This window comes from Candidatus Phyllobacterium onerii, assembly GCF_028331445.1.
Taxonomy (GTDB): Bacteria; Pseudomonadota; Alphaproteobacteria; order Rhizobiales; family Rhizobiaceae; genus Phyllobacterium; species Phyllobacterium onerii.
The window spans coordinates 1-56602 of the sequence record NZ_JAQMHX010000005.1 but is presented as its reverse complement, the minus strand read 5'-3'; the positions used below and the strand labels follow the sequence as shown (position 1 = coordinate 56602).

General features: G+C 56.8%; 59 protein-coding genes and 4 pseudogenes (1 of these 63 cut by a window edge). 23 read left to right on the top strand and 40 right to left on the bottom strand.

Annotation, left to right across the window (positions count from 1 at the left end):
* The 3 genes from PHA01_RS12840 to PHA01_RS12830 form a co-directional block, all read left to right on the top strand.
* Positions 1-117: the end of a Panacea domain-containing protein gene (locus tag PHA01_RS12840; protein ID WP_271896079.1), read on the top strand. The gene continues 372 nt to the left of window position 1, outside the view; the window shows 117 of its 489 coding nt (coding positions 373-489); its start codon lies beyond the left edge, outside the window; it ends in the stop codon at positions 115-117.
* Entirely contained in the window at positions 117-893 is a 777-nt protein-coding gene (locus PHA01_RS12835) for a hypothetical protein (RefSeq protein ID WP_271896077.1), read from the top strand. Before PHA01_RS12840 ends, PHA01_RS12835 begins: the two co-directional genes overlap by 1 nt.
* Positions 894-1245: 352 nt before the next feature.
* Complete coding sequence (locus PHA01_RS12830) at positions 1246-2211, top strand: hypothetical protein (RefSeq protein ID WP_271896075.1); 966 nt, start codon at positions 1246-1248, stop codon at positions 2209-2211.
* 542 nt (positions 2212-2753) lie between these two features.
* Here PHA01_RS12830 and PHA01_RS12825 read toward each other — a convergent pair.
* Together PHA01_RS12825 and PHA01_RS12820 are read right to left on the bottom strand one after the other, a co-directional pair.
* Positions 2754-2996: a hypothetical protein gene (locus PHA01_RS12825; RefSeq protein ID WP_271896073.1), complete on the bottom strand. Its 243-nt coding sequence runs from the start codon at positions 2994-2996 to the stop codon at positions 2754-2756.
* Positions 2997-3613: 617 nt separating this feature from the next.
* Positions 3614-3979 (bottom strand): hypothetical protein, encoded by a 366-nt coding sequence (locus tag PHA01_RS12820; protein ID WP_271896071.1) that lies wholly within the window; start codon positions 3977-3979, stop codon positions 3614-3616.
* A 219-nt stretch (positions 3980-4198) separates the two neighbouring features.
* On the opposite strand from PHA01_RS12820, the gene PHA01_RS29585 reads away from it, so the two are divergent.
* Both PHA01_RS29585 and PHA01_RS12815 read left to right on the top strand, forming a co-directional pair.
* Positions 4199-4345: a GFA family protein gene (locus PHA01_RS29585; protein ID WP_465248735.1), complete on the top strand. Its 147-nt coding sequence runs from the start codon at positions 4199-4201 to the stop codon at positions 4343-4345.
* Positions 4278-4565, top strand: coding sequence for a GFA family protein (locus tag PHA01_RS12815; RefSeq protein ID WP_465248737.1), 288 nt, complete (start codon positions 4278-4280; stop codon positions 4563-4565). Before PHA01_RS29585 ends, PHA01_RS12815 begins: the two co-directional genes overlap by 68 nt.
* 77 nt (positions 4566-4642) lie before the next feature.
* On the opposite strand, the gene PHA01_RS12810 is transcribed toward PHA01_RS12815, so the two are convergent.
* The 3 genes and pseudogenes from PHA01_RS12810 to PHA01_RS12800 form a co-directional block, all read right to left on the bottom strand.
* Positions 4643-6448, bottom strand: a complete 1806-nt coding sequence (locus tag PHA01_RS12810) for a YbhB/YbcL family Raf kinase inhibitor-like protein (RefSeq protein ID WP_271896069.1) — start codon at positions 6446-6448, stop codon at positions 4643-4645.
* A gap of 783 nt (positions 6449-7231) precedes the next feature.
* Positions 7232-8069: pseudogene (gene nadE, locus PHA01_RS12805) on the bottom strand (ammonia-dependent NAD(+) synthetase).
* 132 nt (positions 8070-8201) lie between these two features.
* Positions 8202-8417, bottom strand: a pseudogene (locus PHA01_RS12800) (DUF982 domain-containing protein); the annotation flags it as partial.
* Positions 8418-8790: 373 nt separating this feature from the next.
* Here PHA01_RS12800 and PHA01_RS12795 point away from each other — a divergent pair.
* The 4 genes from PHA01_RS12795 to PHA01_RS12780 all read left to right on the top strand — a co-directional run bounded on the left by PHA01_RS12795 (position 8791) and on the right by PHA01_RS12780 (position 11955).
* Complete coding sequence (locus PHA01_RS12795) at positions 8791-9189, top strand: GlcG/HbpS family heme-binding protein (protein WP_271896648.1); 399 nt, start codon at positions 8791-8793, stop codon at positions 9187-9189.
* A gap of 9 nt (positions 9190-9198) precedes the next feature.
* Entirely contained in the window at positions 9199-10347 is a 1149-nt protein-coding gene (locus PHA01_RS12790; protein ID WP_271896067.1) for an MFS transporter, read from the top strand.
* Positions 10348-10491: 144 nt separating this feature from the next.
* Complete coding sequence (locus PHA01_RS12785) at positions 10492-11076, top strand: TetR/AcrR family transcriptional regulator (protein ID WP_271896064.1); 585 nt, start codon at positions 10492-10494, stop codon at positions 11074-11076.
* A gap of 276 nt (positions 11077-11352) precedes the next feature.
* On the top strand, positions 11353-11955 hold the full coding sequence (locus PHA01_RS12780) for a helix-turn-helix transcriptional regulator (protein WP_271896062.1): 603 nt from the start codon (positions 11353-11355) through the stop codon (positions 11953-11955).
* Between the two features lie 90 nt (positions 11956-12045).
* Here PHA01_RS12780 and PHA01_RS12775 read toward each other — a convergent pair whose 3' ends face one another.
* Both PHA01_RS12775 and PHA01_RS12770 read right to left on the bottom strand, forming a co-directional pair.
* Positions 12046-13059, bottom strand: a complete 1014-nt coding sequence (locus PHA01_RS12775; RefSeq protein WP_271896059.1) for an alpha/beta fold hydrolase — start codon at positions 13057-13059, stop codon at positions 12046-12048.
* A 299-nt stretch (positions 13060-13358) separates the two neighbouring features.
* On the bottom strand, positions 13359-13628 hold the full coding sequence (locus tag PHA01_RS12770; protein ID WP_271896057.1) for a XapX domain-containing protein: 270 nt from the start codon (positions 13626-13628) through the stop codon (positions 13359-13361).
* A gap of 244 nt (positions 13629-13872) precedes the next feature.
* Between PHA01_RS12770 and PHA01_RS12765 the strand changes: the two genes are divergently transcribed.
* The 3 genes from PHA01_RS12765 to PHA01_RS12755 are packed head-to-tail and all read left to right on the top strand — an operon-like array spanning position 13873 to position 16382.
* Positions 13873-14334 carry a VOC family protein gene (locus PHA01_RS12765; RefSeq protein WP_271896055.1) on the top strand — a complete coding sequence of 154 codons (462 nt, stop codon included), beginning with the start codon at positions 13873-13875 and terminating at the stop codon, positions 14332-14334.
* 16 nt (positions 14335-14350) lie between these two features.
* Positions 14351-14842: a cupin domain-containing protein gene (locus PHA01_RS12760; RefSeq protein WP_271896053.1), complete on the top strand. Its 492-nt coding sequence runs from the start codon at positions 14351-14353 to the stop codon at positions 14840-14842.
* A gap of 28 nt (positions 14843-14870) precedes the next feature.
* Complete coding sequence (locus PHA01_RS12755; RefSeq protein ID WP_271896051.1) at positions 14871-16382, top strand: mechanosensitive ion channel domain-containing protein; 1512 nt, start codon at positions 14871-14873, stop codon at positions 16380-16382.
* Positions 16383-16504: 122 nt separating this feature from the next.
* Here the strand turns inward: PHA01_RS12755 and PHA01_RS12750 are convergent, their stop codons facing one another.
* The 4 genes from PHA01_RS12750 to PHA01_RS12735 form a co-directional block, all read right to left on the bottom strand.
* A complete protein-coding gene (locus tag PHA01_RS12750; RefSeq protein ID WP_271896049.1) occupies positions 16505-17845 on the bottom strand; it encodes an extracellular solute-binding protein in 1341 nt (446 codons plus the stop codon).
* An 18-nt stretch (positions 17846-17863) separates the two neighbouring features.
* Entirely contained in the window at positions 17864-18724 is an 861-nt protein-coding gene (locus tag PHA01_RS12745) for a carbohydrate ABC transporter permease (RefSeq protein ID WP_271896047.1), read from the bottom strand.
* Entirely contained in the window at positions 18724-19671 is a 948-nt protein-coding gene (locus tag PHA01_RS12740) for a carbohydrate ABC transporter permease (RefSeq protein ID WP_271896045.1), read from the bottom strand. Before PHA01_RS12740 ends, PHA01_RS12745 begins: the two co-directional genes overlap by 1 nt.
* 73 nt (positions 19672-19744) lie before the next feature.
* On the bottom strand, positions 19745-20773 hold the full coding sequence (locus PHA01_RS12735; protein ID WP_271896043.1) for a LacI family DNA-binding transcriptional regulator: 1029 nt from the start codon (positions 20771-20773) through the stop codon (positions 19745-19747).
* Between the two features lie 293 nt (positions 20774-21066).
* Between PHA01_RS12735 and PHA01_RS12730 the strand changes: the two genes are divergently transcribed.
* A complete protein-coding gene (locus tag PHA01_RS12730; RefSeq protein ID WP_271896041.1) occupies positions 21067-21396 on the top strand; it encodes a hypothetical protein in 330 nt (109 codons plus the stop codon).
* Between the two features lie 233 nt (positions 21397-21629).
* Here the strand turns inward: PHA01_RS12730 and PHA01_RS12725 are convergent, their stop codons facing one another.
* Positions 21630-22004 carry a response regulator transcription factor gene (locus tag PHA01_RS12725; RefSeq protein ID WP_271896039.1) on the bottom strand — a complete coding sequence of 125 codons (375 nt, stop codon included), beginning with the start codon at positions 22002-22004 and terminating at the stop codon, positions 21630-21632.
* A 304-nt stretch (positions 22005-22308) separates the two neighbouring features.
* On the opposite strand from PHA01_RS12725, the gene PHA01_RS12720 reads away from it, so the two are divergent.
* Positions 22309-22935 (top strand): response regulator transcription factor, encoded by a 627-nt coding sequence (locus tag PHA01_RS12720; RefSeq protein ID WP_271896037.1) that lies wholly within the window; start codon positions 22309-22311, stop codon positions 22933-22935.
* Positions 22936-23093: 158 nt separating this feature from the next.
* Positions 23094-23675, top strand: a complete 582-nt coding sequence (locus tag PHA01_RS12715; RefSeq protein ID WP_271896035.1) for a helix-turn-helix domain-containing protein — start codon at positions 23094-23096, stop codon at positions 23673-23675.
* A gap of 27 nt (positions 23676-23702) precedes the next feature.
* Here PHA01_RS12715 and PHA01_RS12710 read toward each other — a convergent pair whose 3' ends face one another.
* Entirely contained in the window at positions 23703-25193 is a 1491-nt protein-coding gene (locus PHA01_RS12710) for a PAS domain-containing sensor histidine kinase (protein ID WP_271896033.1), read from the bottom strand.
* A 687-nt stretch (positions 25194-25880) separates the two neighbouring features.
* Here PHA01_RS12710 and wrbA point away from each other — a divergent pair.
* Positions 25881-26348, top strand: a pseudogene (gene wrbA, locus PHA01_RS12705) (NAD(P)H:quinone oxidoreductase type IV); the annotation flags it as partial.
* A 183-nt stretch (positions 26349-26531) separates the two neighbouring features.
* Here wrbA and PHA01_RS12700 read toward each other — a convergent pair.
* Positions 26532-26756: a hypothetical protein gene (locus tag PHA01_RS12700; protein ID WP_271896032.1), complete on the bottom strand. Its 225-nt coding sequence runs from the start codon at positions 26754-26756 to the stop codon at positions 26532-26534.
* An 83-nt stretch (positions 26757-26839) separates the two neighbouring features.
* Entirely contained in the window at positions 26840-27496 is a 657-nt protein-coding gene (locus tag PHA01_RS12695) for a DUF2231 domain-containing protein (protein WP_271896030.1), read from the bottom strand.
* A gap of 220 nt (positions 27497-27716) precedes the next feature.
* Between PHA01_RS12695 and PHA01_RS12690 the strand changes: the two genes are divergently transcribed.
* Positions 27717-28562 (top strand): acyl-CoA dehydrogenase family protein, encoded by an 846-nt coding sequence (locus PHA01_RS12690; protein ID WP_271896028.1) that lies wholly within the window; start codon positions 27717-27719, stop codon positions 28560-28562.
* Here the strand turns inward: PHA01_RS12690 and PHA01_RS12685 are convergent.
* The 9 genes and pseudogenes from PHA01_RS12685 to PHA01_RS12645 all read right to left on the bottom strand — a co-directional run bounded on the left by PHA01_RS12685 (position 28552) and on the right by PHA01_RS12645 (position 35764).
* A complete protein-coding gene (locus PHA01_RS12685; RefSeq protein WP_271896026.1) occupies positions 28552-28827 on the bottom strand; it encodes a hypothetical protein in 276 nt (91 codons plus the stop codon). The two genes, PHA01_RS12690 and PHA01_RS12685, sit on opposite strands and share 11 nt — an antisense overlap.
* Before the next feature lie 23 nt (positions 28828-28850).
* Positions 28851-29029 (bottom strand): annotated as a pseudogene (locus PHA01_RS12680) (CbtB domain-containing protein).
* A gap of 17 nt (positions 29030-29046) precedes the next feature.
* Entirely contained in the window at positions 29047-29883 is an 837-nt protein-coding gene (locus PHA01_RS12675) for a hypothetical protein (protein ID WP_271896024.1), read from the bottom strand.
* Positions 29884-30157: 274 nt separating this feature from the next.
* On the bottom strand, positions 30158-30571 hold the full coding sequence (locus PHA01_RS12670) for an ester cyclase (RefSeq protein WP_271896022.1): 414 nt from the start codon (positions 30569-30571) through the stop codon (positions 30158-30160).
* Positions 30572-30641: 70 nt separating this feature from the next.
* Positions 30642-31271 carry a response regulator gene (locus PHA01_RS12665; protein WP_271896019.1) on the bottom strand — a complete coding sequence of 210 codons (630 nt, stop codon included), beginning with the start codon at positions 31269-31271 and terminating at the stop codon, positions 30642-30644.
* A complete protein-coding gene (locus PHA01_RS12660) occupies positions 31268-34348 on the bottom strand; it encodes a sensor histidine kinase (RefSeq protein WP_271896017.1) in 3081 nt (1026 codons plus the stop codon). The genes PHA01_RS12665 and PHA01_RS12660 overlap by 4 nt, the downstream gene beginning before the upstream one ends.
* Before the next feature lie 203 nt (positions 34349-34551).
* Positions 34552-34863, bottom strand: a complete 312-nt coding sequence (locus PHA01_RS12655; protein WP_271896015.1) for a hypothetical protein — start codon at positions 34861-34863, stop codon at positions 34552-34554.
* A 148-nt stretch (positions 34864-35011) separates the two neighbouring features.
* Entirely contained in the window at positions 35012-35386 is a 375-nt protein-coding gene (locus PHA01_RS12650) for a response regulator transcription factor (RefSeq protein WP_271896646.1), read from the bottom strand.
* A gap of 75 nt (positions 35387-35461) precedes the next feature.
* Positions 35462-35764 carry a hypothetical protein gene (locus PHA01_RS12645; protein WP_271896013.1) on the bottom strand — a complete coding sequence of 101 codons (303 nt, stop codon included), beginning with the start codon at positions 35762-35764 and terminating at the stop codon, positions 35462-35464.
* A 46-nt stretch (positions 35765-35810) separates the two neighbouring features.
* On the opposite strand from PHA01_RS12645, the gene PHA01_RS12640 reads away from it, so the two are divergent.
* Positions 35811-36437 carry a response regulator transcription factor gene (locus PHA01_RS12640; RefSeq protein ID WP_271896011.1) on the top strand — a complete coding sequence of 209 codons (627 nt, stop codon included), beginning with the start codon at positions 35811-35813 and terminating at the stop codon, positions 36435-36437.
* 182 nt (positions 36438-36619) lie between these two features.
* The gene (locus PHA01_RS12635; RefSeq protein WP_271896009.1) at positions 36620-37180 is read left to right on the top strand and encodes a helix-turn-helix domain-containing protein; all 561 of its coding nucleotides are present in this window, start codon (positions 36620-36622) and stop codon (positions 37178-37180) included.
* A gap of 34 nt (positions 37181-37214) precedes the next feature.
* Here the strand turns inward: PHA01_RS12635 and PHA01_RS12630 are convergent, their stop codons facing one another.
* From PHA01_RS12630 to PHA01_RS12595, 8 genes are all read right to left on the bottom strand, one after another.
* Positions 37215-38777 carry a PAS domain-containing sensor histidine kinase gene (locus tag PHA01_RS12630; protein ID WP_271896007.1) on the bottom strand — a complete coding sequence of 521 codons (1563 nt, stop codon included), beginning with the start codon at positions 38775-38777 and terminating at the stop codon, positions 37215-37217.
* Positions 38778-38866: 89 nt separating this feature from the next.
* Complete coding sequence (locus PHA01_RS12625; protein ID WP_271896005.1) at positions 38867-39034, bottom strand: hypothetical protein; 168 nt, start codon at positions 39032-39034, stop codon at positions 38867-38869.
* Positions 39035-39117: 83 nt separating this feature from the next.
* Positions 39118-39849 (bottom strand): nuclear transport factor 2 family protein, encoded by a 732-nt coding sequence (locus tag PHA01_RS12620; protein ID WP_271896003.1) that lies wholly within the window; start codon positions 39847-39849, stop codon positions 39118-39120.
* A gap of 41 nt (positions 39850-39890) precedes the next feature.
* Positions 39891-40097 carry a DUF2798 domain-containing protein gene (locus PHA01_RS12615; RefSeq protein WP_465248736.1) on the bottom strand — a complete coding sequence of 69 codons (207 nt, stop codon included), beginning with the start codon at positions 40095-40097 and terminating at the stop codon, positions 39891-39893.
* A gap of 22 nt (positions 40098-40119) precedes the next feature.
* Entirely contained in the window at positions 40120-40494 is a 375-nt protein-coding gene (locus PHA01_RS12610) for a c-type cytochrome (protein WP_271896000.1), read from the bottom strand.
* Between the two features lie 34 nt (positions 40495-40528).
* Positions 40529-41407, bottom strand: coding sequence for an oxidoreductase (locus tag PHA01_RS12605; RefSeq protein ID WP_271895998.1), 879 nt, complete (start codon positions 41405-41407; stop codon positions 40529-40531).
* 29 nt (positions 41408-41436) lie between these two features.
* Positions 41437-41712, bottom strand: a complete 276-nt coding sequence (locus tag PHA01_RS12600) for a muconolactone Delta-isomerase (RefSeq protein ID WP_271895996.1) — start codon at positions 41710-41712, stop codon at positions 41437-41439.
* A 12-nt stretch (positions 41713-41724) separates the two neighbouring features.
* The gene (locus PHA01_RS12595; RefSeq protein WP_271895994.1) at positions 41725-42582 is read right to left on the bottom strand and encodes a type 1 glutamine amidotransferase domain-containing protein; all 858 of its coding nucleotides are present in this window, start codon (positions 42580-42582) and stop codon (positions 41725-41727) included.
* A gap of 378 nt (positions 42583-42960) precedes the next feature.
* Between PHA01_RS12595 and PHA01_RS12590 the strand changes: the two genes are divergently transcribed.
* Both PHA01_RS12590 and PHA01_RS12585 read left to right on the top strand, forming a co-directional pair.
* Positions 42961-43230: an NAD(P)H-dependent oxidoreductase gene (locus PHA01_RS12590; RefSeq protein WP_271895992.1), complete on the top strand. Its 270-nt coding sequence runs from the start codon at positions 42961-42963 to the stop codon at positions 43228-43230.
* 27 nt (positions 43231-43257) lie between these two features.
* Positions 43258-43416, top strand: coding sequence for a hypothetical protein (locus PHA01_RS12585; protein WP_271895990.1), 159 nt, complete (start codon positions 43258-43260; stop codon positions 43414-43416).
* A 282-nt stretch (positions 43417-43698) separates the two neighbouring features.
* Here PHA01_RS12585 and PHA01_RS12580 read toward each other — a convergent pair whose 3' ends face one another.
* Positions 43699-43866 (bottom strand): hypothetical protein, encoded by a 168-nt coding sequence (locus PHA01_RS12580; RefSeq protein WP_271895988.1) that lies wholly within the window; start codon positions 43864-43866, stop codon positions 43699-43701.
* Between the two features lie 459 nt (positions 43867-44325).
* Positions 44326-44556, bottom strand: a complete 231-nt coding sequence (locus PHA01_RS12575) for a hypothetical protein (RefSeq protein ID WP_271895986.1) — start codon at positions 44554-44556, stop codon at positions 44326-44328.
* A gap of 262 nt (positions 44557-44818) precedes the next feature.
* On the opposite strand from PHA01_RS12575, the gene PHA01_RS12570 reads away from it, so the two are divergent.
* Complete coding sequence (locus PHA01_RS12570) at positions 44819-47689, top strand: ATP-binding protein (RefSeq protein ID WP_271895984.1); 2871 nt, start codon at positions 44819-44821, stop codon at positions 47687-47689.
* Positions 47690-48056: 367 nt separating this feature from the next.
* Here PHA01_RS12570 and PHA01_RS12565 read toward each other — a convergent pair whose 3' ends face one another.
* Both PHA01_RS12565 and PHA01_RS12560 read right to left on the bottom strand, forming a co-directional pair.
* A complete protein-coding gene (locus PHA01_RS12565) occupies positions 48057-49301 on the bottom strand; it encodes an MFS transporter (RefSeq protein ID WP_271895982.1) in 1245 nt (414 codons plus the stop codon).
* Complete coding sequence (locus PHA01_RS12560; RefSeq protein WP_271895980.1) at positions 49298-50443, bottom strand: alkene reductase; 1146 nt, start codon at positions 50441-50443, stop codon at positions 49298-49300. Before PHA01_RS12560 ends, PHA01_RS12565 begins: the two co-directional genes overlap by 4 nt.
* A gap of 93 nt (positions 50444-50536) precedes the next feature.
* Here PHA01_RS12560 and PHA01_RS12555 point away from each other — a divergent pair, with 93 nt between their 5' ends.
* The gene (locus PHA01_RS12555; RefSeq protein WP_271895978.1) at positions 50537-51469 is read left to right on the top strand and encodes a LysR family transcriptional regulator; all 933 of its coding nucleotides are present in this window, start codon (positions 50537-50539) and stop codon (positions 51467-51469) included.
* A gap of 116 nt (positions 51470-51585) precedes the next feature.
* Here PHA01_RS12555 and PHA01_RS12550 read toward each other — a convergent pair whose 3' ends face one another.
* From PHA01_RS12550 to PHA01_RS12535, 4 genes are all read right to left on the bottom strand, one after another.
* A complete protein-coding gene (locus tag PHA01_RS12550; RefSeq protein WP_271895976.1) occupies positions 51586-51921 on the bottom strand; it encodes a carboxymuconolactone decarboxylase family protein in 336 nt (111 codons plus the stop codon).
* 120 nt (positions 51922-52041) lie between these two features.
* Positions 52042-54252, bottom strand: a complete 2211-nt coding sequence (locus PHA01_RS12545; protein ID WP_271895974.1) for a xanthine dehydrogenase family protein molybdopterin-binding subunit — start codon at positions 54250-54252, stop codon at positions 52042-52044.
* A gap of 8 nt (positions 54253-54260) precedes the next feature.
* Entirely contained in the window at positions 54261-54725 is a 465-nt protein-coding gene (locus PHA01_RS12540; protein ID WP_271895972.1) for a (2Fe-2S)-binding protein, read from the bottom strand.
* Between the two features lie 1428 nt (positions 54726-56153).
* A partial coding sequence (locus PHA01_RS12535; protein WP_271896695.1) for a hypothetical protein occupies positions 56154-56602 on the bottom strand: 449 nt, incomplete at its 5' end.

Sequence of the window (56602 nt, the reverse complement as noted above, 5' to 3'; positions counted from 1 at the left end):
CATATAGGGGGAGGTCCGTGGGATCAAACTTGGAACCATGAGACTAGAACGAATGCTTCCATGAGAATTTCGGATGAACTGATCAAGAGTTGGTACGGAAAGACGGTGAAACACTAATGGCAATGGACTATTTCAAATTACTCGCGAAGCTTGATAGACCACCGTCCGCTCCTAACTGGGTGCGTTTCGTTCACGATGACGTTGGTAAAACAACGAAGTCTATCGTTTCATTCGTCAAAGGTGCTCCGCGGTTCACCTATTCTCCCGCGTATGCGGCAATTAGAGATCGTATACAACTCGGTATCGATCTGGACACCGCCGTAACAGTAGCAGGTCGATCTGGTGCTCCTGCTGGGAAAATACAAAACGAAGAACTCGTTAGAACCTTTTTTAATCATGACCAAGAGCGTAGTTACGCAGCATTCAACGCTGTAGAATTTGGGAAAGAATGGTTTCGAGTTTCTCGCGATTTGATTGTCCCAGTCTCTCCGCTGTCTGTAATTCGCGAACGCGGCCGTTTCGTGCCAATATTTGTTTGCGGGTGGACCGAATTGAAGCTCACGGAGTTACAACGTCGGTTACTGGTTTCGGTGTGTGAAGATGCGTTTCTGTCACTCACTGATTATCAAAATTCCCCCGCCGAGTTTCTGTTCTTCCCCAAGACTGACAATGGAACTGACGTTGGGCGATGCGCAGAAGTTTGGAATCGCGGTGACTACAGATTGCTTTCTCAATCCGAATTGAACGAGGCGGTCGACATCTTCTTGCAATCTCGCGAAGCCGCCCGGCAACTTCTTTTGCAAGAGATGGCGGAAAATGCCGAACGGCATCGCCACGACGGGCCCGCGGTCTCAGTACCAACACCAAGAGACCTTTTTAACTTCAAGGAATGAGCATCGAAGTAAAGTCCGACTACAGCAGGTGCCGTTCAGATTTAATCACAACCTCCGCATTGCTCTTCATAAAATACTGTCAGATTTTATCCAGACAATTATTCCAGGTGTTGTTCCAATATCGCTTGTAGATAACCGCCAGCACTTCCGGACTTTTGTGTGAGGTCAGGAGCCCAGTAACTCTGCCAGTTCTAATGGAAAGTTCAACATGACCCGTTCCAAGGGAGAAGTCCTGGCGATTAGTCCTGCGAGGGCCTCCAGCAATAAAGAGTTTAAGCAATTAACTTCAAGTTCAGCTTCTCGAATCGAACGCAGCGGAATAAGGTAATATCGCGTTGTGGGGGAATAGCTTATGGTCCAAGTATCACGGGTAGCTGCTAATAACGATGCTCCGGAAAATGAAGTAGAGATCACTCCGGTAACAAGTGAAGAAAGACGGACATCCGAGTTGGTTATCGCACTCGTGGGGCCGGTCGGCGCGGGTGTTAGTACTACTTCGAAAGTACTCAGTGAACTTTTAACAAAGGAGTATCACTACAGCGTCGATACTATCAAAGTCAGTGACATCGTCAACGAACGCGCGGGCCTAGTGGATCACGAGAAAGTCGATGCCAGCGACGCAGTGCGGATCGACAAATTACAAAAAGCTGGCTCAGCGCTTCGAGAGCGATTTGGTGAAGATGTTTTGGCAAATTTTTGCATCGACAAAATTCACAACGGTCGGGAACCTGATCCCGAGCAAGAAGGTCTGATCGTCGACAAAGTGAGACGTCACTGCACGATTATCGACTCGCTTAAGAACCCTCGCGAGGTCAGTAGGCTTCGGACAGTTTACGGCGAAATGTTTTGGCTATTAGGCGTATTCGCCCCCGAAAATGTGCGGGTAGCGAGACTACAAACCGACCAGCCTGATAATGCCTACATTCAAAAAATTAATGACCAGGACTACGACGAAGGTGTAGAGCATGGACAGTCCGTGAAGGATACGATGAGCCACGCCGATACCTTTATTCGAAATGATGCACAGAATACGATCAAGCTAAAAGATGTAATCGGAACATTTTTAGAGCGAATCTTTGAGATTGGGATTCGCACTCCGAATTCCGAAGAAACAGCGATGTTCTCCGCAGCTAGTGTTGCGATGAAATCTGCGTGCCTTTCGAGGCAAGTGGGAGCGGTCATTCAGAGTTCAAATGGAGAAATCATCGGTCAAGGTACCAATGACGTCCCGAAATTTGATGGAGGGCTCTACCACATGGGCGGACATGTCAATCGAATGACAACCCAACCGTTCTTGAGTGTCTTCCAGCGGACATAGTATTGCGCAAGACTTCACAGCCGATACTCTTTAATTTTAAACATGGAGGCTGCCATGGCGACGCAGTTAAATGGACGTTTGGAATGCTCCGAATGCCGGACGACGTATCTGCGGATACCCACACAAGTTCGATCGGACAGTCCAATATTATGTACGACCTGCGGTAACTATATCGGCAGATGGCATGAAGTCGAAAGCAGTTTTATGAAGCAGGGCGGTTTGAACGGAGTGTTCGATCTCCATGATGGCCATATTATAAAGAGATGATGTGACTGCTTCCGATCAAATTCCTAGATGAGATTTGGACAACCAGTGCCCCACGGCAGCACCGAGCGCGACGCCCACGGCGATCCCAATCGCAGTGCTATCAAACAACATGTTTCCGAGCATTGCGCCAATCCCTATACCTAGACCCATTCCCATCGCCATGCCAATTCTCCCACGGCTGTGGTGCTCCCGAAGATAAACTACGCCGCCGTAGTTCAACAGGTAGAACATCGCTGCAAGCGAGATCAGTTTTCCAGTCGCCGCGGCGGCCTTCGTTATTTACTCAACCCGAGTTCAGCGCAACCAGCAACAAACTCATCCGGGATCATTGGGCCATACCCTTCGACTTCTACCTTGAGGACTGAGTGCTCGCTCATTGCGGCAAGCGCGTCCTTGGCGTTGGTGAACGTTTTGACTGTAGTGTTCAGTATCTCATCCGGAATGAATATGCGTACTTCTGCATTGGGGTTGAACATCATGAGGCTCCCATTCTTCTCATTAGCGCTTTGGCTTTTCATCGTCACTCATACAGTTCCGTGATTATAACCCTAACAAAGGCTACATCCTTTCGTTCCGGAAACACCTTCACGCGTTAATCAATTGACTCTTATCGCCTTCTCGCAAATCCGAAATGAAACAGACCCGATTTCCTGAGGCGATCCACGAAACGCAAGGCAATACGCTTGGCCAACTATTCACTGGATTCCAAACAAGCCGCCCGTATCTGGGTCGTCCAGCAATTAGGGTTTCCATTCATAAGGCTTCTAGCCCAAACCGCATCTGTGCGTACCATGTCACCGCCCAATTACTTTCGAGTACCGATCATTAGTGCGGATGATATCAATTGCGCTTACTTTTAATGGTTTGTAACGTTTCCGAAAGCGAACAATGCGCTTATCCTGGACGGTGCTTATGAGATCGCTGACGCCAATCCTAGCTGCTTGCCAAACACCGGCTGATGCGGCGTGCAAGGTCGCCTTGGGATATTTCCTGACGAGGATGCCCATAGCGCGTAGTTTCGCCACCGCCTTCATGCGGGTCCACGAAGAGCCGCGGGAATCTTGTAGCAAGTATCGTTCGAGGAACTTTGGCAGGCCGCTACGTGCCTCAATATCGGATGTCACGCGCTTATTCGCTAATGCTGGATGACCTTGTCGAAGCTGAACTTTTTTCCCTTGCGTACTTTCTTTGGAAGCATGGCGTGTGCCGTATCGCCAATCGCCCCCATTGCGGCGCTGGTCCCGCTTTGTACTGCCCGTGTCGCGATGCTCAGCGTTTGGCCCCCTTTTTTTAGGCCCTGTTTGCCGGCATCCGCGATTTCCTTTCGCTCTTCGATGAGTACCGCAGCAGCCGCCGCTGCACCAGCAGTCAGAGCATTGGCCAGCACCTCGCGTCCAACGGGATTGCTTAAGAGACCGCGCAGGATTTTTGACTGGCGCAGTGTTTTGGGAACCTTCAAGCCTGCAACCCGCTTCGGTACGGCTTTGCTTTTTTTACCCATAATTTGTCCTCCTCTTCGTGGGTGATCAACGTGAAAAAGCCAGCCGGGTTCCCACGCACTACGGTTTTCGAGAAGCGGCAAACTTAACTCGACAGAGCGTCCGACCAACAGTCGCCGTCGACAGACTTTTCGTTGCCGGCGCTGCGGGGGTCAAATCATGGAACTTCTCACCGACACAGACGATTTCGGAATGAGGGCATCAAAGAAAAGGAGAAGCTAGTGGCAGAAATCGCGGGCGGATGTCTTTGCGGCAACATACGATTTCAATTGGAGCGAATTAAACGCACGCATCTTTGCCATTGCGACATGTGCCGCCGGGCGACGGGCGGGGCCTTTCGCCGTACTGAGTTGGGTCGACGAGGCTGATGTCGGCTGGACGGGCCCGTCGCAGCCGACATCAGCCTCGTCGCCGATTGCTTCCCGCAGTTTCTGCGCGGATTGCGGCACGCCCATCACCTTGCAGTATACGTCAGCCTCACATGAAGTCGCCTTCTATGCCGGAACATTCGACACCCCCGAACAAACGCCGCCGACATACAACTATCACGAAGAAAGCAGACTGACATGGGCGCAATGCGGTAACTGACATGGGCGCAATGCGGTAAAGGACTCCCGGTCCATGTTCCCGACGAAGGCTGGTAGCGTCTCCCCTTCCCTGGCCGCTTATTTGCTCGCGGTCTTCCTTTCATACGTACCCACAATCTGGCCTTCAGCCAACACATGGCCCTCCATCGCCTGCAAAACGGCGTCCCGTTTGGCACCGGGCTCAAGTCCGAGGGTGGGAACGTCGAGAGCGAATATCTGGAAATGGTAATGGTGGGCAGGATCGCCTAAAGGTGGCTTGGGCCCGGTATATCCATGCGAACCGGACGAGTTCGCGCCCTGCTTCATGCCGTTCGGATCCAAGAGCACGGGCTCGGTTGGAAGTCCCTCGCGCAGCTCAGTGGTGGTGCCCGGCACGTCATATGCGAGCCAGTGGACGAAGGGCTTCGGTTCTGCCGCATCAGGATCGTCGGCAATGATGACGAATGACTGTGTGCCTTCCGGAGCGCCGCTCCAGCTGAGCCTCGGCGAGGCATTGTCGCCGTCCGCCGCATGTGGGAGGGGCACGGCCTGATCACTGTCGAAGCTGGAGGACACCTTGATCGGCTCCGTCGTTTTCGCATCGACAAGATCGACGGCAATTTTCGACACGGGCATTTCGGCGACCACATTTGGAACGGCCCCCGGCCCGGCTGGGGCAGAAGCCGTGCCGTCGTACGAAACCCTGTAGACGACGCCGTTGGAATCGTCCGCGACGTAAATAGATCCGTCCTTGCCGACAGCAACACCTGTCAAGCGGCCGAGGAAGCCGTATTTGCCGTTTTCCTGCTTGAGAAGAAATCCTTCCAGAAATTTCTCGAAGCCGACAGGTTTGCCGTTTTCAAAATTGATCCGCACTACTTCATAACCGCTCGGCGGACGGCGATTCCATGAACCGCGCATGGCGACGAAGGCGTCGCCCCTGTAGTCTGCGGGAAAGGCGTTGCCGTCGTAGAACGCCATCTGCATGGGCGCACTGTGGGCGGTGTAGCCAAGCACGGGTTCCGTCGACAGCTTTGCCCACTGGTGGAGCGACATCCCTTCCGGCGTGTTGATATGGGGATTGATATCACTCATGCCGAAGACGTACGGCCAGCCATACCGCTTTCCTTGCTCGATGCGGTTGACCTCTTCGACCTGAACCTCGTCGCCGAGCCAATCGATCCCGTGATCGAGGCCGTAGAGAGCTCCGGTCGTCGGCTCCCAATCGAAGCCGATGGTGTTGCGCAGGCCGCTGGCAAAAATCGTCCGGCTGCTGCCGTCCTTCTTGGCGCGGAGGATCGTTGCGTTTTCCGGATTGCTCTCCTGGCATTCGTTGCAGGTGCTGCCCACGGTGATATAGAGCATTCCGTCAGGTCCGACGGCGATGGTTCGGTTGGCGTGCTGCCCCGCGTCGGGCAGGTCGTTGATAATGCGCTTGAGAGGACCAAATGTCCCGTCGTCGTTCACCTCAGCCGTGAAGACATCGTTCACCGCGACGAGGAAAACCGTCTTGCCGTCAAAAGCAATGCCGTGCATGCCGGGGCGGCTGGCCACCATCTGGACGTCATCAGCCTTGCCATCGCCATTGTCATCCTTGAGCATAATCACATCGCCGACGCTACGCCTGGTCGCATAAACAACACCCTTGTCCGAAACGGCAAGCATCCGGGGGTTGATCAGGTCGCGGGCGAAAACGTCGACCTTGAATCCTTCGGGCCGCTTGATGAGGGTTGTCAGCCTGGCGTCGTCCTTGACCTGGAGCTTTTCCGGTTCGAGGATCGAGCCTTGGACAACGACGTCGGAGGACTCTCCGACTGTACCCTTGGTTTGCGCCACTCCATGGGAAGGCAGCGCTAGACATAAAACGGAAACGGACAAAAGAAGAGTGTGCAGTCGGGAATACATCAGACCTCCCAGGCGATCTTGAACTGAATTACTGGTCCGCAACGTCGACAGAAGCTTTTTGATCCTTATCCGGCCACAAAAAAATGAGTACTCTTTTGCGAAAGTTGAGTTGTTGGAAGGATAGGATCCTCTCCTTCAACCGGGTGTTGAATGAACATCCGTTCGCCTACCATCGTGTCAGCCGTTTGCACCAGAGTAGTAACGGTCTGCCGACAACTTCTTAAATCACGTCGTCACTGGCAGTTTGCGGTTTCCATGGAAATGGGTTGCGGAGCCGCGCGCCACTGCCAGCAGTTCGCCGCGACGGGAACTTGCAAACGTCGGTTGCGTTAAGCTGGTTGACGAATGAATTGAGATCACGTTGATGATTATGATTTCGACGCTCCTGGCGGCTGACTGGAGGATAGTCGTGTCTGCGGCCATTTTAGTCCTTGTTTTCCTTTGGGGGCGTTTTGCGTTCAAGTCGTGATCTCGTAGTTGCAGTGCGGACAGTTCGACAGAGGTCCCGGCATCGATCATTCCGAGCCCAAGGAGGGCGTCGGGCCTCACCTAGTCCATAAGATTTACTCCGGAACAATCCACCTTGAGAGCAGGTTTGTTTCCCGTCGGAAAGTCCCACATCTCCCCGACGCGAGGCCCGGCGTGTCACCGCCCATTGCAACCCCGCGCCGGGTCTCACCTGTTCACGGAACCTTCGCTTAATGGCTGGCGGTGGCTCCCCTTCCTCCCATGACAATTCGGTTCGTGCGTGCCGCGCTTTGGAACGTATCTTCCACCCTCAAATCACCTGTCCAGCATTGATGAGTCGGGACTTACAGGCAGGGCGCGTTTGTGTTGCGTGGCTTTATAGGCGCGAACAATGATGTCCCTGGCACTCTCCTCGATCAGCTTCCCTTCCAGGAAGTCATCGATTCTGGTCGTAGGTGACCCCATAGGCATCTTCATCGGGACGCTGTGGCACGAGAGACTCAAGGTCGGCTGTCGGGACCTTGGTAACCAAGTGATCCGGAGCGCCCAGCGTTGCAGCCATGGCGCGAATGCGCCGTTTGATCAATCCGGACAGCGGCAGGATGTCGGCCGCTCCGTCGCCATGCTTGGTGAAGAAGCCCATGACTGCCTCTGCCGCATGATCCGTGCCGATGACGAGGCCGTGGTGAGCCCCAGCAATTGCGTACTGGGCGATCATGCGTTCCCTGGCCTTTATGTTGCCGAGTACGAAATCCTCATGGGCCTCGTCGCGGAACGCGAGATCACCCCGCTTCAGCGCCATTATCATCGCGTCGACGGCCGGCTTGATGTTGATTGTCAGAATCCGGTCGGGTGCGATGGTCGTGACAGCCATAGTTGCCTCCTCCTCATCTGCCTGCAGGCCATACGGCAGACGCACAGCGATGAACTGGGCGTCGTTTCCGCTTTTGCGAAATTCCACTACGGCACGCTGGGCAAGCAGACCTGCAAGGAGTGAATCGACACCTCCGCTGATGCCGAGCACGTAGGTATTCAATCTGGATGAAGACAAATACCCAGCGAGAAATTCGGTCCGCCTTTCGATCTCGGCGGCAGGATCAAAGTTGGGTGCAACTCCGAGCGTTCGTATGATTTCGCGTTGTTCGTCGTCCATGAAGTCCGTTCCCTCCTGTCGCAGATCGTCACCGACCTGTTCCACATTCCTTGCGCGCCTCTTTCGCCATATATTGACAGGCTTTCCTCCTCGCGTGCGGCGGCGGCATTGCGACGCTACGAGTACTCCCGCTTCGGTGGCGGCCTCAACGAATGCAAGTCTGGCTTCTTGGCCGCCCAATTTTCCTTCCATGGCTCTGATGCACGCCTGACGCGCCGCAACGAGCTTGGGAGCATCTTCGATCGGCCATCCACCTGAAAGGTGCTCCGCAGCTTGTGCCACCGAACTGACTACCCAGTGCCGACCAGCCGCGGCAATAATGACCTCGTTGAAATGGACATCGTGCATTCCTGCTAACTGCCAGTTACCCCCGAAGTTCCACCACGCGATTTTCCCGTAAATCTGGCTGCGGTCGAACTCCTGTGAGCCAGCGTGTGAAACTAAGGTGCACGCGTTCCAAAAGTGCGCTGTTCGAACAAGAATTCCAGCATAGCTTGAGAAAGAATAGTGTTTGAGAGTGGGCGAGGATTATGGCCGCCCGATCGCCGACGACGCTAGCCGAGCCGGGTACGATGGGAGTGTCTTTAGCCCAGCACGGGTATTCCGATTGCATTTGCGTGGCAAACACTTGCCATAAAGGACCGAATGGTCCATAACTGTTTTCGTAGCCTAAATTTGCTTGCGGTCTCCGCCGCTTCACCGACAGGAGAACGAAGTGACAATGATACTCACGACCGCAGAAACAGTGGTTGCCGCCGCGAAGGCAGCAGTCTCGGAGCACAGTCTTCCGCCAATGAGTATCAGCATTGTAGATAGTGGCGCTCATCTCGTTGCCTTCGCAAGAATGGATGGCACATTCATCGCGTCGATCGACGTCGCTCACCGCAAAGCGAGGACTGCTGCTCTGTTCGCTACGGACACGGCGGCACTTGGTCCGATCTTAAGGCCGGGGTCAGCGGCCTACACCCTTGAAAACAGTAACGGCGGTCTTATCGCCTTCGGCGGAGGGGTGCTCCTCAAGGATGATACGGGCAAGATGATCGGGGCTGTGGGCGTTTCCGGGGGAACCGTCGAAGACGACGAATTTGTCGCCCAAGCCGCCGCCGCAGCATTGACATAGGAGGGCAGCATGCCGCTCGCCCTGTACGCCCTTGCCGCCGCTACCTTTGCAATCGGCACGACTGAATTCGTCATCGTCGGCCTGATCCCGGAGATTGCAGACAATCTCGCCGTCTCATTGCCAGCGGCCGGGTTGCTCGTCAGTTGGTACGCGCTAGCCATCACCCTCGGCACGCCTATTTTCTCTGCACTGACCGGAAAATTTCCGCGCCGACCACTCATCCTCGGATTGATGACCCTCTTCACTGCCTGCAATCTCGCGGCGGCCCTCGCTCCCAATTACTGGTCGTTATTGGCAGCGCGCATCGTCATGGCGGTTTCGCACGGTGTCTTCTTCGGCATCGGCGCTGCAGTCGCGACGACGTTGGTGCCTAAGGAAAAGTCTGGCTCTGCGGTCGCGATGATGATGGGCGGATTGACCATCGCCATGGTTGTCGGTGTACCCCTTGGATCATGGATTGGTCAGAACGCGGGCTGGCGGACGCCGTTCCTGCTTGTAACCGTTCTCGGAACTCTCGCGCTTGTAGCCCTGCTGCTCTTTCTGCCGCGGTCGATTCCGCATTCGGCATCACCGGGCTTCGCTGCTCAGATGCGCCTGCTCGCCAACAGGCAACTCGTCGTCATGTACCTGCTCACAGCCGTCGCCTTCGGAGGAACGTTCGTCATATTCACGTTCCTGGCTCCCATCCTCATGGGACTTACCAAAGTAGGATACGGCACGGTAAACATCGCCCTCATGCTCTTTGGCGGTGCTACCGTTGTCGGCAACTACGCCGGAGGGCGGCTCAGCGACACTACCAGCACCAAACGAGCGATCGTGATCACGCTGTTCGGATTGATCGCCTGCTTCGCGGCCTTTGCCAGTGCCGTCTACAACGAGATGGCCGTTCTCACCGTGATCGCAATCTGGGGCATGTTCGCTTTCGCAATTCCCCCGATCATGCAGGACGGGGTCGTGAAGGTCGCCCGCATCATAGCTCCAGATGCCGTACCGACCGCCTCGGGGATGAATATCGCGGCGTTTAACCTCGGCATTTCCGGCGGATCCTTTATCGGCGGCCAGTTGCTTGCGGGCCCGGGTCTCATCGCTACGCCATATGCGGCGATAGTCATGGCGCTGGTTGCTCTGGCAATCGCCATATTTGGCTGTCGTGTGTAAGAGAATGCGCCAGTTAGCGCAGCAGAATGAACAGGGTGTCGAGGCACGGCATGACATCCAGCGCAACCAGTCGAAGCGTGCCTCCCTTTGTCTTGTATTTGAGTCGTTGCAGCCTTACATTTTTTCAAGAAAGTGAGGATTGGAATGGCAAGACCGAGGGAATTCGACGAGCACGAGGTACTCGAGAAGGCCATGAAAGTCTTTTGGCAAAAAGGTTACGAAGGAGCGTCAGTCTACGACCTCATGGAGGCGACTGGACTGAAAAAATCCAGCATCTACAAGGCGTTCACCAGCAAGCAAGAGCTGTTCTGGAGAGTGAATGCAGTTTACCAGAAGGATTACCTCGGGTTCATCGATGTCGCTTTGGCACAGTCAACGCCGCGAGCAATTGCGGAAGCATACCTGCGCGGACAGGCCGATCTGCATACGGAAGGTGCTTACCCCTGGGGCTGCTTCGAAACAAACGCCGCGCTCGCATGCTCGAGCGATGGCGAGGACATTCAGCAGGCTCTCGTCGAAAGTCGGTTCAATCTGCAGAGAAAGCTCGCGAAGGCCTTTCAACGGACCGAGTTCGACGGCCCGATGCTTCCCGATGCAACGCCCGACGATGCTGCCGCGTACGTCGTTACGCTCGTGCAGGGAATGGCGGTTCAGGCCAAGGGCGGCGTCTCCCGCACCGAGCTCCATAAGTTCGTGACATTTTCGATGATGGCTTGGCCGCAGTCTTGAGCGGGATAACCGAGCTATCTTTATAGAGAGGCCGAGCTGCTTAAGCTGCGCACTCAGTCAAGGCCTCCATCCGACCACCTGAATTGAACACAAGCTTCGAATTCCCTCGTTAGGCGGGGAGCCGTGAGAGGTATAATCCATGATCATCAATGGCCACACAAGCGAATATCGCGACGGTCGCGAAGCAGTAGCAGCGACGGAGCGTGCCGGCCGAAGAAACGCCGGCTACAGGGCGGCTCTTTATCGCAATCCTTCCTGATCGGGGGTGGATGTCATATGCAGGATTCGCCCTTTGACAACGTTCGGTTCAAGATCCCGCGGTCTATCCTCGAGAATCTGGCACGCAAGGGAAGCAGCGCCAATTTCGAGGGTCTTTCAGGCGAGCATGGGGTGGAAGATCCCGTGGTACGTTCGTTGGCGGAAGCACTGGTTCCCGCTCTTGATCGACGCGAGCCGGCAGACCGCCTGTTCATCGATTACGTCATGCTGGCTTTGCATACGCACATATCGGAACATTACGGCGGTGTGACCGATTCCGGAAAGCAGCAACACGGACTGACGACACGTCAGCTCAAGTGTGCGACCGCCTACCTTGCCGGCAATTCAGGACGGGATGTGCGCGTCAACGAAGTCGCCGCCCATTGCGGGCTTTCGGTCAGCTACTTTATTAAGGCATTCAAACGGGCGACCGGGAGAACGCCGCACCGCTGGCTGCTTGAGTACCGCACACGGCGCTCGCTCGACATGCTTCAGGGCGACCAGTCGATCGCGGAAATTGCAGTTGCCTGCAACTTTGCCGACCAGGCGCACTTTTCGAGGGTCTTCAAGCAGATATACGGCACCAATCCCGGAAATTGGCGGCGGCAGCAAACCATCTGACGTGAGCTGCTGCACGCAGAAGCGCCTTTGCACTTCCGATGCATCCACCGCCCCCGACTTTGCCAAATGCACCAAGACGTGATTGGAGGCCTAGTTGAGCGAACCCCAGAACCCGCCGAGTTCATCGCAGATGAACTGGGTTTTCTCCTCGAACACCCAGTGACCGCATTCATCGATGACACCGCCCCTGGCCGAGGTCGCAATCGCTTTCGCACTGTCGATACAGTGTGATCCAAACGAGGCGCTCCCTGCCCAGGCGAGCATCGGAACCGTCAACTTCTTCTTGGTGAGTTCGCCAGTCTGTGCGGCCATCTGAGGTATGTATCCGTAGTGGTTCAAGCTCGCACGCAGGGCACCCGGCTGGCGCATCTGCATGACAAACTCCTGAACCTCACTTTCAGAGACGGCCTCCGGGTTATAGGCGAAGTCACGGAAGAAATGCCGCAGGTATTGTTCTTCGCGCCCCTCGATGAGCATCCGGGAGATGTCCATATTCATGTGCATCTTGAGGTGCCAATAAGCGACGTCCGGAGACACGTAACCTGGGTAATCCAACCCAAAGAAGGGAGTTTCGATGGTCGATAGGGAAAGCGCCCGATCGGAAGCCAAATAGGCAACCGCAACTGAAGGCGGGCCCCCCAAATCATGGCTCAAAATGTGAAACTTCTGAACCTTCTCCAAGTCCATGAGTTCGATCATGTCTTTGGCGATCGTCTTCGGCTCATAGCCGTCAAAGGGCTTGTCGCTGTCTCCATAGCCGCGAACGTCCGGCGCGATGAACGTATACCTGTCGGCAAACTCTCCCATGATGGGAAGAAATTCCCGGTGGCTCTGCGGCCAGCCATGGATACAGAGGACAACTGGCCCTGTTCCAACCGTTACATAGTGCAACCTGATTCCATTGACGGTAGCTCGTTTGTGAACGAGTTCGACCTTGTCGGCAGTCTGGCCGGCCGCTTGCGGTGAACCTTTCGCGTCCGTGGGTTCGGCGGCTTGTGTAGAGGCCGCATGAAGCCCGACCGCAGCGGCTACCGAACCTGCACCAAGGAGCACGCCCCTGCGAGTCGTACCCTCTTTTACAGCGTTGTTCTGGCGATCGCTCATTACTTTGACTCCTCATGTGGGACGCAGGACCAGCCTGCTGATTGGCGGCATTTTCGACAGCTGTGAGCAGTTTCAGTCCTTGCCTTTTCCCAGCAACCCGCCGCAACCCGAGGTACGGGTAACCTGCGCGAAACCGGAGCCGGCTTGCACGACTTTCACAGCCCATTCATTCTTCATTGTCAGGTGGTTGCGCTGTTTAGGTACCGTTCGGTCCACTACAGATCAAGAGTTATTACGTTCAAGAAAATGACCATTTTGTACAAGACTTCTCCGATCGGATGCGCCTCCGGACCTGTCAATCAGCCCTTATCGTTCGGAGCGTTCTTCAGTGGCCGGCCGCCTTTTGGCAGGTCCCCGAACATGTGCGGCTTGATCTGGTTCAGCCATGAGACGGAAGCCGGCTCCTTGTTGACCAGGGTTTTCGCCAGCGGGATTATCTGTTCGCCTGCGAGCATTCCGAAAAGACCGATGAGCGCGACAACAGGCGGCGCGGGCGAGCGCACGTTCAACAAACTGTAAAGGATGCCGACCAGCAGTCCGACCCCGAGCGAAAACAGGTACACTTTCATGATTTTCCTCCTTTAATGCCCTAAATGCTTCCGCATAAAGTAGTCCTGCCACTAAGAAATCGATTGACCGAAATGTCTTCGTTTTGTCTGAAATTGTCGTGCTTTTGGGCCGACGTCCTGGCGTCCCCAAGCGGGCGGCATTTTCGTTTTGTACAGAATTGCACTGCCTTTGAACGAAATGAAACTTGACCGTATTGGACCGATCGGTTCAAAAATGCCGTGATTTTTAACCGCCGAGGTGGCCATGCAGACGTTCGCGATAACGGCGACAGATCACACAGGGATAACCGTTTCCAGTCTCGAAGCTTCCCTGTCGTTCTGGGTGAACGTTCTGGGGTTTCGTCACCTGTACAACGCGGATTTTCCCAACGACGGCTTCCTCGAAGGCGTCGTTGGGGTCGAAGGGGCAGCCATGAAGACGGCGATGCTCGAACGCGACGGCAAGCAGATAGAGTTACTGGAGTACCTCTCCCCCCTAGATCGGGGATCGTCTCAGCCTCGATCCTGTGATCCAGGAGCAATGCACGTTGCATTTATCGTCGATGATATCGATGCCCTTCTGGGCAGCATTGCCCCGCACGGATGGTATCCGGCTGGATTTCTGCAGACCGTAATGGAAGGCGAGCGTGCGGGGCTCAAGCTGGCATATGTGAGAGGACCTGACGGCGTGGTGCTGGAGTTTCTCCAGCCGCGTCAAATAAAGTAATCGAAAGGACAGGCTTATGAAATGGACACTATGTGCCGCGCTCTTCGTTTGCGCGTTGGTCGGCAATGCAGCCGCTGCGGAAGCCCCAGCGACATTGCCGGATTATTCAAAAACGCCGGAAGAGCTGTCGGCAGTAAAAGCGACAGGTGGTCCGGGAGGATCCGGTAATGCCAAGGTAGAGGTGGTAACAATTCTCGGGGATCCTTCGAAACCCGGGCAATACGCGCAACTGCTGAAGGTGCAAGCTCATGCGGAGATACCCTCCCATCATCATGCCGGCGATCGCGTGGGCACCGTCCTGTCCGGGACCTGGCACTTCGGCTATGGGCCAAAGTTCGACAAGTCCAAGCTGAGGATATTGCCAACCGGATCGGTCTATACGGAACCCTCCGATTCACCGCATTTCGCAATGACGGCCGATAAACCCGTGACGGTGCTCATCACTGGTAACGGACCGACCGACACTATTTATGAGGATCCGAAGGACGAGCCAACGGCGATGAAATGATCGTTCTTCGCCAACGCCCCTCCCATTTGTGACAACGTTAGAGATCATCGCCGACCCTTTCATCCAGACTGGCGCTGTTGCCGTACTGGGGGCGGTGATCTCACGCGTTGCGCTGCGAAGCCATCCGACCTGGCATCTCGTCCTTCACGTCACTTTTTTTGTCCTGCTGTCGGTGCTGCTGGTATATCACGGCATCATTCCCTATCTCCCCGGCCCTAGGCCAAATTCCGTCGTCGACCAAGTCCTCATCGGTGTCGCCAAGATAGTTTGGTGGGTGAACGCCGGGTGGGCCCTCATCGGATTCACGCGCGCATTTCTTAATTTCGAGGGAAGCCCGCGCGAGGGACGCTTCATTCAAGATCTAGTCGTCGGCATTATCTATCTTGGCGTCGGGCTGTCGATCGTCGCCAACGTTTTCAGTCTTCCCGTCGGAACGTTGATCGCGACCTCGGGCGTCCTCGCAGTGATACTCGGCCTGGCTCTGCAGAGCACCCTCAACGACGTCTTTTCGGGAATCGCACTCAATCTCGGTAGGCCGTACGCCGTCGGCGACGTGATTGTGCTCAAGGACGGAACGGAAGGCAAAGTCGTCGAAACCAACTGGCGGGCAACCCATCTTCTCAACGGTACCAACGATCTTGTCGTCGTCCCCAACAGCGATCTTGCAAAGGCAAGGCTGGTCAACATGAGCAGCCCTGACCGCATACACGGCGTGACGATCAGCGTAAGCTTCGCTCCGGGCGCGGCTCCGGCGCTGGTCGCAGACGTCATGCGGGCGGTCCTCATCAACTCAACCTGCATTGAAAGAACCACGGGCCCAGGCAGCGTTCAGGTCAAGGGGATCAACGGTTCGGCGATCGATCTGGAACTATCCTTTGCGGTCGCCGATATCGCCAAGGTCGGAGAGGCGAAGAATGAGATATTCGATCTGATCTATCGTCACGCCAGGGCAGCCAGCCTGCAATTGGCCGACGCTGCCGGCACGGGATTTGCGGCAACCCCCGCAGCCGACGAGCATCCTCAGTTACGATCGGTACAGATGCGGCTTCTTGATGCCATACCTCTGTTTGCGACGCTCACCGAGGAGGAAAACGAGGCCCTTGCCAAGTCGATGCGGAGGCGAACGTTCCATAAGGATGAAGTGATCGCGGAGCAGGGAAGCGTGTTGAACGCCTTGGCTGTCGTCCGCTCCGGCGTCCTCGGCGTCACCCGCATCGAAGACGGTTGCGAGCTGGAACTCGCCAGGCTTGCCCCCGGCGATTCCTACGGCGAGGCGGGCTTGCTGACCGAAGCGGGGGAACCCGGAACGATCCGGGTCCTGGTACATGCGGTCGTCTACGAGATCGCGAAGGAAGACCTGTCGCCGCTGTTGCATGAGCGGCCAAGTCTGGTCGACGAACTCGGTCTTATCCTCTCAAGGCGTGCAGAGGCGAAAAAACATCTGTTCGACAGGGGTTCACACAGCTCGGGTACGCACGCCGTTCCGGGTCTCGTCAAAAGAATCCGGCAACTGTTCGAGATTTCGCACGGGACTCACTAAGCTCGAGATGTTGATTGCGGTCCGCGAGAACGCCCAAGGCGTGCGCACTTCGCCACAAGAAACACTGTTCCAATCCGCCTACCAAGGTTGGATGGTGCGGAAGGCAAGTACGAAATCAGCTTTTACTGAGGGTTCAAGCGATTGAATTTGCGCTTCCAACTGTCGGCGACGGTCTGCAACGCGTCTCTGGCTGTCGTTTGACCTTGCAGCGTGCTTGAGATGCCCGCGCGGAGGTCAAGCTCGAGCGAGCCCCAATTGGCGTCATTCGGGTTGGTCACAGCGGTTTTCATCTGCTCGGCGGCCGCCCCAGTCCAGCCATATGCTTCGACGATCTCCGGATCGGTCAACACAGAGAGGCGGGCGGAAGCGTTTCCTTTTTCCATGGAGCGCCGTGCCCATTCCTTGCTCGTAATGTGCTGAATGAATTCGAACGCCCATTCCTTGTTCTGCGATGCCGAAGGAACGGCGAACGACCATACAAAGAACGGGCTTTTGCTCTGTTCACTTTTCAGCGCCCCCGGCACGACAGTCCAACCCCAGCGCCCGGCTGTTTTGGAGGCTTTCGATTTGTTCAGTAGAGTCCCCGTCGCGTTCAGCGTGACGGCCATGGCATATCGGTCGTTCTGGCCGTTCGCAATGATCTCATCCCATTCCCAGGTCACTGCCTCCGGAGGTATTACCCTGTGCCTGGTCATCAGGTCCCCGTAATATTCGAGCGCACTGATGGATTCCTCCGTATCGATCATGATCTTCCGCGTCTTCAGATCGTAGAACGAACCACCCGAAGACAACAGGAACGGACAGAAGTGGTTGCTGATCGCCGGCCCCTGACGCGCGCATGTTCCCAAACCGTACCGGAGCGGTGCACCTGACTTCGTCAAAGCCACTGCAGCCGCCTGGAATTCGGCGAAGGTCGACGGTGGGTTTGAAAAGCCTGCGGCTGCGAGCAATTCCTTTTGGTAGTGGAGTATATAAATAGTTCCCCGATAGGGAATGCCGCATAGCTTGCCGTCAACGGATACGGCATCGATCGTTCGGGGCGCAAAATCAGCCATGTCGAAATCGGATGCATGTTTGCCGGCAGCGGACGCCAACAAACGATTGTGATCCTCAACATAAGCGTGCATCCATCCCATCATGGAGGAGCCCATCTGCACGATATCGAAGCTCGTAGGCCCCGGGCCGGACATTTCGGCCCGGGACCGTACGACCAGCGCCTCCATGGGCAACTGCACGTATTCGACGTCTATGCCCGTGTCATTTTTAAAGGCGGGAATCGCGTCTTGGAGGATCGTTCCCTTCCATGAGGCGTTGTCGCCGAGGACGACGAGCTTTGAAGGCTTTTTTCCAAGCTCCGCCCGGGCTGTCGTCGACGGGCCGAGTGCGGCCAGATTGATGCCGGCCAGAGTCGATCCAAGCAGCGTGCGCCGGTTGATCAGGCCTTTCTTGCTGGAAACGGTCATGGCTTCCTCCATCACACCTCAGGGAATTCTAGCATCGTTCACCGCTCCTGACGACAGGCCCGGTATAAGGTGCCTTTGAACGGTCAGCGAGAACACGATCACGGGCAGGAGAACCAGAATGCCGGATGCCGCGATGGCTCCCCAATCGGTCCCGGTCTCACTACCGGCGTAAGTGCTCAGGAGGACCGGCGATGTTCGCGTGGCGTTATTGGTGAGAATGGCCGCGAAGATGAAGTCGTTCCAGGCAAGGAGCAGCGACAAGATGGCCGCGGTTGTTATTCCGGGCTTGGCCAGGGGCAAGGCGATCTTGAGGAAAGCCCCCATCCGGGACGCGCCGTCCATATAGGCCGCTTCTTCCAAATCACGCGGTACGCTTTGGAAGAAGTCGCGCGTGACCCAGACAATCACGGGTAGACTGAATGTCGTATAGGCCAGGATGAGGCCTATCCTGGTGTTGATCAGTCCTACCAGACTGTACATCACATATAACGGCAACAACGCTGCAATTGGCGGCAGCATCCGCATCAGGAGCAGCGAAAAGAATATGAGTTTGCGACCGGGGAAGCGGAATCGGGCGATGGCGTACGCCGCGGGTGTTCCAACAAACAGGGAGACCAAAACTGTCGAGGTGGTCACCAACAAGCTGTTCCAGAAGGAAACCAGAAAGTTCCCTCCAGACAAGACCGCGAAATAGTTCTCCAGGGTCGGCCACCACAGAAAGAGTGGCGGTGTCGTGAAAATCTGCTCGCGTGTCTTCAAGGATAGTCCAAGGACCCAAAGCAGCGGCAGCAGAAAGGTCACAAGCATGCAGATCAGTGCGGCATATACGAAGACGTAGTAGCATCCTCTCCTGTAGCTTGTGTGCGACAGGGATTTCATCAGTCGGTCTCCTTTGGGCGCTTGGTTGCTATCAGAAGCAGGGAGACTATCAGGACGATCAACAGCATGATCCACGACGCAGCCGAGGCCAGCGTTAGATCGAAGCTGAAGAAGGACGTGTTGTAGACGAAAATGGAAAGCACCAACGTCGCGTTTCCAGGCCCGCCTGCCGTCATCACGTAGACGTTGTCGAAGGCCCTGAACTCAAAGATGATCCGTAGGAGCATCGCCACGAGCAGATAGGGCGACAAAAGCGGCAACGTGATGTGACGGAACAATGCGATCTTGGTCGCGCCGTCGATCCTCGCCGCTTCCATCACCTCCTTCGGCACGGACTGGAGGCCAGCGAGGATGAGCAGGGCAACGAACGGCGCGTTCTGCCACACGCTCACTCCGCCCACTGTGATGAGAGCCAGCGTCGGGTCGCCGAGCCAGATGACCGGCGATCCGATGAGATGGTCGACAAGGCCATAGGTGGGGTCGAGGAGAAGCTTCCAGCAAAGCGCAGCGACAATCGGGGTTACCATCATCGGGACGATCAATGCCGTTCGAAAAAAGCGGATGAACGGAAGTTCCAGATTTAGAAGCAGAGCGATAGCCAGCCCGAGCAGAATTTCGAGGCAGACCGTTGCGGCGGTATAACCAAGTGTGAGTCCAAGACTTGCAAGGAAGACAGGATCTGCGAAAAGGTCCCTGTAATTCCGCAGGCCCACGAACTGAGCTTCCGAAACGGGTTGGTCAATCGACCAGGCAACGAAGCTCATGATCAACGACAGTATCAGCGGAAAGCCCAGGACTGCGATGCTCAGGGCCACAGTCGGGAGAATAGCCAGCGGAACGAAAAACAAGTCAGCTGTTTTGCTGACCAGGCCAGCAGTCGTCAGCCTCCTGACGCCCGAACCGGGAGGCGAAACTAAACGCTCGGGGTGTCGATCGTCATGGCTCATCCCTCGGCCCTTCACCCATGGGTCTGAGCTAGTCTCGCCGATTAACCGCGCTGTGTCTTCCCATTAATTGTATTCAGTCTTGATGCCGCGCATCGTACTTCCGCTCCCACGGCACGCGGGAAGCTGGACCCGTCGACTCCCGTATGATCAGTTCCGGCACGAGATTTATGCGAAGCGGAGGAACCGTCCGATAGTGGGGATTGGAGACCCTGTCGATGATGCAACGCGCCATCGCCGCTCCCATTTCGACATGAGGCACCCTGATTGTCGTCAAGCGGGGGGCAACTTGCGAGGCCGATATGAAATCGTTGAAACCGACCACCGAAACATCATCGGGCACCCGAATTCCAAGAAGGGCCAGTTCCGAAATCACGCTCACGGCTATACCGTCATGAGCACAAAACAGTGCGGACGGTTTGCCGCCGGCATCCATGTAGTCAAGAAGCGGTTTGCGCAAACCCGCCTCTTCGTCAAAGACGAGGTCGTCCACTTTTCCGTCGATCTCCCTTGCCCCGTCGCATAGACCCCGAAATCTCTCGGCCCTGCCTAACAACCTAGCGTCTCCGTGGACAAATGCGAACTTGCGATGCCCTAAGGCTGCGAGGTAGCGTGCGATCGTGACACCAGCTTCCCAGTCGGGCCCCGACACCAGATCGATGCGCTCCAGGGGCCCTGCATAGCCTGAACAAACCAGCGGCAGGTTGCTCCGGCTTGCAAACTCGGAGAATTCCTCCGGGTAAGGTACTGCAAGGATCAGCCCTACCACAGCCTCGTCAATCGAAGGGCTGTCGAAGACGCTTTGCGCCTGTTTCGGGATTACCGTGTAGCCGTAGGCCTCGGCCTGCTGCTCCGCGCCAAGCAGCATGTTTGACCACAGTTCCGTGCTTACGCGGTCGATTTCTTGGCGCAGGAACAATATTTGTCCTCGGTTTTTCGCCGGCTCGGGCATGAGCGCATAGCCCATGTCCTGGGCGACCCGCTCAATCCTTCGGCGCGTGGCTTCCGCTACACCTGGTTTGCCCGACAGAGCTCTCGATACGGAAAATTTTGAAATCCCGAGTGCGTCGGCAACGTCTTGCAATGTCACGCGGTTTCTCGGCATTGAAGACGTCCCGACTCAGGAATGTTGCAGAATATTACCTATCAAAGTTGCAAAAATAACGCAATACAATTGCGTAACCTGTTTGGTTGTGCTAGAATTAAAAGGTAGACAGGACGTAGCGATCCTCATTGGTGTTCAAGTCAACATTCTGTAACTCGTCGATTTAGGCACGCGCATTTGCGGGTATGCCGTCGGCTGGCAAGTAGCCAGCCACTGTAACGATCGCATGTCCGAGTGTTTCCAGGAGGTTCCCTCCAAATGGATCATGCCGCTGAAAAGAAGGAGAACCGAGAATGACGCTGAATTCTGCCGCGAGTTCAATGTCGGAAAATGCTTCGGCATTGGATGCATCGCCTTATTCCCAACGGGCGACGCACCCGGAACTGGCTTTAAGCGGTCAAGGCTGCATGCCCAGAATTGGTCGTCCAGCGGTTACGACGAATGATGTCCACGGCATAAATCTGCTGCTCACAGCCATCGTCCTCGGAGCGCAAGCCAACGTCCAATGGCTCACGTCCGCCAAACCCAACCCGGAAGCTGCACAGCGTACATCCGAACGACTGCTGGCGCAGATTCAAGATCTGTGTGAACTGGTGGATGGGCTGCGAAGCGGCCGGACGTGAGTGCCGGAAGCTTTTCCGTTCGGGACGGCCAAGGCCGACGTTTTGCTCCGCCTCCCAAAACAAAGATAAACTAGGCCTTTTACAATTTCCTCCGTCTCCACCTGCGATGGCGGCAATTCTTCAATGACTCCTCCCGCGGCCGTGCAAACCTCCAGTTCGACCGAAGGTGTTCATTGAGCCGACCGCCCTCCTCCCAGCAGCATAACCCGCTAAAAGGCGGCCGAGTTTATACTCTACGGTTTTTGCTGTAAGGCCAGTCGCATGAAATCGGTCAGGCGATGGATTTCCCCGGGCTTGCGCAGGAAAGCAAAAGCGCCGCCCGCCATCGCCGCCGCTCGCGTTCCGTCATCGGCATTTGAAGTCATGAAGATCATCGGCGGTTTCGGGGGATCGGCGTTGAGCTTCAACTGAAGCTCGATGCCCCCCATGCCGGGCATCTTGACGTCGACCAGGATGCAGTCGACGCCGGCGCGGCCGTCGAAGGCGAGAAACTCTTCGGCGGTTGCAAACAGAGCCGATCCATAGCCGCACGCGTGTATCAGGTCATCCAACGCCCGGCGGATCGTCTCGTCATCGTCCACTACCGCTATCGTCCTGGTCTTCTCCAATGGTTTCCAGCCCCGACCATCATCGCTCAGCGCTCCGCCTCTGCAATCCATCCCCGCGAGCGAATAAACGGAAGGGATTATAAAGACGCGATGATATTCCTCGCGTTTGCGAATGCAACCGTACCGCTGGCCGCCGGCGATGTCTTTGGTTGAGTATCTCTATACTTTGGTAGAGTTTGCAAATATGGCGCGAGGACTTCGGCTAGCGGCCCATCGTGCCGCTGAAGGAAGAACGATCTTGCCATCGCCAAGTCTTCCGTCACGCTGTATCTTCCCCTTACGACAATTTGACCGGGGCAATCACTTGAGCGAGCCGATTGTAAGGATAATCGACGACGACGCTGGCATCCGCAATTCACTGAGCGGATTGGTCATGTCGCTGGGTCTCGGCGTTAAAGCATATGGTTCGGTTCAGGAATTCTGGAACGACAACCCGACCGGCGATCCCGGATGCATCGTCGCGGACGTCAGGCTTCCCGGCCGAAGCGGACTGGATTTCCAGGATGACCTGACACAGGCGAAGGTCGACCTTCCCATCATTTTCATAAGCGGTTATGCCGACGTCCCCATGACGGTGCGCGCCATGAAAGGCGGAGCGGTCGAATTCCTGACAAAGCCGCTTCGCCATCAGGATTTGGTGGACGCGATTCACGCCGCGGTGGAGAGAGACCGTTCAGCGCGGACGGCATCGAAACATCTCGCGAAATTGCGGGCAGCCTTCGATCAGTTGTCTTTAAGGGAACGCGAGATCATGGAGTGGGTGATCGCCGGTCGCCTGAACAAGCAAATTGCCGCCGACGTCGGCATCAGCGAAGCCACGGTCAAGCTGCACCGCGGCCACGTCATGCAGAAGATGGGAGCGTCGTCGCTGCCGGATCTGGTGCGCATGGCCGAGCTTTTGGGTCTCAATTCCGATCGCCGCAACACCTGACGAAGTTTGACGAAATGAGAGAATCGGTTTTCCAATTCTGCACAACAGTCTATTGAACCTATACGGAAGTCACCCAAGATCAGCCGACGGTAGTATGGATCGCTTCGAACGGTTTTCCTAGAATGTCCTGCAAATGGACCTTTCAACGGAGGACCCCTATGGCATACGCGCTCACACAGTCGGCCGGTTTCGGCCACGCGCCGTCCGACGGCATCAACTCGGAGCAGTTCAATCACGAAATCGTCCGTGGCTTGTTGGCTGCGGTGGCGTCGATCTGGCAGCTGGAAGATCAGGTCGCCGAAACCTGTGTTCAAAAGGCGATCGAGATATTCCACGTTGAAGGGGCCAAGTGCCAGTCCGACGCTCGAAATATGGCGGGCGGATTGGCGCGCAATGTGGCGGGCGGATTGGCACCCTGGCAAATCCGCCGGGTAAAAAGGCATGTCTCCGACAAACTGGATCGGTCAATTTCCACCCGCGAGCTGGCGCGCGTCTGCGGTCTTAGCGTCAGCCATTTCAACAGGGCATTCCAAGCCTCGTTCAGCATTTGCCCGCACGCCTATATTTTGAAGGAACGTGTCTCCCTCGCCCAGCGAATGATGCTGGCGACGCGTGAACCCTTGAGCAGAGTTGCGGTTGCCTGCGGATTTTCGGATCAGTCGCACCTGACGCGGGTCTTCGGCCGCGCGGTCGGAGAGACACCGTATGGCTGGCGCAGGAACCGTCTCCTGTCAAATTAAGCACACTGCCTGCTTTCGATCGGCGGTCTAGACCTTGGTTTGTAGGGGCAGACTAAATTGAAATGTCGCTCCAGTATCGGCGTTCCGGGAGGCCCACAGCATGCCGCCATGGTCTTCGATGATCGTGCGGCATATCCGCAACCCCATGCCGAGGCCGTCGGGCTTCGTCGTAAAAAAGGCGTCAAAGAGACGGTCCAAATCTTTCGGATCGATACCGATGCCAGAATCCTGCACGGCGACGATGACCTGATCTCTGTCGGTCTGCTCCGATCGGACCAGCAGCTGTCGCGGGCGGTTTGCATCTGCCCCCATTGCGTCAACACTGTTCAGGATCAGATTGATGATCACTTGCTGCAACTGCACCCGATCGCCGAGGAGTGGCTGTAAGCAGTTGCCAAGTTCCATTCGCACCGTCACGCCATGATTGTCGAGCTCCCGCTCGACCATGGCCAGACATTCTTCAATGACTTCGTTGATCGCAAGAAGTTGCTTTTGCGGATCGCCCTTTTTGGCAAGCGCGCGAAGCCGCTGCACCACGTCGCCTGTCCGCTCGCCGGCCTCCACCATCTGTTCGACCGATGTGCGCACCTTGTCGAGGTCAGGCGGGTCCTTGCCTAACCAGGTCAAGCATGCGCCACCGCTGATCACTATGGCCGTGAGGGGCTGGTTTACTTCATGGACGATGGAGGCCGCCATCTCTCCGAGCGATGCCACGCGCATGGCATGGGCAAGGTCCGCATGAGCCGTCCGCAGTTCCTGCTCCGCCCGCCTGCGGTCGTCGATGTCAAGGTTCGTTCCGTACCATTTGACAATGTTTCCTGACTCGTCGCGCATCGGCTCTGCACGGTGCAGAAACCATCGACAGTGTCCGTCCGCTCCGAGCAAGCGGGATTCGAATTCAAAGGAGTTGCCGGTCTCCGCCGAACTCGTCCAGGCCTGGAGATGCTCCTCCATATCGTCGGGATGCACCATTGCCTTCCATCCCGTTCCTCGCATCTCCTCAGCAGACAATCCCGTGTAGGACAGCATGCGCTCGTTCACGAAATCACATAGGCCGTTAGGCAGACACGTCCAGACCATGGCAGGAATGGTGTCGATCGCCGCACGCAATCGCTTCTCGGCTTCTTCGGTCCTCTGCTCGGATTGCCGCCTGTGTTCAATATCGGTGTTCGTTCCGTACCATCTGACAACCTGTCCGGCTTCATCGCGCAACGGTACCGCGCGAAACAGAAACCAGCGGTATTCACCATCCCACCGCCGCAAACGCTCTTCAGCCTCCGCCGGTTCGCCGGAGGCCATGATGGTGTTCCATGTTTCCCTGAGGTTTGTGGCCTCGTCGGGATGGAGTGCGGACACCCAGCCCCAATTCTTCGCCTCATCCACTGTAAGTCCGGTATATTCGAGCCAGCGCCTGTTGAAGAATTCGGCGGAGCCGTCCGGTCGGGCAGCCCAAACCAGCGTGGGTATCATGTCGATTGCAGTTCGAAACTGATTATCAATCAAAGAATTTTCGCTCATCGGACAGTCCCCGTTCCGCCTCGCCATATAGGCTGCGCCAGCATCATGACTGAAGACGCCGCTCCCCGGCAGAGCATCCCGTCTATCGACCTGATCGGCATTTGAGTTCCCGTTGGGAGCGCAAGTGTACATTATAAATTGCCACCGCGATCTTGTAGGAACGTGGCGTATTTGAAGTTTTGTATTAGAGGATTTGGCGATACATCGGGGATTATAAAGCGATTGCCTGCAGTGGGAGCATCTGCGACTTCCCAAGTGTTTTCCCATTTGTTCTCGGCGGACTACTTGCGGTATAATATTGGGAGCTCTTCGACACAGCAAAGTTATCCGAATTGGTCCGATTTCCGTCTTCAACATCATACTAGGAAAAGATCGCTCATGCCCTATGCTCGGTACATCGTATCCGCGTCAATGCACAGAGTGCTGGATAACGGGGAAAGCAGACAGGACGGCCGGCCCTTGGTGTTCAACCTACTGGAAACCCGGTCCTTTTCGCTTCCTCGCGAGGCCAAACTTCAAGAAATCTTCGATAAGGTGGCCAAATTCGACGGAACCGCGGTAGAAATCAAGGTTTTTGAAGACCTTGAAACATATGAGAGTCCGGCCTTTCACGAAGCACAAAGTGCATGATCAGGCCCTTGCGCCAGACTAGCCTGATTCCAAGAATTGGTTTGCCAAAATAAATTGGACGTTGCAAAGGCTTATCACTACAAGCTCGACCAAAAGGCTGAAGTGGCAGAGTCTGCAGAGCTTGAAAATTATGATGCGATCATCTTCGGAATTTCTTCGCGCTACGGCGGCATGTCGGCCCAGATGAAAAACTTCATCGACCAGACGGGCGGGCTTTGGACCAAAGGAGCCCTCATCGACAAGGTCGGCTCGGTGATGGCATCGTCGGCGACCCAGCATGGCGGCCAGGAAATGGCGATCCTGTCGACCCAGTCTCAACTCCAGCATCACGGCATGATCATCGTGCCGTTGTCTTATGCCTACCAGGCGCAGATGGGAACGGACGTCGTCCGTGGTGGCTCTCCTTACGGCATGACAACAATGGCCGACAGTGACGGATCGCGCCAGCCTTCGGCACAGGAACTTGAAGGTGCAAGGTTTCAGGGAAAGCGGGTCGCCGAAATCACGGCAAAGCTCCACGGCTAAGCCCCCGAAAAAAGCATTTGGGACCAGCCAGGCTCCGTACCCGAGCAGCGTATTATTTGGTGTCGGGAACGCATCGATCGTACTTTCGAGTCAGCAGCTGTAGCACGAAGCGACAATGGAGCCCGGTCGGAATCAACCGATCCGGCTCTCATCTCTCACGATGCTGAGTCCTGGTGTACAGCGTCAGGGGCAGGAATCCACCTCTGACCACGAGCCACTGTTCGGCACATAAATGCAGATCGACTTCTGCATCTTCGGATCACCGAGCCTCGTGCATCTGTGGTACTTGGCGTCCTTGGACATCTTCACCCGCTTGTCGGCATAGGGAATGACTTCGCCCGTGCTCTTGATCCGGAAGCCGCTGGACTCTGTCCCGATGTTTTGGTCCTGTTCCTCAAAACAATCCACCTAATAACAGCATTCGAATCCGAAAACCCAACCGGACGGGGCATCACGCTGTGGAAAGAAGACGAACATCAAGGTTTTCATGACTATCTCATCAAAGTCCCCGAGTTGGATAAAAAATAACCGCGGAGATTTTGACGCCGATCGTCAAACACACCCCTGAAACACGGTCGTTCGACAACGCCGAAGGTCTTTTCCCATTCGACAGCCATCTCCGGGGTCAGCCCGTCAAGCATGTGCTGCTTGTACCCCGCACTGTATCTCCAGGCATCCACACCGCCGTAGTCGTAACGGAGCGTTTGATAAACCCAATAACGATATAGAATCCATTCCATCGGAGCATCCTTCCTTCTATCCCAAGCGCCGGACCCTCGAGTGACGTCAACCGGCTGGCTTCGGTTCTCGATCAACAATGGACGGTTCGACGGTGCCGAGACGCCTACGCCATCGCGGAAAACCATGACGAAACCCATCCACTCGGTAACCAGGAGGACGACAACGCTTATCGCGGAAAGGGTCAGACCCCACGGGACAACCGAAGTCCAGGCGTCGTGGGTGTGGATGAACATGTTGAAAGTGGCCAGAACCAACAGGATTATGCTGCCGACAAAATGGATCCGGACTGATGTCTGAACACGCACGCGGGGTTCACCGAGAAAATCGACCAGAGTGGCGATGAAGGCGAGAACTCCCATGATCAGGCCGACGGTGACGAGCCATGCGGAAAAGTCGGCCCACATCATCTCGGCGGTCCGCGAGTAGGTAATGTCGGTGCAGCGCCCGCTGAAGCACACGAAGTCCTTTTCTGTGTACAGCCGATCGCGTCCGGCCGAGGAGCGAACCAATGCGCACGCCGATCTCTTACGGCGTGCGCGGGCAGGGCCGGCGGTCACCGTCTACACCGCATCCAATTTAGGGGCCTCTCTTGACGCTCGGCAAAAAAACATCCTCGAAGTGGATACCATGGCAACCACATTCTACCCGAAGGAAGTCGTCGACGAAGTATTTGCCGCAGGCGGCAACTTTCGGACCGCGGCGGTTCTCAACCCCCGATTGGCAAAGGTGCGCAGCGCAGACGGCGGAGTCGTCATCGAGGACGGACTGTGGGCTTTCAACAGCGGCGTCGAGCACGCAGGATGGGTCGTGCTCGGCATCCCGGTCCTTGACGATGCGGGGAATGTCGTCGACCGCGGGGCAGCCCTGATCCGGCTTCGCAAGTTAAATTGGTCGATGACGGGGACACGATCGGCCTGCGCGGCAGCGGCAGAACCAGCGTCAGGGTCGCGGATGTCTTCGTCCCGGAGGAGCGGATCGCTCTCCTTAGCAGAGCCCGCCGGCAAGACTACGCGTCGACGCACGTGGCTGGTGAACCGCTATATCGGTTCCCGTATGTTGCATTTTTTGCAGTCAATCTGGCCCTGCCGGGCCAATCTGGCCCTGCCGGGTTTGGGAATGGCGAAGGCGGCGCTTGACCTCTTTCTCCAAAAATCAACCAAGCGCGCTATAGCTTTCACCGACTACACCTCACAGGCAGACGCCGCGGCAACACATCTGCTGATCGGCGAAGCGAGCTCCAAGATCGATGCTGCGGAACTGATCCTGAAGCGTTCGCTGGAAGAGTTGGAAACCACCGCGCTTTCAGAAAAAATGTCGATGCAACACCGAACACGCATGTGGCGGGATGCCGGCTTCGCCAGCCGACTGGTCTGGCAAGCCGTCGATCTCCTGGCGGGAGCATCCGAGGGTTCGTTCGCGCGAAGTTCCGATCGCATGAACCGAATTGCCACCCGCCGAACAATCAGTTGCTGACCGAATGATCTGCGGCCTTCGAAAGGGTATGATCATGAAGGAGATGGACGAAACCGACGATGTGGCAGGTGGAACCGTGCGCGGGCATGGCATTGTCCGTCATCAAGCCAAACCACAACTCCTTCGTTCCGGTCAGGCGTTCGCTGAGATCCCAAAGCTTCTCCGCATCTGTGGGGTCGACGGCCCATGGCAGAACAGCGCTCTGGTCGAGGCCGCCCTCTACCGGCGGCTTTTCGTGTCTGTGGCACATGTATGACTTGAGCAAGAGCGATCTCCGCGCGAGGAATGCTAATGGCAGGGGAAGCCGTACGAGTGGCGTGCATCGTGTGCCGTATCGTGCAGCGTTGCCGAAGGCGACAGGCCGCCGAATATTACGAACGCACCCAAAAGAGCGAGTAACCAGCAGTCAGATGGGCCGCCGTCGGCAGATCAATCACGTTCGACGTTGAAACTTTGGTGATTGAGATCTCCCGAATTGCGACGGTTAAAGTGCTGTTTCCAATTTAATATCGGATTGATGCGGCCCCCGCGGTGGGTCCGTGTCTGCTTGAATAGATAGCGCATCGTTGGAAGCATCGGCGCGAATAGAGACGCTGTCCTTGCCGCGGCTAAAATGCACATCGCTGAGGTCGATCGACACCAGAAGCGTATCGGTGGGCCGACCGTCCCTGCCCCGGTAGTAGGCACGGCGCTTGGTCGGAAGGCCAAGCCCCTGAACCTCCGTATAGTCGTTGACCAATTGCGCGGCTGTCAGGCCGTCCGCTATGTCGACGGTGTAGTCGTGCCGTCTCAACAGGAAATCCGCGCCGAAGTAGAAGTCCTGAACCGTCGAATGGGTGGGGATGTGGGACGGAAAGGTTGCCCTGAGCACCCGCCAGACCTGGTCGCCCTCCACCCAGGGCCTCATTTCCTCAAGCTTGACGCCGGGCAGATTGAGGAGGAACGGCGTCGTCAGATAGGTCCATAGGGCATAGCCGTTGAAATAAGCCCTCTGCAGCGGGTCCCATGGGGTCGTCCTGCCGTGCCCCTCGAACGACGCACGCGGGTCCTGGCGTTCCGCCACCACATTGCAGTCGTCCGTCTCGATCGCGATCCGGTTGGGAGTGAAGTACGTTCGTTGATTGGGCCCCCCGAACGGCCTGACCGAAGCATGGACGTCATGCAGGGACACGGTCATCCGCCGGGGAGCCGGGTCCTGCACCAGGCCCTTCATGCCCCACAACGTTCCTCCGGTCACGATAGTCGCCTCGACCGAGTTGAACTCGTTCCAGCGTTTCAGGCCCCCGTGGGCCGTCAGGACCTCGTTCAAAAGACTGTTCATGAGCCTGATCACTCGCTCAAATTTGCGGCAGTCGTGGTTTCGCGACAGTTGAGGCTATACGATGAACCATCACCCCCCTGCTGGTATTGGACAAACGCGGCACGATTGGAACGGACTAATCGCGAATAAAGGCGGGTTTGGGAGAGCAGTTTTGTCGCCGCCATGCGCGGGCGATACCTATGTACTATTGCACGGAATCCCGTCCGGAGGCAGTCTGTCTGCTGGCGTGGGGTATCTCCTGTCGACATGATCAAGCGTCGTCAACGCGCCATGGTCATGGCTTTTTCGTCAAGCTGCGATGCACCTCATGTGAGTTACGCTCGACCCAGTTGTGCTGGAGCAAGCCATCCTCCCTGACATGCCAGACGGCCGTTCCGGTCATGTCGATCGGCAACTGCGTCGGCTCAGTCCCCATGAACCCGTTGTTTCTGCCGGTAACGCGCCAACGCGAGGCCACCCGGTCGCCTTCCTCGTTCTGAAAGGACTCGATGACCTCGAACTTGAAATCGTTGATGCTGGACAGAAATGCGGCCACCCACTTTTTGAATGCTTCCCGGGTGTTTATCTCCACACCCCCCGACGTAATCGCAAAATCCTCCGTCACAAGATCGTCGATCGCGTCGGGATTTTTCAGTTGCCAAACTTCTCGCCAGAAATGCTCGACGATTTCGACTGAATTTCGCCTCATGTATCTCTCCTGTAGAACTGAACCATTCCGGCTAGGTCAATGCCCAATTGCGATCTGGCCGGAGCAGACATCAAAGTTCGATTATCCCCCGCTTGATCGCCAGTGCGACGGCATGGGTTCGATCTTTGGCCTTCAGTTTTGCGAGTATGTTTTTGACATACCCCTTCACCGTCTCCTCGGTGATAGCGAGGGCTACGCCGACCGCCCTGTTGGAATTTCCGCCCGCTATGAGCGAAAGAACCGCCGCTTCCCGGTCGGTCAACGGACTTTCGCCGACATGATGTGACAGGTTTTCCGCGACCTTTGCATCGATGTGTTTCTGCCCGCGGAAGACAGCGCGTATGGTGTTCAACAGCTCTCGGCGCACGGCGCTTTTCAAAAGGTATGCCCTGGCCCCGAGACTGATCGCGCGGCCGGCCAGATGGTCTCCCTCATAGGTCGTGAGCACAATGATCCGAGCCGACGGTTTTAAGCGCTTGATCGCAGTTATCGCCTCGAACCCGCCCATGGCCGGCATTTGCAGGTCGAGGAGAACAACGTCGGGCATTAGAGCCTCGTACATTGCAGTTGCTTCCATCCCGTTCGAAGCCTCCCCGACGATAGCCATGTCGGATTGGCTGGACACTAGCGCGGAAATGCCCTCCCTGATCAGCGGATGATCATCGGCCATGAGCACACGAATGGGGTCGCGCGCCGTCATTGCTTTGGCTCCCCCGACCACGCACGCGAAGGACCCGTTTGCGACCCGACGGACAATTCGACGGTCGTGCCAAATCCAGCCGAGCTTTTGATGACCAAGTCTGCACCGATTTTCTCCGCTCTTTCGCGCATACCTCTGATGCCCCAGCATTTTTTCGCACCCAGTGCCGCACCGTTTTTATCTCCTAAACCAACGCCGTTGTCATGGACGCGCACGCGCAAGTCCGCCTCCGAAAACGCGAAAACGCATTCTATCGTTGACGCTCCGGAATGCTTGAAGGCGTTCCGCAAGGCTTCGCAAACGATGCGAACGATCTCGTGCCGGATGCTCGGATCGAAATCCATTGGCCGGCCGAATATCTTCACGCTGAAGTCAATGGTTCCAGACGCTACCTTGGCAAGTTCCTCGCCGAGACGTTTCACAGAGCCGATGACATCGTCACCTTGGGTGGGATCACGCAGAGCTTGAACCGCGTTCCGGCCTTCGATGATGGCTTCGTCGCTCTTGTTGAGGACGAGGTCGAGCATTCTCCCCGCCTCCCCCGGACGACCAGGGAGCATGTGACGTGCGGCCTGCATTCGAAAAATCAACCCTTGGAAGGTTTGCAGCAAAGTATCGTGCAGCTCTCGCGCCAATCTGTTTCTTTCGTTGATCCGCTCTTCGAGCCGGATCCTGTATTGGGCGGAAACTTTGGCCAACCGATAGCGATAAAGTGCGGCCAGGGTGGCGCATAGGGCAATGAGTGCCGCCAGCCTGAACCACCATGTTGACCACCATGGGGGCAGCACCTCGATGTGAAGCTCGGTGCCGGGTGCAACCCATTCTCCCATGCCGGTTGAAGCCTGAATCATCAGGGTAAAGGTTCCCGAAGGGAGAGCGGCATAGCTTATCGTGCGTTCGTTGTCCCCTGCTCTGTGCCACTGTCCATCCAATCCGGAAAGCATGTAACGGAACTGCATGGTGTCGGGACTTTTGTAGCTCAATGCGGAGAATGACACCGCAAGCTGATTCCGGTTGTAGGGCAGCGTCACGGCGTTCGGCAATGCGGCCGCGGCATCTACGGACTGGGTATTTCCCTCAAGGTCGGATAGTTTGAGTCCCGTGAGCACCACGGGCGGCACGTAGGCCGTGTCGTGATCGGCAACGGCGCTCTTTCCAGCCACAGCGCCGGCGAAGCCGCCGAAATAGAAGCGGTCGTGTTGGCCCGTGCTGCAGGCGTTCCATCCGGTGAGGTCGTCTCCCGGTAAACCGTCCGCCATGCTATAGTTTTGAAAGCTCAGGCTCGTCGCGTCCATTTGCGAGACGCCTTTGTTGGTGCTCATCCACAGATGTCCGTCGTGGTCTTCGAGCAGGCAACTCACAACGTCGCCCGCCAGTCCGTCCTTGGAAAAGAAGTGGTCAAACGTACCGTGCGCCACGTCGAAGCGGTTGAGGCCGTTTTGCGTGCCGACCCACAGCACCCCGTTGCCGCCCGTATGAATGGTGTTCACGGTGTTGTTGCTGAGGCTGGCAGGATTGTCGGGGTCGTGCTTGTACACCTTGAAGGTGGCCTCACCCGGGTCGAACTGCACCAGTCCAGCCGTCGTGCCCAGCCAGAGCATTCCGCGCTCGTCCTTGATGACCGAGAAATAGGTCTCCGCGTTAGCCGCAGGATTCCTTTTGAAGGTGGTGAATTTGCCCGTGCTTGGTGAAAACCTGTCGATGCCGTTCCAGGTGGTGATCCACAGCTCGTCTGATGTGTCGACGAGGACGCGGGTGACAACGTCACTGCTGATGCTTTGCGGGTTCTCGGCATCGTGACGATACGAGCTGAATGCTTTCGTTTTCTGATCAAAGGCATAAAGCCCACCACCGAGAGTGCCTATCCAAAGGGTTCCTGACGGGTCTTCGGTAATCGACAGAACCTCGATCGATGTCCCCGGCCCCGCCGGAGCAAAAGGCTCCATTGTTCTGGCAACCGTATCGATCCGGTTGAGGGCACCGCCTGCACCGATCCAGATTGCACCGTATCGATCTTCAAAGATGGCATTGACAAGCGATTCGCCGAGCTTGTCCGGATGCCTCGGGTATGGCCACAATTTCTGGAAAGGCGGCGCTTTCTTGGGGAAAACGTTCGGTGGGTTTGCGTGAAGGCCTGTCCAGATGTTGCCTTCGGCGTCCTCGTACAAGGCGATAACCCTGTTCTCCGCAAGGCTTTGCACATCGTTGGGATCGTTCGTGTACCTGATGAAACGGAATTTTTCCCGGTCGAACGACAACAGTCCCGCGCCCATGGTCGCCAGCCAGACATTGCCGTTGCTCGCCTCCAGCAAATCATAGACGCCGGTCAGGCTGTTGTCGGCGACACCCTCGAAGGAATATCTGACGAGCCTGTTGGTATTCCGGTCATAAATACCCAATCCGTTGCCCGATCCGTATATGATCCAGAAGGTGCCGTGCGCATCCTCGTGAAACTTGAATTCCCTGACCTCCTCACGGAGAGGTATTCTCACCGAGACTTTGCCGCTGGCTCTGTCGAATGCTTCCAACCCGGCGTTGCTCGCCACCCAGAACACGCCCCGACTGTCGGTTCCCGTCGACTTGATATCGTCACTGGAGAGGCTTGCCGCATCCTTTGCATCGTGTCCGAACCTGACACTTTTCCCTGTGGCGGGATCAAGACGAAACAGCCCCTGGCTGGTCGAGAGCCACAGGTTGCCTTCGGAGTCTTCACTGATGTGGATGACCGTCGGGTTCGCCGGGTCGAGCGGATAGTGCCTGAAAGTTCCTGTCGTCTTGTCGAACGCGTCGAGGAATTGATCACTGCCTACCCAGATGGTTCCGTTGCGGTCCTTGAAGAGGGAATATATAAAGATGCCGCTTAGACTCTCGGGTTTGCCCAGTTCATGTTTGAATACATGAAAGTCCTGACCGTCATAGCGATTGACGCCGTGCTGCGTGCCGAACCACAGATAACCATCATCATCTTGAACAATCTGCGACACGCGGGTTTGGGAAAGTCCCTGGGATAGTGATATTCTCCGAAAGCGGATGTCGTCACGATCCTCGACTTTCATCTTGATAACGTCTGGGGCCACTTCGGCCACCGACACATTTTGGTTCGCACCTGCAGCACACGACACCAGAATTGCCGCAATCGCAGTTGCGGTATGAAGGAAATTCCGCACCAGTTTCGATAAAAAGGCAATCAAGCAAAAAGCCGGACGTTGGTTCGGCGTTGTTTTGGGAGGCGGAGCAAAACTTCGGTCGTGGCCGTCCCGAAAGGAGAAGCTCCCGACACTCACGTCTGGCCGGATCTCAATCCATCCACCATTTCGCACAGATTTTGAATCTGGGCCAGCAGGCGTGCGGAAGTGCGTTGTGCCGCCTCCAGATTGGGTTGGCTCGACTTGAGCCACTGGACGTTGGCTTGCGCTCCGATGACGATCGCACCGAGCAGCAGATTTATGTTGTGCACCTCATTCGCCAGGGCCGGAGGTGACTCCGTGACCGGCATGCGGTCTTGACCGTCAACAGTCAGGTCCAAAGGCAACGCCCATGGGGCGGAAAGAGTACGGTCGATCTCGATAATGCTGTCTCTGTCTACATCCATTTGAAACACCCAAGGACGGTGGAAGACAAAATATCGGTCGGAGCGGTACTCAACTCCACATCGAAGAGACGTTTCGCTCCAAACCCCCCAACCGCCATTCTAGCTGCTCCGGTCCAGTAGTACACCCTCGAAAGAGGGGTTGCTGAGTTTAGTTTTTTTGCTCCACCGCCATCCGCACAAGGTCGGTCAGACGGTGGATTTCCATGGGTTTGACAAGAAAGGCAAAAGCGCCGCCCGCCATTGCCGCCGAGCGCGTCTTGTCGTCGGCATAGGAAGTCATGAAGATCATCGGCGGTTTCGGGGGATCGGCGTTGAGCTTTAATTGGAGCTCGACGCCCCCCATGCCGGGCATCTTGACGTCGACCAGGATGCAGTCGATGCTGGCGCGGTCGCGGTAGGCGAGAAACTCTTCGGCGGTCGCAAACAATGCCGATCCATAGCCGCAGGCGCGTATCAGGTCATCCAACGCCCGGCGGATCGTCTGGTCATCGTCCACCACCGCAATCGTCCTGGTCTCTACCACTGATTTCCAGCCCCGATCGTCATCGCCTGCTACAACGATGATACATTGTCCCAAGCTGATCGCCATGCGATCGCGTTAGGAATTATCGGGATCGATGATAGGCTCCGGTTCTGCAAATGCAATCGTATCCCCGGCCCTCAGCAATGTCTTTGGTTGAGCAGTCCCTATGCTTTGGTCGAGGTTCTCGGCCACCATGGGCCTCTGCGACCGGGCTGGGAATTTGAACAGCAAAAGTATGCCCTGAATGTTCTTCGTGAAGGACGGGTCACGAGTGATTGGAAGGCTCGTCAGGACGGCAGACTGGAACGGCGAATTCTCCCATCCAATTTCGCCGCGATCGTGCTGATTGAACCTTGCCATCGCCAAATGTGTCGTCACGTTGTATTCTTTCCCCGGATGTCAACTTTAGCCGACGGGCAATCACTTGAGCGAGCCGATTGTAAGGATCATCGACGACGACGCCGGCATCCGCGATTCCCTGAGCGGATTGGTTATGTCGTTGGGCCTTGGCGTGAAGTCGTACGGTTCGGTACAAGAATTTTGGAACGACGGCCCGACGGACGATCCGGGGTGCATCGTCACGGACGTCAGGCTTCCGGGTCGAAGCGGACTGGATTTCCAGGATGACCTCTCGCAGGCGAACGTCGACCTCCCCATCATTTTCATCAGCGGCCATGCCGACGTGCCCATGACGGTGCGCGCCATGAAAGGCGGGGCGGTCGAATTCCTGACCAAGCCGGTTCGCCATCAGGATTTGGTGGACGCCATTCACTCCGCGGTGGAGAGAGACCGCTCGTCTCGGACGGCATCGAAACACCTCGCAAAATTGCGGGCAGCTTTCGACCAGTTATCTTCGAGGGAACGGGAGATTATGGAGTGGGTGATCTCAGGTCGCCTTAACAAGCAGATTGCTGCCGACGTCGGCATAAGCGAAGCCACGGTCAAGCTCCACCGCAGTCACGTCATGCAGAAGATGGGAGCGTCGTCGCTACCGGAGCTGGTGCGCATGGCCGACCTGTTGGGCCTCAATCCCGATCGCCCCAACACCTGACCGCGTTTCATGCGCGAGACGTCCAAAGCAAAATGACGAAATGACGGAATTGATCGTTCAATCTTTCAAAACGGTCTACTGAACCTAGACGGAAGTCATCCAAGGCTAGCCTCCAGTAGTATGGATCGCTTTGAGCGGTTTTCCTAAAATGTCCGGGAAATGGCCATTTTGCGGAGGACCCGATGACATATGCACTCACACCATCAGCCAGTTTCGGACACCTGCCAACCGACAGTATCGACTCCGAGCAGTTCAATCACGAAATCATGCGCGGCTTGTTGTCGGCGGTGGCGTCGATCTGGCAGCTCGAGGATCAAGTGGCCGAGGCATGCGTGCAAAAGGCGATCGAGATGTTCCACGTTGAAGGGACCAAGTGTCGGTCCGAGAACGGGCGCAACGTATCCGGCGGATTGGCACCCTGGCAAATCCGCCGGATAAAACGGCATATAGGCGACAACCTGGATCGGTCGATTTCTACCCGGGAGTTGGCCCGCGTCTGCGGCCTGAGCCTGAGCCATTTCAACAGGGCGTTTCAAGCCTCTTTCGGCATCTGTCCGCATGCCTTTGTTTTGCAGGAACGCGTTTCCCTCGCCCAGCGGATGATGCTGGGGACGCGGGAGCCGCTGAGCAGAGTCGCGGTTGCCTGCGGATTTTCCGACCAGTCGCATCTGACGAGGGTCTTCGGCCGCGCGGTTGGAGAGACCCCGCATGGCTGGCGCAAGAACCGTCTTCTGTCCAATTGAAGACCCCGGACAACCATTGGATCGATCGTCAAGGTTACCTTGGCCTCTGCGTTTCCGTCGGCAGACTGAATTGAAACGTCGCTCCGGTTGCGGCGTTGCGGGAGGCCCACAGAATGCCGCCATGGTCTTCGATGATGGTGCGGCAAATCCGCAGGCCCATGCCCAGGCCGTCGGTCTTCGTTGTAAAAAAGGCGTCAAAGAGACGGTCCAAATCTTTCGGATCGATGCCGATGCCGGAATCCTGCACCGCCACGATTACTCGATCGCTGCTGTCCTGATCCGATTTAATCAGCAGTTGGCGCGGCCGGTTTGCGGCGGCCAGCATTGCGTCGACACCGTTCATGATCAGATTGACGATCACCTGCTGCAGCTGCACCCGATCGCCGAGAAGCGGCGGCAAGGTGCTGGTAAGCTCCACCCGCGTCGTCACGCCATGGTTGGTCAACTCCCGCTCGACCATGAGAAGGCTTTCTTGAATCACATCGTTGATCTGAAGAAGTTCCTGTTGTGCATCGCCCTTCTTGGCGAGCACACCAATCCGTTGGACCACCTCGCCGGTCCGAACGCCCGCATCCACCATTTGCTCGACCGACGTGCGCACTTTGTCGAGTTCAGGCGGATCCTTGTTGAGCCAAGTGAGGCAAGCGCCGCCGCTTATCACTATTGCCGTGATCGGTTGATTTACTTCGTGCACGATCGAGGCGGCCATCTCCCCGAGCGCCGCCACGCGCATGGCATGGGCAAGGTCCGCGTGAGCGGTCCGCAAATCCTGCTCGGCGCGTTTTCGGTCTTCGATGTCAATGTTCGTTCCATACCATTTGACGATGTTTCCGGATTCGTCGCGCATCGGCTCCCCCCGGGCCAGGAACCAACGATAATGGCCGTCCGCTCCGCGCAGCCGCGATTCACATTCGAACGAGTTGCCGGTCGCTACGGATTTTGACCACGTTTCGATATGCCTCTGCACATCATCGGGATGAAACATCGCCTGCCATCCCATCCCTTGCGCCTGGTCGGGAGAGAACTGCGTGTACGACAGCAGACGTTGGTTGTGAAAATCGTTGGTGCCGTCGGGCAACGCCGACCAAACGATCACCGGGATGGTGTCGATCGCCGCGCGCAACTGCCGTTCGGCTTCCTGGCTTCGTTGTTCCGACTGCCTTCTGTGCTCAATGTCGGTTTTCGTTCCATACCATCTGACAATCTTTCCGGCCTCGTCGCGCAGCGGCACGACGCGAAAGAGAAACCAACGATATTCTCCGTCGGATCGTCGCAAGCGCGCTTCGGCTTCGCCCGGTTCGCCGGACCCAATTATGGTGCTCCATGTGTCGGTGAGGCCTTTGGTATCCTCGGGGTGGATCGACGTAACCCAACCCCAATCCCCCGCCTCATCCGCTGTGAGGCCGGTATAATCGAGCCAGCGCATATTGAAGAATTCGGCAGTGCCGTCGGGTCGAGCAGCCCAAACCAATGTTGGAATGGTGTCGAGTGCGATACGAAACTCATCATCAAACGCTGGGTCTTCGCTCATCAAAACGGTCCGTTTCGCTGGACTTGGTAGGCGCGCCAACATCAAGTTTACCTCAGCGGCCAGCAATTCGCCAATAGCACAGCCGGTGACGCACGCCGGTCATCAATCGTTCCCTGGACGGAAGGAAAACTGCTCTGAAGATTTAGTTGATCCCGTCACTTTGACGAGGCTTCGAAAGCATGGCCCGGTACGGCGGCGTTGTTGCCGTTACGGCGTTCGAAAACGGGAATAACGGCGAGCTTATGTCGGCCGTGCGGTTTCATGACGAGGCGTGCCCCAAGCACGGTCAGAACTGAGCGGCCAACGCGCTGGTATGCGGACATCGCCACACCGATCGAGATAATACGAAAGGCCGGCGCGCATTTGGCGCTCGTTCATCACCGTAAACTCCCGCTGTTGCCCGCCATCACATCGGCGGAACCACACCGTCAGTGCCAACGATGACACGATGCGCGGTGAACTTGCCGTCGCTGCCGTTGACCGCGGCGATAAACAATGCCGCTCCCGCTTTTAGATCGTCCGCTTTCCCGGCTGCCAGGGCCACGATGGGCGTGTTATCGGGGATTGCTATCTTCTTTTGTCCGCTTCGATAAGTGACGGTAACCGTCCGACCGTCCACGCCCTTTACGGCATTGGCAACGGTCGCATTGGTCATGCTGCTGTTCGGCTTCAAATACCAGGCGTAGTCGCCCTCGCCCGTGCCCTTGAGTGCGGCCGGGAAGATGACGACTTCGAGGGCACTGCTGGTGCCTCCACCGTCCGGCACATTGGCAATGCCGACGAAATCACCTTCCTTGATGTTGTCGATCGACGCCTCGGTGACGGTGTTGACAGTCAAATCGTCGGCCAAGGTGATCGTTGCCTTGCTGGAAGCCCGATCGTTGGCTGCTTGGCGTGCTTCGACTACGGGAGCCCTCGGCCTGTTGTCATAGGGGGTCCAGCAGCCGCCTGCGTCGTTGATGCTGGACAGAAATGCCGCCACCCACTTCTTGAACGCGTCTCGCGTTTCTATCTGCCCACCGCTCGACGTAATCGCGAAGTCCTCAATGACGAGATCGTCGATCGCATTAAGATTTTTCGATTGCCAAACCTCCCGCCAGAAACGTTCGACGATCTCGACTGAATTTCGTCTTGCCATGTCACTTCTCTTTCGGATCAAATCGATGATGCCAGCTTCAGTCAACGCGTAATTGCGTCGACAATCCTGCGGATGACTGGCGCGGCGATCACCACCACGGGGAGCATGATTATCCAAGAATAGAGAAACCCACGAGCCCAATGAGAGGCAAAGCTTCCCTGCACATAGAAGGGAAGGCTCGCGATTCCGGCGGCCACGGCACACGTTATACCTGACTGCATGATCCCGAAAATCAAATGACGATACATCGACGGAAACTTGGACATCTGTTTATTGTTTGGCAAGAGTGTGGAGATAGACGATGATATCCTGCCGATCGGTTGCGTTCGCTATCGAGACCGACATGCTCGTGCCCTGCACGACCTTTCTGGGAGCCGCAAGGAACGCGTCGAGCGTTGTATCGTCCCAGACCACATCCGATTTCGCCATGCCGCCGGAGTATTTGTATCCGGCTTCTGTCCCGGCTTTACGGCCGACAACGCCCAACAGACCTGGACCGACCTTGTTCTGGTCGGTTGCCGTATGACAGCCGGAGCACCGTTTGAAAAGACTGGTCCCGCGCGCGACGTCACCGTCAGCGAGTGCTGGGAAAGCGGCAAGCGAGGCGATCGCCGCAAAAATGATCATGCTGACTTTCTGCTCCATGGCAAAGCTCCGTCTGTGACTTGCAACCAATCCACTATCCTGCTGCCTTGAGATTTTCCGACTCGGCCGAAGTCGTCCTTGCGTCCGGGAAGTCCGTCGACACCGCCAGCGAGCGCCACCTATGCAATTCTTTGGCGACGCCGGCGTTCTTCGCTTCGATGGCGGCAACCGTGTCCGAGCCGAACGGCATGCGAAACGGGGGGTTAGGTTCATTGACCAGCTTGATCATCGCCTTGGCCAGCCGGGCAGGATCGCCGGGCTGTGCGTGATTGGCACTGGCAGCCTTGGATCGCATTGCACCGGCCGGGGTCTCGTCGTAGTCCGTGATGCTGCCGCCACTGACCGTGAGGGACGCGTCGTCCAAAAAGTCCGTCCGGAAGTATCCAGGCTCAATCACGGTGACTTTTATCCCAAGCGGACGCAGCTCGGCCAACAGGGCCTCGGAAAGCCCCTCGACCGCAAATTTCGTCGAGCTGTACACCCCCCAGCCCGGGCTGCCTACATAACCGCCGATCGAGGATATGTTGATGACATGCCCGAACCGCTGACGGCGCATGTGCGGAAGGACCGCACGGGTCACTTTGAGCAGGCCGAAGACGTTCGTCGCATAAACTTTCTCTACTTCTGCCGCAGTCGCTTCCTCGACGGCCGCAAGGAGACCGAACCCGGCATTGTTCAAGAGGACATCGATCTTACCGAAGTGTTTGACAGCCTGTTCGGTTGCGGAATGTGCCTGCGCCTCGTTGGTGACGTCGAGCGTTACGGCCAGCAAACCAGGGTGATTTCCAAACCTGCCGATGACGGTCTGCGGATTACGCGCAGTTGCGACGACCGCGTCTCCTGCCTCCAAAGCCTCTTGCGCAATCAGTGCGCCAAAGCCGCGTGACGCCCCGGTAATGAACCAAACTCGCATTGTTAGCTCCTAGCGTTTTCTTGGTAAAATCAAAGCGCGGCCGGATGTCGGCTGAGCGGAATGACGTCGACTTCCATATAAGGAAACAGCGGCAACGAACTGATTATCTGGTGCAGTTCTTCGGGGCCCTGCAGGTCCAAAATACTGGTGTTCGCCCATTTGCCGGCGACGCGCCAGATGTGCAGCCACCTGCCGTCGCGTTGCAGTTGCTTGACCTGTTCGATTTCGGCCGCGCTGAGCTTCTCGACCTCGGTCTTGTCTACGCCTTGCGGTATTCTGATCGCTATCTGCACCTGGAACAACATGGATGCTGCCCGTCAATTGAGTGTGCCGAGACTTGCCGGGGACCGACTCTCGGAATTCGCCATGGCCGCTGCTCTTCGTGCTGTATAGACGTCAAGCGCTCTGACGAGGGCAGCGGCAAGGAGATGATCGGACGCAGGGTTTTGGCCTGTGATGAGTTCACGGTCTTGGACGACGTTAGGAACAAACAGTCCCTTGAACTCCAGGATGGCTCCTGCATTCTTCAGTGCGTCGGCGACGTAAAACGGCACCCGGCCGTGAAGGACGTTCTCCTCGGCCCACTTTTCTTCCTCATTGGAGAACACCGTCATTCTGTAACCTGCATACTGCCAGTCGTGTGCAGCATCCATCGCACTGAGCGTATCGCCGTCGACGAGCGCCTGACGGAACCGCTTCGCTTCTTTCATTGCCGCGGCCACCGCGATAGGCGCATGGCAAAGGAGCGCCGTCGGCTTTGACTCGGTGTGGAAATGACGCAGGACGGTGCCCAAATCGGCGTCCACCATCAGGTCGATCATCGGCGGATGACCCCCCGCCAGAAATACTCCCATGAAGTTCTCGAGACCCTCTTCGATCGCCGACTTTATCGTGCGCGGATTGCGCAGGCCGGAGTTCATGGTCACGAAGTCTCGGGCATTCTGAAAGCGTTCTTCGTTTCCCCCGAAATGGCTGGCGCTGAGGGAGTGCCGATCAACGATGGCCTCGTTTCCGAGCGGCGTTACCAAGACGATTTCAAAACCCGCATCGACCAACGCCTGTGCGGGGATAGCCAATTCGTTGAAGTAGTATCCGGTCGGCTGCTTCTGGCCGTCCTTCAAGACAAACGTGCTGACGCTAGAGCCGACGATGAGTATTTTCGCATTGCTGATCATTCTAACAATCCTATCCGGTTGTAAACGCTGAGCTTTCACTTACCCAAGTAGAAAATCGTGACGGGTAATTTTATAAGTTCGCCATGAGGTGAACGATATGCTTCCAACTGAAGAATTGGTGTAAATTGATGTTTAAAGGCGCTTGAAGATGTAATCCTGGACCGGATTTCCACAGGACCACCAAAACCCGAATTCACAACGGTAAACTCGAAGCATCCAGAAAAACCTAGTAGTCTGCAGCTCGCATTAGAACAGAAGGGGCTGCCATTGGCCCCGCCCATTCCCGCAGGCCATTTGCAATGTCACGCAACACTTTGATCATCGCCGCCCATCCAAACATGGCCGGTTCCACCGTGCACTCTTACTGGCTTGGCGCGGGTGCCCCAGGCAAAACTGGCTCATGTCCATGAGATCGGGCAATCGTATCCAACAGGAACAATTGACGTGGACAATGAGCAGCGTCTCATCGAGGCTCATGACCGCATCATCCTGCAGTTTCCGATCTATTGGTACTCCGTCCCTGCCGTGCTCAAAAACTGGATTGATCGTGTGCTAAGCCATGGTTGGGCTTATGGTCGTGATGGAGATGCTTTTGTCGGCAAGGAACTGGGTCTCGCCTATTCCACGGGAACGGCAGCCGAGGCGTAAAGGGCTGGCGGCCGCAATCATTTCTCGATGAGCGAGCTGACCAAGCCACTCGAACTAACCGCAATATTCATCAAGGACCGCCTTTTACCCAGCTTCATTCTACATGGTGCAAATGCAGGATTCAGTGATGAAGAATTGGAGAAAAGCGTCAAGGCGTATCTTGCCTATCTCCATGCCGACTTCTGACAAGAAATTGGTTCTTTTCGTTGCCGCAGCGGGCGTCGTCATCTCGAGCAAGACATTCATGTAAACAATGTCGTATTTGCAGCCTAAACGCACATGCACACTGCTTCACTCCGCCACAGCGCCATCCGAACAATAGATTAGCGCGCCAGCTTTGAGCTTGCTTTGGGCACGGAGCGCGGAATTGGAAAGTCAAACGCAGCCGTTCGCAGCCTTGATCGTCGTTGGTGATCCCACTCGCGAAATCGATCAATCGTGGCTGAGGCAGACACAATTGGCGCTCTCCTACAACTCAGCCGATTGTTCCGCGGTGAGGTCGCCACCGCGTCCATGCAAACCTACGTTCTTATGCGCGAGCAACGTCATTGCTAGCTTATCGGCCTCCATATTGACGGAATTGCGGGACTGAAACTCGACAGGATCGCCGCTGTCCGGAACGCCTTCGGTATCCATACAAGCGATCAAGCCTTGCTTCGGCCGGGGCCACGGGTCTTTTAGCCACCGCTGTGGCTCGCCAGGCAGCTGCGCCGTCGTTCATTGACGGCTTTGCTGTTGCCGCACTTGGCGTGTAGGAAGGGTGGGCAGACGCCGTTTTGAAGGACCTGATTGGAAAACGCTCGTCAAGCGCAAGGGAAGCGGCAATGCCGAACACCAGCCCATCCAACTTGGGCAACGGAGTCAACAATATCCGATATACCCCATTACCTGCTGGTGGTGCAAAAGCGGTGACGGGACACGATTCCGACGCTTGGCCTACGTTCAAAAAAGCACACCAGTGGTGTGAATAATATTTCCTAAAGCGAGCCTCGCTCTGAGCGCGATTGGGATGATTGCGCTCAGAAGAAACAGTTGGATTGGTACGAGGTTGAAGGGACTATTGTACCAAAATTGCCGCATCGCTCCAAGCCAGCGCTATTCGATCACGCTACTGTACTGACACACTTCGAAAGTGCGAGCTACGGACGTGTCGCCGGAGTTGCAGTCGATCTGCGGATAGAACAGAAAGAGGGCTGCCACGTTCGTGCTGTCGTCTTCAGTAAAACTGCCCGGAGAACGCTGCGGCAATCGTGGTCGCGACGGCAACGATTGCAACCCAGCAGCAATTGCTTGCGGCGCGACGGCATGAAACGGATCGTCGTTCAATTCCTGTCCCCCTTTCTGGCGAAGCCAAGTTCGGTCAGCACACTCTACGAGGTACATTCACGGACACGAGTTCATGTGATAAATGCCAATTTTTGTGACGTGAGTTCGCCGTTTTGCCTGCGGCGGTGCTCCGTCGTTGACCAAAAGGGCGCATGGGGAGACACTCGTGCAGAGAATTAGTGCAACTGAAATGGATTTTGTGACGAAGGAGAAAACTAATTCTGTCCACTTACGGAGTGACAGCGGCGAAGGGTTGACTTGGATGGGAGAGAGCCGGAGATCTGCCAAGTCAAACATCGCTTTTTTCGGTTCCTTCCAACTGGTTGCGGCCGAGAGGCTTCTTTACCGGAACGGCGAAGCGGTTGTCCTCGGGAGCCGGCAGCTTGACCTCCTTACGGCGCTTGCCGAACGTTCGGGAGAGGTCTTGTCCCAGCGGGAACTGATGCAACGCGCCTGGCCCGATTTGGTGGTCGAGGACGTCAATCTGCGGGTGCATATCGGGCACCTGCGCAAAATCCTCCGCGACGGTCAGGAAGGTGCCAGATTTATCACTAATGTTCCCGGCCGCGGCTATTGTTTTGTCGCCCCCGTGCGTTGGACGGAACAACTTCGTCCGCTTGAAAGCGTTTCGGAAGGCGGCGGCTCGTCTACGCCGTCCGTGCCCAGATTGCCCCCTCGCCTGGCAAGAATGATCGGGCGCGAGCAAAGTGTTGCCGAATTGAAGAAAATGCTGGTGGCCAGCCGTTTCGTCAGCGTTGTCGGAACCGGAGGATTGGGAAAGACGACGACAGCCGTGTCCGTCGCCCACGGGCTGGCGGAATACTTTCAGGGGTCGGTCTTTTTTGTCGATCTCGCCCCGCTTTCCGAAACGTCGCTGCTGCCGGCGACCGTCGCTTCTGCGGTCGGGTACCGTCCCCTCTCCCAAAATCCGTTGGACGGCCTCATCGTCTTCCTCTTGCAGAGGCGCGTTCTCCTCGTCCTCGACAACTGCGAACATGTGATCGAGGGAGCCGCAGAGCTGACTGAACGCCTCGTCAGGGGGACAAAAGAAGTCCACATTCTGACGACCAGCCGGGAATCCCTACGCGTCGAGGGAGAGAACGTGCATCTGTTGCCTCCGCTCGAAAGCCCGCCTGATGGCCCTGAGCTTACTGTTGCCTCCGCCATGACTTCACCGGCCGTCAGGCTTTTCATGGATAGGGCCATTGCTGGTGGATATCGTTCCGGTTTGACTGATGCCGATGCTGTTGTCGTTGCGGATATTTGCCGTCGACTGGACGGTGTCCCCCTGGCGATCGAACTAGTTGCCGGGCGGGTCGGCGTGTATGGGATCCAGGGCACCGCCGATCTTCTCGGCCATCGCTTCAATTTGCTTTGGCAAGGCCGGCGAAGTGCGTTGCCGCGCCACCAGACACTTTCCGCGATGCTGGATTGGAGCTACAATTTGCTTTCGAGCCGGGACCGGCAGGTCCTGTGCAGTCTCTCGGTCTTCACCGGGGATTTTACCCTTGAGGAGGCCCAAGCGATCACGGATGATGCTGTTTGGAGTCCACTTGATGTTGCCCTTGCCGTTGGAAGCCTGGTCGACAAGTCCTTGATCTGGACTGAGGGCGTCGACGGGTCAACCCGCTTCCGGCTCCTGGACACCACGCGGGGATACGCCTCCGCGAAACTTGCGGACAGCGGCGGGCAAAATGCGGCCGCCCGCCGGCACGCGCTTTACTTCTGCAACGTCCTTAAATCAGCGACAATTGACGTTCGCAGTTTCAGTAAACGCGATTTATCACCATTTGCTGCTCATGTGGACAACGTCCGCGCGGCTCTGGAATGGAGTTTTTCCAGTCAATCGGACAGAACAATCGGAACCGAACTCGCTGCTCGTGCCACGCCGCTTTTTCGTGGTTTGTTCCTGCTTGGTGACTGCCAGCATTGGTGCGAGTGCGGGTTGGCGGAACTCGACGATTCCGATAGAGGTACGCTGAAAGAGCTGACCTTGCAGGAAGGGTTGGCTATCTCGGCGATGTTGACCCGAGGCAACGGTGCGGAAGTGCGAACCGCCATCGAACGCGGACTGGCGCTTGCCCAGTCGCTCAATGAGAGTCACCACCAATTGCAACTGCTCGCTGGCCTCCATCTGCACCTCATCATTATAAACGATTTCCGGGGCGCTCTTGCAATTGCCGAGCGCAGTGCCGCGGTCGCCGGCAACATCGACGACGTCGAAGCCCGAATTATGACCGAATGGATGCTCGGCACTTCGCATTACCTTCTCGGAAAGCTCGACATCGCCCAACGCCATTGCGACTTGGGTTTCAAACATGACGCGTTGCGGGCTTCCAACCTTTTCGACTTCTTCGGATATAACCATCGTATCCGCGCACTTATCGTGCAAGCGCGCTTGCATTGGTTGCGCGGTTTTCCTGATCGCGCTGCCGGAACTGCCCGGCAGGCGATGGAGGAGGCAGAAAGCAGGGCCGACCCCGTAAATCGCTGCGTCACCCTGGTCTTTACTGCAGGGATTTTTATCCGAAGGGGCGATTTCGACATTGCGGAACATTGCATCAATCGCATCGGTGCATACGCCGCACGACATGGATTGCAGCCTTACGGCAATCTCGGCGTAGCGTTGCAAGGAGAACTTGCCGTTGCGCGAGGAGAGCTGGTCGACGGGACAGAACTTTTGCGGGGCGCATTGGCAGAGTTAAAGACAGAACGAGCACTTTGGGTCATACCTCGCTTTTTGCCCGCGTTCTCGGCCGCACTTGTGCAGCGAGGATACTTTGAAGAGGCAGCGGTTGCGATCGACGACATGATCTCACCAACGCAACAGGACGTGGATGCGCTCGAAATGCCCGAACTGCTGCGTGCACGGGCCGAAATCTGGCTGACTCAACCCGCACCGGACCCGGTTGCAGCAGAACTAGCTTTGCAGCGGTCTATTGCAACAGCGCGCTTGCAGGGCGCGCTGGCTTTGGAACTACGAACCGCGACGGTGCTGGCTCGCCATTGGCTTGCCGAGTCCCGTAAGAAAGAGGCCAAGGAGTTGTTGGAAAAAATTTTCGACAGGTTCACCGAAGGCTTTGACACAACGGACCTCAAGGCAGCGCGACGGGTCTTGGATGATCTGGAGTAAGAGACTTCAAGCGTGCCATTCAAGGCGATTGCACACCTTTTAACAACGTTAAACGCGAAGAAGCGGCACGAATTCTGCCACCCTTCTGGCATACCGACGCCGACCTCAGCCGCGAAGTCGAAACCTTCAATGACATGACCCTCAGTCGAAAGCTCGGCTTCCTCGACTATCAGGATACGGTTGCGTCGTTCACCGACGCGTTCGATCGACTGCGAGCCGATCGCGTGATTCCCTGATCTAACGGACAAGACGCCAGCTATTCGCCCAATGATAGGATTTGAAATCGAGCTCGGTTCTCGGCCGGCCGTCATTCCAATCGGTGAGATATCTCACTTGCCTGCGTCACAAGGGCGTAGGTAACGCAGTGCTACTGAGCGTGTTCACTCTGCGCGGGCACACCGCCCGCGGGCACACCCCCCGCAGGGGTCGCTCTGGTGCTACTGAAGGCAGAGTGCAGCGTTGCAATAGCGAGAGCCGGGCTCAGGAGGGCCAGCAAGGACCAAGGCAGTGCCGAAGGGCCAAGGTCCTGCAAAATAACCCCGCCTCCGAAGCCACCTGCGGCAATGGCGATGTTCCAGACTGTCACGATGATGGCAGCCGCGGTGCCGGCGGCCGGGCCGGCCGATCGCAGGAGGGCAGTCTGGAAAATCGCGCTGGCTCCGCCAAAGGCAAGGCCCCAGATCGCGGCCGCCCCATAAACAATGACAGGGGAGACGGAGCCGATTGTCAGCAGCAATGCGCCAACGATAAAGAGACCGATGTCGCCCACGGTAAGCAGTCTCAGTGCCCGGTCGACGGTTGCACCGACGATCGCGATGCCAGCCAACGAGACGATGCCAAAGGTGAGCAGGACAGCGTCTGTCTGGCCACCCGATCCGACGGTTTCCAGAAGCGGTGCGATATAGGTGTAAAGAGCAGTGTGCGCCAGGACATAGGCAAGGATCGTGACAAGCACAGGCAGCATGCCCGGCATCATGACAACGCCCCATAGCGAATGCTGTCCGCCTTTTTGTTCTCCGGCAAAGTCTGGCACCTTCACCAGTACCCAGCCGATGAGCAGAACGGCCATAAGGGTCATGAGGCCAAAGGCAATGCGCCAGCCAAACTGAAGCCCGATGAACGTTCCGGCCGGAATGCCGAGCGACAAAGCCACCGGGATTCCGGCAAGTGCAATGGCCATGGCCCGCCCGGTCAAATGTGCCGGTGCCATCCGTACGGCATAGGGCGTCATGAGTGCCCACAGCAGTCCTGCCGAAACGCCTCCTAGAAAGCGAGCGACCAGAATGACGGTAAAGTTGTCAAAAAGAGCTGTGACGGAGTTAGCGATTGCGAAACCGACAATCGTCATGATTAGAAGCGGGCGTCTCCGCCAACTGCGGGTCGCCGTCGTCAGCGGTATAGCGGCCAGAAGGGAGCCGATTGCATAGACTGTAACGAGTTGTCCTGCCCAAGATTCGCTGACGCCAAGATCGGCACCCATCTGTGGTAGAACACCGGCCGGCAGGGCCTCGGTTAGAGTTGTCAGAAAGCTCGTCGTGGCGAGCGCCAGAAGGCCCAGAAGCGGCAGGCCGGAACGAGTGACTTCGGAGTTAGGAGTCGCTTCAGCGCTCATAGCCGCGCCCCTGCCGTCAGGTGCGCGCATTCAAACAGCGGATAATCCACGTATCCCTTATTGCCGCCATCGTAGATTGTAGTGCGGTCGAGTTCGGCAAGCGGCCAATCGTTGCGCAGTCGCTCCACAAGATCTGGATTGGAGATGAAGGGCCGTCCGATCGCGATCAGATCGGTCGAGCCCGAGTCAATGGCCGCTTGGCCGTTGTCTTTGAGGTAGCCTCCGGCAACGATAAGTGTCCCGTTATAGGCATGCCGGAACCTCTGCATGAAGTCTTGGGGAATGCCATTCTTGCCCATTGTTGTTTGATCGCTGATGTGGACATAGGCGAGCCGACGCTTTGACAGTTCGGCAGCGACAGACAGCCACGTTTCGGCTTCATCGGCGAAAGGCTGCATGGCGTTGTATCGGCCATACGGTGACAGACGGATACCAAAACGTTCGGGTCCGATTGCAGCGGCAATCGCATCGACGGTCTCCAAGGTGAAGCGCAGCCGGTTAGCGATCGATGGCCCGCCATAACTATCGTCGCGGCTATTGAGTGCACCGCTGATGAACTGCTCGAAGAGATAGCCATTGGCCGCATGCAGTTCGATACCGTCGAAGCCCGCGGCGATGGCGTTACGTGCCGCCTCGACGAATTCTGCCGTTATGCGGTGGATCTCGTCGATCTTCAACGCCCGCGCCTTGCTTTGCTGCTGATACGCCAGCGTGCCGTTTTCGTCGAAACTATAGGCGACGGCACCTTCGGCCTGCGTCTCGACGGCGCTGACGGGGGCTTGCAGGTCATTTTGCAGTGAAACGTGGCTGGAACGACCGACGTGCCATATCTGGGCGAAAATCACGCCACCCTTGGCATGCACCGCGTTGGTGACGTTGCGCCAGCCGGCGACCTGTTCCGAGTTGTATATTCCGGGCGCATAAGCCCAGCCGCGCCCTTCGACGCTGACGAGCACACCCTCGGAAATGATCAAACCAGCGGTAGCGCGTTGTGCATAGTACAATGCGGTGGCGGAATTCGGGGCCAGCGCGTCATTGCGCGCTCGCGAGCGCGTCATGGGAGCCATAACAATGCGGTTCTTGAGGCGGATCGCGCCGAGGTCGTATGGATCGAAAAGAGAGGCCATGTTGTTGAGCTCCATTTGGTTGATGCTCCCATACCTAGTTTCGTCCGCACCGAAAGATTAGCCGTCTTCAACTCGACTCTTTGGTGCGTGTGGCGCTACAATAGTCTCATGAACACGCTATTCGATGGCATCCCGGAATTCGTCGCCGTGGCGCGCCTCGGCAGCTTTACGAGGGCTGCTGGTGAACTAGGTGTGACCAAATCAGCAGCGGCGCGAGCCGTGTCTAGGCTGGAGGTGCGTCTTGGTGCGAAGCTGCTGCATCGGACCACCCGGCGTTTGACACTTACCGCGGACGGTGAGATTTGGCTGGCTCACTGCGTTGCGGTGTTGGCGGAACTGGATCGGGGGGCGGAAAGTCTCACAATGGCCCGCAGCGAGCCGTCCGGCCGACTTCGAATCGACCTGCCGAGCGCGTTCGGTCGCCTGTACATGATGCCTTTGCTTATCGATCTCGCAAAACAATATCCGGCGTTGATGCTCAGTGTCAGTTTTACCGACAGGCGCGTTGATCTGATTGCTGAAGGCATCGACCTCGCCGTACGGATTGGCGTTCTCGACGACAGCCCGGATCTTGTGGCCCGGCCCCTTGGGGTACAGCAGCTGGTCATTTGCGGGACACCTGCCTATCTGGAGGAGCATGGATCGCCCGGCAGCGCTGAAGATCTTGCCAAACATGACTGTATCACCGGATGGCGTAGCGAACTCCACGCTGCGTGGCTCTTGAAGCAGCCCGATGGCACGACTGCGCCTCACATCATCAAGGTCAAGCATGAATTTCTCGATTATGAGGCAATGCTCACTGCTGTGAGGTCAGGGCTTGGTCTGGCACAGCTTCCGCTTTGGCTTGTTGGAGACGATCTCCGACGTGGGACTGTGGCGACAGTCCTTGAAGGCATGTCGGGCGGGCAATTGCCCATCAACATTTTATGGCCGCGTACCCAAACATTGTCCGCGCGCATGCGCATTACAATCAACGAAATTGCCCGGGCTGCCAACGCCTTTGCCGGTTCTACACCCCAAGTGAAAATGGACCGTCTCTGATTTGGTAAAACGCGCTTCTTTCCCATCAAAGGGCTTAGACGTTCCAGGGCGTCAATGATCGCATCTTGCCGACAACAATTTCCCGGTTCAGGTTGTCGATCGCCTCCTTTCCAGGATCATATAAGATCAACCGCGACCTTCATTTTCCGTTCTCGAACAGGTGGGTAGCGTGGGTAACGGATCCACCCCGCACGGATTGCCGCTGAAACAAGCGCGGCCTCGGCCAATTGCATATCGTTCGCCCCGGCCGCGCGGGCAGCCTTTGGATGCAGTTCGATGCAATAGGGACATTGGGTAGTAAGCGCGACAGCAACCGCCATAAGCTGTTTCTGCTGTACAGTGAGTGCGCCGTCAGCAAACACAGATTTGTCAAATGCCCAGAATGCACTCATCGATTCTGGCGCGTATTCTCCTAATTTTTTCAAGCGGTCCAGATTTTTCATGTCAAACATTTCGTACTCCTATTTATCATTTCCCGGATTGGGAACGTGTTTAGCTTCTGTGCATCGTCGACACTCGATCGCTGCATTTTTTTCCAAACCTCTCGTGACCGTAAGTTGGCAAGGGCTACTTTAATGGTCGCCGATTGCCGCCCATACTTTTGCCGGTGTCATGGGAACCGATCGAATCCTTGCTCCTGTCGCATCGAACACGGCGTTCGAAATGGCAGCTGGGACCACTGCGGCACTGGGCTCTCCGGAACCGAAGGATTTCTCTTCCGGTCGATCGATCAGCTCGACGACAATCTCGGGAACGTCGGGAAAGGTGATGATCGGATAGCTTGCCCAATCCGTGCTCGTGACCGTTGACCGATCGAAGGTCACTTCCTCCATCAGGGTGCGGCTGGTCGTCTGTACCAGGTTTCCTTCTATCTGATTACGGACACCGTCCGGATTGATGATCTGGCCACAGTCCTGGACGGCGAAGAGTCGGAGGACCCGTATCGTGCCCTTGCTCCGCACCACTTCTACCTCGGCGACCACGCCAACCCAGGCACGAGTCAGGTCGTAGTGAACATAAGCCAGCCCTCGCCCTTGGCAGACATCACCCGTCGACTTGCGCGGAGACGGCCGTTCATCCCATCCGCTGAGCTTTGCAAGCCGGGTCAAGAGTTCCTCGCCGCGCGGGTCATTGATATGTTCGAGACGATACGACATCGGATCGAGCGATGCCGACGCCAGCAGTTCGTCGAGAAAGCTCTCGTTGGCAAAGGTGTTCTGCATGCGGCCCGGCGAGCGTATCCAGGCGGGCCGGAACGGTGTCGATTCCAGCCGATGTGCAACGGTGTGAACATTTGCGATGTCATATGGTATTGCCAGATCGGCGGTGACGCCTCCCGGCACAATCCCGCCTGTGCTTGGCGAATTAGCCAGCATGCCGGTCAGGAGCGGAACGTTCGTCCCCATCGTCGCTGGCGTGAAAAGGCTTGATGACCAGGCGACGATCTCACCATTGCCGTCGAGACCGCCTTTCATGTCGAGAAGCGTCGGCGGACCCTTCGGATCCCATACGTGTTCGTCGGCGCGCATCCATTGCACGCGGACAGGCTTGCCGCCGACCTTGCTTGATATGAGTGCAGCGTCTGACGCAGCGTCCTCATGCCCGTTGCGGCCATAGCACCCTGCCCCATCCATATAAATGCAACGCACATTCTCGGGCGGGATCGCCAGCATCGTCGCAAGCTGCAACCTGAGAGCGTGGGTCGACTGCGATGCGGTCCAGCATGTCAACTTCCCGTCGACAATTTCCGCTACCGCGCAGGATGGACCAATTGACCCGTGCGTGTGGGCGGCGAAGTCGTATGTCGCATCCAGATGCGTTGCGGCCGTCTTGAGAGCGGCCTGCACGTCTCCCACCGAAGACGTGATGTCCTCCTTGATGGACTTGGTCGCGCGGACGGCATCAAAGAGCTTAGCCTGTTCCGGCAACCCCTCCCAACCCGACCAATTGGCCCGAACGGCGGCCGTTGCCTTGATCGCACCCCATTCGGTACTCGAAACGACCGCGAGGAAGTTGCTCTGCCGCACCGTTGCAAGGAAACTTGGGACACTCTTTGCTTCCGCGTCGTCGAAACCGACCAGTTCGGCCCCCATCGCCGGAGGGCGGATTACCCGTGCATGCAGCATTCCCTCACGCCGCACGTCCTGCATGTAGGTGAATGCGCCGGTGCATTTGTCGGGAATGTCGACACGTTTGACCGATGTGCCGATCAGCGTGAGAGCCGAAGGTGCTTTGAAAGCGGCGTTTGAGTCGACACCGATGCTGAAGGACTTGCCGCCGACGAGTTCTGCATAGGTGACCGTCCGGTTCCCGGAACTGATCCGGCCACCCGACACGGTAAGCGACGCCGGCTCGACATGAAGTTTTTGGGCGGCCATATCCAGCAAGGCCTTGCGGGCCGTGGCCGCTGCCTTGCGTATTTCGAAGCCGCCCATTTCGATGGACGAACTTCCGTAGGTCGGCCCCTGGTCCGGCGTTGTCATGGTGTCACCCGTGATCAGGATGACTTGCTGGAAACCAATATCGAGTTCGTCGGCCACCATCTGCGAAAGCGCAGTCTTAACTCCGGTGCCGAGGTCGACTTTCCCCGAATATACTGTGACGGTGCCATCAGTTCCAACCGCCAGAAAGCTGTCGACATGGTCCAGATCCGTCGGTTTTGGATTGACCTTGGATATGGAGGCCTCAGCCGCTCCAAACACGGCGGGGGCAAGTGCAAAACTCACGACCAAGCCGGTTCCGGTCCGGAGGAAGTCACGACGCGTGGTTAACGTTTCAAACATGACATCACCTAGATTTCGCGAGCGGCGCGCTGCACTGCGCGGACAATCCGCACGTGCGTGCCGCAACGGCAGAGATTGGATGCCAAGGCTTCCCTGATCTCGCCCTCAGTCGGATTTTTTGTTTTTGACAGGAATGCCGTGGCCTGCATGATCATGCCGTTGATGCAATAACCGCACTGAACGGCCTGCTCCTCGATGAAGGCGGCTTGGACAGGTGAAGGGTGCTCGGGGGTTCCCAGTCCTTCAAGCGTGGTGATCTTGCCTTCACCCACGGATGAGATCGGAGTGATGCAGGAGCGCGCCGCCTCTCCGTCTATGATGACCGTGCAGGCCCCGCATTGGCCGAGCCCGCAGCCGAAACGGGGTCCATGCAAGCTGAGATCGTTGCGAAGCGCATAGAGCAGCGGCATTTCCGGATCATCGGCCGATACCTGCTCTTGCCTGCCGTTAACGGAGAGTTGGAAGTGTGTCATGAGCTTCTCCAATGCTGCGCATCTTCACGCCGACGAATGTCGCTCCCGTGGATGCGCTGAGGGCGACAACTATTGCGAAGACAACCGTGGCAGGGCCAAGGCCAACCCAATTGGCCAAAAAAATCCGGTCGCCAGCGGCAGCAGTCCGGCGGGAACGTACGCGCCGATGTTCAGGAGGGCGTTTCCCTCGGCTCGGTTGTGAGCGGGCACGGGATGTGATGTAAAAAACGGCTCCCGTCCATGGGGGGAATGGGCGGGAGCCTTTTACCGTGACGAAAGCACGGATCGACGATGTCCGCTGTCAGGGAGGGGAAACCTTGGGCGCATCGTCAATTCTTGATAGACTTCATCCTGGACATTGGTTGTATCATCTCACACGTTCAGCACGCGTGATTGAACCGATAGGGCATAATTGGAAGAATCGTCTCGGTTTTGGCAGCGGCTTTATCTCAACCGGCTCGTCGCCAGGCAGACTGAGAAAAAACGGCGGTGCCAAACAAGTCCACAGGCCATGAACGTTGAAATACGACCTCCGCAGCGGGTCCCACGGCATCAGCCTGCCGTGATCCTTGAACCATACGCGCGGTGTCCTGCCGTTCGGCCACTATTTTGCAATTGTCCGTCTCGAACGCGAAAGCACATTCCGATTATGGCTTGAACGTTCCAACCCAGCGGCTTTGCTACAATCATTAGTTGATGCCTATCAGTATCGTCGATCCAGTCCCGGCCCAAATTCGGAACAGAAGTTATGCCCGATCCAAGACGCAGCGCTTTGGCCCCGGCGGAAATTGATCGCTAACGCCGTCACGGCGGCTTAGAAACGGCGAGGATGGCATGTTTCGCAAATTCGGATTGAGTATCCTTGCGGTGTATATGCTTGGGCTGTCGCAACTGCTGGCGGCGGAACCGCTAAGCTCGATGAACCAGGTTTCCGTGGCGTTGCAAAGATGCTGGAGCAAAACGGCGTTCGCCCAGCATGACGCGTCAGTGACATTGAGATTCGGCTTCAAACGCGACGGCACATTGCTTGGTCAGCCGAAGCCTTCCGCGATCGTATTTAGCGGCAGTCCCGACCAAAGACGCGTGTTCGTCAATGCTGCGATCGAGGCCATCAATGAGTGTACCCCTGGATTTTTCGCCGAAGATTGTAGGCGGCGTTCCCGGCGGCGTTTTCTCGATAGAGTTCCGCTCAAACGGATCATGCCTCGACCAATGCCGCTACGAAGAGTCCTTGTTGCCGTGATGGAACACAGAGGAGCACTTCCCTTCCAAACCAGGGACTAGAATTCAAGATTTCGGAGAGCGACAGGCTTAACGTGTCGCAATGACTAGGAAAGACTTCTGCCGGACGCAAAGCCCCGCTTTGCCATGGCGGAGTTTCCACACGAATTGTCCGGTGATGAAATGGGTAAGAAGGCTATTGGACTTTCATTCGCGCCGAAAATCGGTCCAGGGCATCCAGTTGAATACTTCATGCTGGATGGTCCTCAACCCGAGGGCGACGTCATCGGCTACTTCGACGGAATGCCGATATCGGACACCGTGACCGACCGTACCGGAAAGCGTTATCAGTTCGCGGGCGTCGTTCCACGCCGCAGCGACGGCAGTCTCGACGTCGAAACCCTGCATTTCGGCGAATGGGTGGTGGAACCCGGACTGGTTTACCTGTTGAGGAAAACGGCAAAAGCATGCGTAGACGCAGGGTCCTGAGCACGGCTGATCCGGAGCCGCAGCTTTGAACACAAGCGAGGAATGCCGCACACGTTGCCTCAACAGCGCGCCTGCACCGACAGCCCGGTATTTGACGCCCTTCAGCGACAACGGGATCAGCGCGACGATGATGAGCGCGTTGAAGATGATCGCTGACAGGATGGCGC

Coding starts and splice junctions, on each gene's coding strand:
- PHA01_RS12835 (WP_271896077.1), top strand. CDS start 117: ATGGCAATGGACTATTTCAAATTACTCGCGAAGCTTGATAGACCACCG.
- PHA01_RS12830 (WP_271896075.1), top strand. CDS start 1,246: ATGGTCCAAGTATCACGGGTAGCTGCTAATAACGATGCTCCGGAAAAT.
- PHA01_RS12825 (WP_271896073.1), bottom strand. CDS start 2,996: ATGAAAAGCCAAAGCGCTAATGAGAAGAATGGGAGCCTCATGATGTTC.
- PHA01_RS12820 (WP_271896071.1), bottom strand. CDS start 3,979: ATGGGTAAAAAAAGCAAAGCCGTACCGAAGCGGGTTGCAGGCTTGAAG.
- PHA01_RS12810 (WP_271896069.1), bottom strand. CDS start 6,448: ATGTATTCCCGACTGCACACTCTTCTTTTGTCCGTTTCCGTTTTATGT.
- PHA01_RS12795 (WP_271896648.1), top strand. CDS start 8,791: ATGATACTCACGACCGCAGAAACAGTGGTTGCCGCCGCGAAGGCAGCA.
- PHA01_RS12790 (WP_271896067.1), top strand. CDS start 9,199: ATGCCGCTCGCCCTGTACGCCCTTGCCGCCGCTACCTTTGCAATCGGC.
- PHA01_RS12785 (WP_271896064.1), top strand. CDS start 10,492: ATGGCAAGACCGAGGGAATTCGACGAGCACGAGGTACTCGAGAAGGCC.
- PHA01_RS12780 (WP_271896062.1), top strand. CDS start 11,353: ATGCAGGATTCGCCCTTTGACAACGTTCGGTTCAAGATCCCGCGGTCT.
- PHA01_RS12775 (WP_271896059.1), bottom strand. CDS start 13,059: ATGAGCGATCGCCAGAACAACGCTGTAAAAGAGGGTACGACTCGCAGG.
- PHA01_RS12770 (WP_271896057.1), bottom strand. CDS start 13,628: ATGAAAGTGTACCTGTTTTCGCTCGGGGTCGGACTGCTGGTCGGCATC.
- PHA01_RS12765 (WP_271896055.1), top strand. CDS start 13,873: ATGCAGACGTTCGCGATAACGGCGACAGATCACACAGGGATAACCGTT.
- PHA01_RS12760 (WP_271896053.1), top strand. CDS start 14,351: ATGAAATGGACACTATGTGCCGCGCTCTTCGTTTGCGCGTTGGTCGGC.
- PHA01_RS12750 (WP_271896049.1), bottom strand. CDS start 17,845: ATGACCGTTTCCAGCAAGAAAGGCCTGATCAACCGGCGCACGCTGCTT.
- PHA01_RS12745 (WP_271896047.1), bottom strand. CDS start 18,724: ATGAAATCCCTGTCGCACACAAGCTACAGGAGAGGATGCTACTACGTC.
- PHA01_RS12740 (WP_271896045.1), bottom strand. CDS start 19,671: ATGAGCCATGACGATCGACACCCCGAGCGTTTAGTTTCGCCTCCCGGT.
- PHA01_RS12735 (WP_271896043.1), bottom strand. CDS start 20,773: ATGCCGAGAAACCGCGTGACATTGCAAGACGTTGCCGACGCACTCGGG.
- PHA01_RS12730 (WP_271896041.1), top strand. CDS start 21,067: ATGACGCTGAATTCTGCCGCGAGTTCAATGTCGGAAAATGCTTCGGCA.
- PHA01_RS12715 (WP_271896035.1), top strand. CDS start 23,094: ATGGCATACGCGCTCACACAGTCGGCCGGTTTCGGCCACGCGCCGTCC.
- PHA01_RS12710 (WP_271896033.1), bottom strand. CDS start 25,193: ATGAGCGAAAATTCTTTGATTGATAATCAGTTTCGAACTGCAATCGAC.
- PHA01_RS12695 (WP_271896030.1), bottom strand. CDS start 27,496: ATGATGTGGGCCGACTTTTCCGCATGGCTCGTCACCGTCGGCCTGATC.
- PHA01_RS12690 (WP_271896028.1), top strand. CDS start 27,717: ATGGCAACCACATTCTACCCGAAGGAAGTCGTCGACGAAGTATTTGCC.
- PHA01_RS12675 (WP_271896024.1), bottom strand. CDS start 29,883: ATGAACAGTCTTTTGAACGAGGTCCTGACGGCCCACGGGGGCCTGAAA.
- PHA01_RS12670 (WP_271896022.1), bottom strand. CDS start 30,571: ATGAGGCGAAATTCAGTCGAAATCGTCGAGCATTTCTGGCGAGAAGTT.
- PHA01_RS12665 (WP_271896019.1), bottom strand. CDS start 31,271: ATGACGGCGCGCGACCCCATTCGTGTGCTCATGGCCGATGATCATCCG.
- PHA01_RS12655 (WP_271896015.1), bottom strand. CDS start 34,863: ATGGATGTAGACAGAGACAGCATTATCGAGATCGACCGTACTCTTTCC.
- PHA01_RS12635 (WP_271896009.1), top strand. CDS start 36,620: ATGACATATGCACTCACACCATCAGCCAGTTTCGGACACCTGCCAACC.
- PHA01_RS12625 (WP_271896005.1), bottom strand. CDS start 39,034: ATGTCCGCATACCAGCGCGTTGGCCGCTCAGTTCTGACCGTGCTTGGG.
- PHA01_RS12620 (WP_271896003.1), bottom strand. CDS start 39,849: ATGGCAAGACGAAATTCAGTCGAGATCGTCGAACGTTTCTGGCGGGAG.
- PHA01_RS12615 (WP_465248736.1), bottom strand. CDS start 40,097: ATGTATCGTCATTTGATTTTCGGGATCATGCAGTCAGGTATAACGTGT.
- PHA01_RS12610 (WP_271896000.1), bottom strand. CDS start 40,494: ATGGAGCAGAAAGTCAGCATGATCATTTTTGCGGCGATCGCCTCGCTT.
- PHA01_RS12605 (WP_271895998.1), bottom strand. CDS start 41,407: ATGCGAGTTTGGTTCATTACCGGGGCGTCACGCGGCTTTGGCGCACTG.
- PHA01_RS12600 (WP_271895996.1), bottom strand. CDS start 41,712: ATGTTGTTCCAGGTGCAGATAGCGATCAGAATACCGCAAGGCGTAGAC.
- PHA01_RS12595 (WP_271895994.1), bottom strand. CDS start 42,582: ATGATCAGCAATGCGAAAATACTCATCGTCGGCTCTAGCGTCAGCACG.
- PHA01_RS12585 (WP_271895990.1), top strand. CDS start 43,258: ATGAGCGAGCTGACCAAGCCACTCGAACTAACCGCAATATTCATCAAG.
- PHA01_RS12580 (WP_271895988.1), bottom strand. CDS start 43,866: ATGGATACCGAAGGCGTTCCGGACAGCGGCGATCCTGTCGAGTTTCAG.
- PHA01_RS12570 (WP_271895984.1), top strand. CDS start 44,819: ATGGGAGAGAGCCGGAGATCTGCCAAGTCAAACATCGCTTTTTTCGGT.
- PHA01_RS12565 (WP_271895982.1), bottom strand. CDS start 49,301: ATGAGCGCTGAAGCGACTCCTAACTCCGAAGTCACTCGTTCCGGCCTG.
- PHA01_RS12560 (WP_271895980.1), bottom strand. CDS start 50,443: ATGGAGCTCAACAACATGGCCTCTCTTTTCGATCCATACGACCTCGGC.
- PHA01_RS12555 (WP_271895978.1), top strand. CDS start 50,537: ATGAACACGCTATTCGATGGCATCCCGGAATTCGTCGCCGTGGCGCGC.
- PHA01_RS12550 (WP_271895976.1), bottom strand. CDS start 51,921: ATGTTTGACATGAAAAATCTGGACCGCTTGAAAAAATTAGGAGAATAC.
- PHA01_RS12545 (WP_271895974.1), bottom strand. CDS start 54,252: ATGTTTGAAACGTTAACCACGCGTCGTGACTTCCTCCGGACCGGAACC.
- PHA01_RS12540 (WP_271895972.1), bottom strand. CDS start 54,725: ATGACACACTTCCAACTCTCCGTTAACGGCAGGCAAGAGCAGGTATCG.